Annotated in this window: 52 protein-coding genes and 3 pseudogenes (1 of these 55 only partly in view); 37 read left to right on the plus strand and 18 right to left on the minus strand. The window is 59.8% G+C overall.

The window, feature by feature from the left end; genetic code table 11:
• Window positions 1–21 precede the first annotated feature (21 nt).
• From K9B37_RS24970 to kdoO, 4 genes are all read left to right on the plus strand, one after another.
• A complete protein-coding gene (locus tag K9B37_RS24970; RefSeq protein ID WP_210346516.1) occupies window positions 22–114 on the plus strand; it encodes an integrase core domain-containing protein in 93 nt (30 codons plus the stop codon).
• A gap of 107 nt (window positions 115–221) precedes the next feature.
• Complete coding sequence (locus tag K9B37_RS19215; protein WP_224315148.1) at window positions 222–452, plus strand: hypothetical protein; 231 nt, start codon at window positions 222–224, stop codon at window positions 450–452.
• Window positions 453–658: 206 nt separating this feature from the next.
• Entirely contained in the window at window positions 659–1,873 is a 1,215-nt protein-coding gene (locus K9B37_RS19220) for a glycosyltransferase family 4 protein (protein WP_224315149.1), read from the plus strand.
• A 309-nt stretch (window positions 1,874–2,182) separates the two neighbouring features.
• Window positions 2,183–3,058 carry a Kdo hydroxylase KdoO gene (kdoO, locus tag K9B37_RS19225; protein WP_224315150.1) on the plus strand — a complete coding sequence of 292 codons (876 nt, stop codon included), beginning with the start codon at window positions 2,183–2,185 and terminating at the stop codon, window positions 3,056–3,058.
• A 201-nt stretch (window positions 3,059–3,259) separates the two neighbouring features.
• Here the strand turns inward: kdoO and K9B37_RS19230 are convergent.
• Together K9B37_RS19230 and K9B37_RS19235 are read right to left on the minus strand one after the other, a co-directional pair.
• Window positions 3,260–3,415, minus strand: a pseudogene (locus tag K9B37_RS19230) (Tn3 family transposase); the annotation flags it as partial.
• Between the two features lie 627 nt (window positions 3,416–4,042).
• A complete protein-coding gene (locus K9B37_RS19235) occupies window positions 4,043–5,122 on the minus strand; it encodes an ABC transporter ATP-binding protein (protein ID WP_224315151.1) in 1,080 nt (359 codons plus the stop codon).
• Between the two features lie 92 nt (window positions 5,123–5,214).
• On the opposite strand from K9B37_RS19235, the gene K9B37_RS19240 reads away from it, so the two are divergent.
• The 7 genes from K9B37_RS19240 to K9B37_RS19270 all read left to right on the plus strand — a co-directional run bounded on the left by K9B37_RS19240 (window position 5,215) and on the right by K9B37_RS19270 (window position 11,842).
• A complete protein-coding gene (locus K9B37_RS19240) occupies window positions 5,215–5,904 on the plus strand; it encodes a GntR family transcriptional regulator (RefSeq protein ID WP_224315152.1) in 690 nt (229 codons plus the stop codon).
• Window positions 5,904–6,944, plus strand: coding sequence for an alpha/beta hydrolase (locus K9B37_RS19245; protein WP_224315153.1), 1,041 nt, complete (start codon window positions 5,904–5,906; stop codon window positions 6,942–6,944). Before K9B37_RS19240 ends, K9B37_RS19245 begins: the two co-directional genes overlap by 1 nt.
• Window positions 6,907–8,115, plus strand: a complete 1,209-nt coding sequence (locus K9B37_RS19250) for an ABC transporter substrate-binding protein (protein WP_224315154.1) — start codon at window positions 6,907–6,909, stop codon at window positions 8,113–8,115. Before K9B37_RS19245 ends, K9B37_RS19250 begins: the two co-directional genes overlap by 38 nt.
• Window positions 8,116–8,183: 68 nt before the next feature.
• The gene (locus tag K9B37_RS19255; protein WP_224315155.1) at window positions 8,184–9,104 is read left to right on the plus strand and encodes a carbohydrate ABC transporter permease; all 921 of its coding nucleotides are present in this window, start codon (window positions 8,184–8,186) and stop codon (window positions 9,102–9,104) included.
• On the plus strand, window positions 9,101–9,937 hold the full coding sequence (locus K9B37_RS19260) for a carbohydrate ABC transporter permease (RefSeq protein ID WP_224315156.1): 837 nt from the start codon (window positions 9,101–9,103) through the stop codon (window positions 9,935–9,937). The genes K9B37_RS19255 and K9B37_RS19260 overlap by 4 nt, the downstream gene beginning before the upstream one ends.
• A 31-nt stretch (window positions 9,938–9,968) precedes the next feature.
• The gene (locus tag K9B37_RS19265) at window positions 9,969–10,850 is read left to right on the plus strand and encodes a sugar phosphate isomerase/epimerase family protein (protein ID WP_224315157.1); all 882 of its coding nucleotides are present in this window, start codon (window positions 9,969–9,971) and stop codon (window positions 10,848–10,850) included.
• Complete coding sequence (locus K9B37_RS19270; protein ID WP_224315158.1) at window positions 10,847–11,842, plus strand: Gfo/Idh/MocA family protein; 996 nt, start codon at window positions 10,847–10,849, stop codon at window positions 11,840–11,842. Before K9B37_RS19265 ends, K9B37_RS19270 begins: the two co-directional genes overlap by 4 nt.
• A 991-nt stretch (window positions 11,843–12,833) precedes the next feature.
• Here K9B37_RS19270 and K9B37_RS19275 read toward each other — a convergent pair.
• Window positions 12,834–13,019, minus strand: coding sequence for a hypothetical protein (locus K9B37_RS19275; RefSeq protein WP_224315159.1), 186 nt, complete (start codon window positions 13,017–13,019; stop codon window positions 12,834–12,836).
• A 550-nt stretch (window positions 13,020–13,569) separates the two neighbouring features.
• Here K9B37_RS19275 and K9B37_RS19280 point away from each other — a divergent pair.
• On the plus strand, window positions 13,570–14,991 hold the full coding sequence (locus tag K9B37_RS19280) for an adenylate/guanylate cyclase domain-containing protein (RefSeq protein ID WP_224315160.1): 1,422 nt from the start codon (window positions 13,570–13,572) through the stop codon (window positions 14,989–14,991).
• Window positions 14,992–15,004: 13 nt separating this feature from the next.
• Window positions 15,005–15,445, plus strand: a complete 441-nt coding sequence (locus tag K9B37_RS19285; protein WP_369414362.1) for an HlyD family efflux transporter periplasmic adaptor subunit — start codon at window positions 15,005–15,007, stop codon at window positions 15,443–15,445.
• Between the two features lie 126 nt (window positions 15,446–15,571).
• On the opposite strand, the gene K9B37_RS19290 is transcribed toward K9B37_RS19285, so the two are convergent.
• Together K9B37_RS19290 and K9B37_RS19295 are read right to left on the minus strand one after the other, a co-directional pair.
• On the minus strand, window positions 15,572–16,558 hold the full coding sequence (locus K9B37_RS19290) for a hypothetical protein (protein WP_224315161.1): 987 nt from the start codon (window positions 16,556–16,558) through the stop codon (window positions 15,572–15,574).
• Window positions 16,559–17,084: 526 nt separating this feature from the next.
• Window positions 17,085–17,483: a hypothetical protein gene (locus K9B37_RS19295; RefSeq protein ID WP_224315162.1), complete on the minus strand. Its 399-nt coding sequence runs from the start codon at window positions 17,481–17,483 to the stop codon at window positions 17,085–17,087.
• 281 nt (window positions 17,484–17,764) lie between these two features.
• Between K9B37_RS19295 and K9B37_RS19300 the strand changes: the two are divergent.
• From K9B37_RS19300 to K9B37_RS19345, 10 genes and pseudogenes are all read left to right on the plus strand, one after another.
• A pseudogene (locus tag K9B37_RS19300) lies at window positions 17,765–17,917 on the plus strand (IS6 family transposase); the annotation flags it as partial.
• Between the two features lie 839 nt (window positions 17,918–18,756).
• On the plus strand, window positions 18,757–20,286 hold the full coding sequence (locus tag K9B37_RS19305; protein ID WP_224315163.1) for an ABC transporter substrate-binding protein: 1,530 nt from the start codon (window positions 18,757–18,759) through the stop codon (window positions 20,284–20,286).
• 36 nt (window positions 20,287–20,322) lie between these two features.
• Window positions 20,323–21,330 carry an ABC transporter permease gene (locus K9B37_RS19310; protein ID WP_224315164.1) on the plus strand — a complete coding sequence of 336 codons (1,008 nt, stop codon included), beginning with the start codon at window positions 20,323–20,325 and terminating at the stop codon, window positions 21,328–21,330.
• Window positions 21,327–22,229, plus strand: a complete 903-nt coding sequence (locus K9B37_RS19315; protein ID WP_224315165.1) for an ABC transporter permease — start codon at window positions 21,327–21,329, stop codon at window positions 22,227–22,229. Before K9B37_RS19310 ends, K9B37_RS19315 begins: the two co-directional genes overlap by 4 nt.
• Window position 22,230: 1 nt before the next feature.
• Window positions 22,231–23,220: an ABC transporter ATP-binding protein gene (locus K9B37_RS19320; RefSeq protein WP_224315166.1), complete on the plus strand. Its 990-nt coding sequence runs from the start codon at window positions 22,231–22,233 to the stop codon at window positions 23,218–23,220.
• Window positions 23,217–24,215, plus strand: coding sequence for an ABC transporter ATP-binding protein (locus tag K9B37_RS19325; protein ID WP_224315167.1), 999 nt, complete (start codon window positions 23,217–23,219; stop codon window positions 24,213–24,215). Before K9B37_RS19320 ends, K9B37_RS19325 begins: the two co-directional genes overlap by 4 nt.
• On the plus strand, window positions 24,191–25,279 hold the full coding sequence (locus K9B37_RS19330; RefSeq protein ID WP_224315168.1) for a C45 family autoproteolytic acyltransferase/hydrolase: 1,089 nt from the start codon (window positions 24,191–24,193) through the stop codon (window positions 25,277–25,279). The genes K9B37_RS19325 and K9B37_RS19330 overlap by 25 nt, the downstream gene beginning before the upstream one ends.
• Before the next feature lie 15 nt (window positions 25,280–25,294).
• On the plus strand, window positions 25,295–26,284 hold the full coding sequence (locus K9B37_RS19335) for a sigma-54 interaction domain-containing protein (protein WP_224315169.1): 990 nt from the start codon (window positions 25,295–25,297) through the stop codon (window positions 26,282–26,284).
• Window positions 26,285–26,468: 184 nt separating this feature from the next.
• Window positions 26,469–27,827: an acyclic terpene utilization AtuA family protein gene (locus K9B37_RS19340; protein WP_224315170.1), complete on the plus strand. Its 1,359-nt coding sequence runs from the start codon at window positions 26,469–26,471 to the stop codon at window positions 27,825–27,827.
• Window positions 27,828–27,838: 11 nt separating this feature from the next.
• Window positions 27,839–28,153 carry a DUF4387 domain-containing protein gene (locus K9B37_RS19345; protein ID WP_224315171.1) on the plus strand — a complete coding sequence of 105 codons (315 nt, stop codon included), beginning with the start codon at window positions 27,839–27,841 and terminating at the stop codon, window positions 28,151–28,153.
• A 199-nt stretch (window positions 28,154–28,352) separates the two neighbouring features.
• Here the strand turns inward: K9B37_RS19345 and K9B37_RS19350 are convergent, their stop codons facing one another.
• The 5 genes and pseudogenes from K9B37_RS19350 to K9B37_RS19370 all read right to left on the minus strand — a co-directional run bounded on the left by K9B37_RS19350 (window position 28,353) and on the right by K9B37_RS19370 (window position 36,527).
• Complete coding sequence (locus tag K9B37_RS19350) at window positions 28,353–31,316, minus strand: cytochrome P460 family protein (protein WP_224315172.1); 2,964 nt, start codon at window positions 31,314–31,316, stop codon at window positions 28,353–28,355.
• A gap of 222 nt (window positions 31,317–31,538) precedes the next feature.
• A pseudogene (locus K9B37_RS25070) lies at window positions 31,539–31,686 on the minus strand (IS6 family transposase); the annotation flags it as partial.
• 93 nt (window positions 31,687–31,779) lie between these two features.
• On the minus strand, window positions 31,780–33,396 hold the full coding sequence (locus K9B37_RS19360) for a DUF6212 domain-containing protein (RefSeq protein WP_224315173.1): 1,617 nt from the start codon (window positions 33,394–33,396) through the stop codon (window positions 31,780–31,782).
• A 22-nt stretch (window positions 33,397–33,418) separates the two neighbouring features.
• Window positions 33,419–35,467, minus strand: coding sequence for a glycosyltransferase family 2 protein (locus tag K9B37_RS19365; protein WP_224315174.1), 2,049 nt, complete (start codon window positions 35,465–35,467; stop codon window positions 33,419–33,421).
• A gap of 4 nt (window positions 35,468–35,471) precedes the next feature.
• The gene (locus tag K9B37_RS19370) at window positions 35,472–36,527 is read right to left on the minus strand and encodes an NAD-dependent epimerase/dehydratase family protein (protein WP_224315175.1); all 1,056 of its coding nucleotides are present in this window, start codon (window positions 36,525–36,527) and stop codon (window positions 35,472–35,474) included.
• 1,124 nt (window positions 36,528–37,651) lie between these two features.
• Here K9B37_RS19370 and K9B37_RS19375 point away from each other — a divergent pair.
• The gene (locus tag K9B37_RS19375) at window positions 37,652–37,906 is read left to right on the plus strand and encodes a hypothetical protein (protein ID WP_224315176.1); all 255 of its coding nucleotides are present in this window, start codon (window positions 37,652–37,654) and stop codon (window positions 37,904–37,906) included.
• Window positions 37,907–38,090: 184 nt separating this feature from the next.
• Here K9B37_RS19375 and K9B37_RS19380 read toward each other — a convergent pair whose 3' ends face one another.
• The 7 genes from K9B37_RS19380 to K9B37_RS19410 form a co-directional block, all read right to left on the minus strand.
• On the minus strand, window positions 38,091–38,765 hold the full coding sequence (locus K9B37_RS19380) for an HAD family hydrolase (RefSeq protein ID WP_224315177.1): 675 nt from the start codon (window positions 38,763–38,765) through the stop codon (window positions 38,091–38,093).
• Between the two features lie 77 nt (window positions 38,766–38,842).
• Window positions 38,843–40,129 (minus strand): ABC transporter substrate-binding protein, encoded by a 1,287-nt coding sequence (locus K9B37_RS19385; RefSeq protein WP_224315178.1) that lies wholly within the window; start codon window positions 40,127–40,129, stop codon window positions 38,843–38,845.
• Between the two features lie 61 nt (window positions 40,130–40,190).
• Window positions 40,191–41,072 carry a carbohydrate ABC transporter permease gene (locus K9B37_RS19390; protein WP_224315179.1) on the minus strand — a complete coding sequence of 294 codons (882 nt, stop codon included), beginning with the start codon at window positions 41,070–41,072 and terminating at the stop codon, window positions 40,191–40,193.
• Window positions 41,072–42,004: a carbohydrate ABC transporter permease gene (locus K9B37_RS19395; RefSeq protein WP_439651760.1), complete on the minus strand. Its 933-nt coding sequence runs from the start codon at window positions 42,002–42,004 to the stop codon at window positions 41,072–41,074. Before K9B37_RS19395 ends, K9B37_RS19390 begins: the two co-directional genes overlap by 1 nt.
• Complete coding sequence (locus tag K9B37_RS19400) at window positions 42,004–43,200, minus strand: ABC transporter ATP-binding protein (RefSeq protein WP_224315180.1); 1,197 nt, start codon at window positions 43,198–43,200, stop codon at window positions 42,004–42,006. The genes K9B37_RS19395 and K9B37_RS19400 overlap by 1 nt, the downstream gene beginning before the upstream one ends.
• A 30-nt stretch (window positions 43,201–43,230) precedes the next feature.
• A complete protein-coding gene (locus K9B37_RS19405; RefSeq protein WP_224315181.1) occupies window positions 43,231–44,055 on the minus strand; it encodes a metallophosphoesterase family protein in 825 nt (274 codons plus the stop codon).
• A gap of 393 nt (window positions 44,056–44,448) precedes the next feature.
• Window positions 44,449–44,847, minus strand: a complete 399-nt coding sequence (locus tag K9B37_RS19410; protein WP_224315182.1) for a response regulator — start codon at window positions 44,845–44,847, stop codon at window positions 44,449–44,451.
• Between the two features lie 510 nt (window positions 44,848–45,357).
• Between K9B37_RS19410 and K9B37_RS19415 the strand changes: the two genes are divergently transcribed.
• The 13 genes from K9B37_RS19415 (at window position 45,358) to K9B37_RS19475 (ending at window position 56,801) form a co-directional block, all read left to right on the plus strand.
• On the plus strand, window positions 45,358–46,104 hold the full coding sequence (locus tag K9B37_RS19415; protein ID WP_224315183.1) for a GntR family transcriptional regulator: 747 nt from the start codon (window positions 45,358–45,360) through the stop codon (window positions 46,102–46,104).
• A 1-nt stretch (window position 46,105) separates the two neighbouring features.
• Complete coding sequence (locus K9B37_RS19420; protein ID WP_224315184.1) at window positions 46,106–47,608, plus strand: ABC transporter substrate-binding protein; 1,503 nt, start codon at window positions 46,106–46,108, stop codon at window positions 47,606–47,608.
• 19 nt (window positions 47,609–47,627) lie between these two features.
• On the plus strand, window positions 47,628–48,557 hold the full coding sequence (locus K9B37_RS19425) for an ABC transporter permease (protein WP_224315185.1): 930 nt from the start codon (window positions 47,628–47,630) through the stop codon (window positions 48,555–48,557).
• The gene (locus tag K9B37_RS19430; protein WP_224315186.1) at window positions 48,554–49,420 is read left to right on the plus strand and encodes an ABC transporter permease; all 867 of its coding nucleotides are present in this window, start codon (window positions 48,554–48,556) and stop codon (window positions 49,418–49,420) included. Before K9B37_RS19425 ends, K9B37_RS19430 begins: the two co-directional genes overlap by 4 nt.
• Window positions 49,421–49,427: 7 nt before the next feature.
• Window positions 49,428–50,219, plus strand: a complete 792-nt coding sequence (locus tag K9B37_RS19435; protein ID WP_224315187.1) for an SDR family NAD(P)-dependent oxidoreductase — start codon at window positions 49,428–49,430, stop codon at window positions 50,217–50,219.
• A gap of 5 nt (window positions 50,220–50,224) precedes the next feature.
• Window positions 50,225–51,124 (plus strand): polysaccharide deacetylase family protein, encoded by a 900-nt coding sequence (locus K9B37_RS19440; RefSeq protein WP_224315188.1) that lies wholly within the window; start codon window positions 50,225–50,227, stop codon window positions 51,122–51,124.
• Window positions 51,124–52,680, plus strand: a complete 1,557-nt coding sequence (locus tag K9B37_RS19445) for a gamma-glutamyltransferase family protein (RefSeq protein ID WP_224315189.1) — start codon at window positions 51,124–51,126, stop codon at window positions 52,678–52,680. The genes K9B37_RS19440 and K9B37_RS19445 overlap by 1 nt, the downstream gene beginning before the upstream one ends.
• Window positions 52,670–53,668, plus strand: a complete 999-nt coding sequence (locus tag K9B37_RS19450) for an ABC transporter ATP-binding protein (RefSeq protein WP_224315190.1) — start codon at window positions 52,670–52,672, stop codon at window positions 53,666–53,668. The genes K9B37_RS19445 and K9B37_RS19450 overlap by 11 nt, the downstream gene beginning before the upstream one ends.
• Window positions 53,665–54,651, plus strand: a complete 987-nt coding sequence (locus tag K9B37_RS19455; protein WP_224315191.1) for an ABC transporter ATP-binding protein — start codon at window positions 53,665–53,667, stop codon at window positions 54,649–54,651. Before K9B37_RS19450 ends, K9B37_RS19455 begins: the two co-directional genes overlap by 4 nt.
• A 28-nt stretch (window positions 54,652–54,679) precedes the next feature.
• The gene (locus tag K9B37_RS19460) at window positions 54,680–55,081 is read left to right on the plus strand and encodes a RidA family protein (protein ID WP_224315192.1); all 402 of its coding nucleotides are present in this window, start codon (window positions 54,680–54,682) and stop codon (window positions 55,079–55,081) included.
• A gap of 250 nt (window positions 55,082–55,331) precedes the next feature.
• Window positions 55,332–55,805, plus strand: a complete 474-nt coding sequence (locus K9B37_RS19465; RefSeq protein WP_224315245.1) for a VOC family protein — start codon at window positions 55,332–55,334, stop codon at window positions 55,803–55,805.
• Between the two features lie 209 nt (window positions 55,806–56,014).
• Window positions 56,015–56,251, plus strand: coding sequence for a BrnA antitoxin family protein (locus K9B37_RS19470; protein ID WP_224315193.1), 237 nt, complete (start codon window positions 56,015–56,017; stop codon window positions 56,249–56,251).
• A 307-nt stretch (window positions 56,252–56,558) separates the two neighbouring features.
• Window positions 56,559–56,801, plus strand: coding sequence for a helix-turn-helix transcriptional regulator (locus K9B37_RS19475; RefSeq protein WP_224315194.1), 243 nt, complete (start codon window positions 56,559–56,561; stop codon window positions 56,799–56,801).
• Between the two features lie 110 nt (window positions 56,802–56,911).
• Here the strand turns inward: K9B37_RS19475 and mnhG are convergent, their stop codons facing one another.
• A protein-coding gene (gene mnhG / locus K9B37_RS19480) for a monovalent cation/H(+) antiporter subunit G (protein WP_224315195.1) crosses the window boundary here: on the minus strand, window positions 56,912–56,961 show its 3' end. The gene runs 322 nt beyond the window's last position; only the last 50 of its 372 coding nucleotides appear in the window; the start codon falls outside the window, past its right edge — the gene reads right to left on this strand; the stop codon is at window positions 56,912–56,914.

Below are 56,961 nucleotides of genomic sequence, written 5' to 3' on the forward strand. Positions count from 1 at the left end.
GCGGATGCTCGGGTCACTGACCTGCCGAGATGGCTGACCTGGTACAATCAACAGCGCCCGCATGGTAGCCTCGGTCGACGAACACCGGCTCAGGCTCTCGCCGGAACAACCTGATCAGAACTCACACCTAGCAGGCGGCATTCGCTAAATCGACGCAATAGAACAGAGCATATCTAGAGTTCAGGTTCATCCTGACGTGCAATCTCCTCCAGGATAAGCAGGTGGCGCTCGCGCCAAGTCCGGAGGGATTGTTGATAGGTGCGAAGCAGCTCTTTGGCTTTCGTCGCGTCCTGTCCGTTCCGGGCTATCCTATCAATCCGGAGCATCTGACCCGATATGCACTTCTCGATCTCGGCGATCTTTCGATCAACCTTATCGAGGTCTTCGCGCTCTTTCCAAACTTGGGCCATAGCGCTACGGATTGTGTCCCTGATTGTGGTCGGAGACCATAGGCTCATTGAGATTAATGCGGTGGCTCGCAAGAAGCATTAGGACTGCATGCCCGCATCCGGTCAACTTGGTTCCTCGGGACAAAAAGCGACAAGGTGGGCGCCTGCCCGAGTATCGGTAGTGCATCGGAAGGTCTGTTTCTGGCAAGTCGTCCGGTACTGCAGAACATCGATCGGTATCTCTGATGAGGCGGCTTGGAGGCACGGACTTGGCGGACTCTGTAGCAAAAGTATTGGCTCAAGCTGGCGATGTTCAGCCCCTTGCGGGGCGCACCATCCTTCAGATCATTCCTGAGCTCGAGGCTGGCGGGGCCGAGCGCACTACCGTCGACATCGCAGCGGGGCTGGCAGCTATCGGCGCGCGCGCCCTCGTTCTCACGGCGGGCGGGCGAATGGTTGCCGAACTCCAAGCGAAGGGCGGTGTATGGATCCCATTCCCGGCGACGACTAAGAACCCGTTCAAGATGGCGCTCAATGTCAGGTCTTTAGCAAGGTTCTGCGTCGCCGAGCAGGTCGCCATCGTTCATGCCCGCTCCCGTGCCCCGGCCTGGGTGGCGCTAGGCGCATCGCGATCCCTGGGGATTCCATTCGTGACGACCTATCATGGTAGCTATTCCGGCCGCTCTGCACCCAAGGTGTTCTACAATTCGGTCATGGCGCGTGGCGATGCTGTGATCGCTAACTCGTACTATACCGCTAACCTGATACGCTCGGTGCACCCTCGCTTCAGCTCGCGGATCACAGTCATCCCGCGGGGCACGGATTTGGCTGCATTCTCTCCAGCCGCTGTCAGTCCTGAACGGGTCGAGGCTTTACGCCAGGCGTGGAACGTGGCTTCCCACGCGCGGATTGTACTGCTTGCAGCCCGCCTGACTGGCTGGAAGGGCCAGAAGATTCTGATCGAAGCGGCCGCCAAACTGAAGCGGACCGGACTTGTCGATACTACATTCATACTTGCCGGGGATCCACAAGGTCGAACCTCGTATGTGCACGACCTTGATGCCTTGATTGCCTCCCGCGGGCTGACGGACATTGTCCGACATGTTGGTCACTGCACCGACATGCCGGCGGCCTTTCTCGCAGCTGCGGTTGTCACGGTTCCCTCAACCGAGCCCGAGGCTTTCGGGCGCTCGGCCGTTGAGGCGCAGGCAATGGGAACGCCGGTGGTCGTCTCCAACCATGGAGCGGTTCCGGAAACCGTGCTCGCTCCGCCGGTCTCCTCAGATCACGAACGCACGGGCTGGAGCGTTCCGCCGGGCGACGTCGATGCACTCGCCCATGGAATTGCTGCGGCACTAGCGCTCAGCCCCACGGAGAGGGAAGCGATGAGGCAGCGGGCGCGGATCCATGTCGAACGCCACTTCTCGCTCGAACGGATGATCTCCAGCACGCTCGACGTCTACGCAGGGCTCATCGGGATCTGAGGATATTCATAGGAGAACCCTTACTCTCTCACCAGCCAGGCCCTGCAGGAAAAGCCATCTTTACGTCCGAGATTGCAAGATGACAGAACAATTCTCGCCTGATCGAATGCACTATTGATCGCAGTCCTGGTGCTACTGAGAGTTGGGTCGGCACGTTAGGTTATCCTAACCTATACTTCGGAGGTATACTCCTGCGAGCCGTGAGCGGTTACACAAATATTTGTTTTGCCGGATCTGCGAGTCTCTCCCTGCAGATACTGGTGCCATTTGCCGCTGAGGACGCTACCCGACTACGCGAGGACCACCGCGATGAGCATGATCGAAAGTCTTGATATCGACTGCTGGTCAGGTCCATTCCCCGCGGAGGTGCAGGACGGAGCATTGAGTGCGCTCGAAGGTGGCCGGGTCGTCTTCTGCCCTAATCTGGCTTTCGCCCTGAGACAAGAGGAAGCGACGCTGCTGTCGTCCGACTTCGCGAGTGGAAATGCTAAGAACATCAGCCTGGACCCAGCTAGAGGTGAAGTCAGCGGCACGACCGAGAGCGGCGAGACGGAGCAGCTGCATGCAATGATGCAGCGCTTTGCTCAGGCAACCGCCCAGATTGTTGCGGGCCTCTTCCCGACCTATGCAAAAGGGATCGGGCAGGCGCGGACCAGCTATCGCCCGATCGAAATCGTGGACCGCCAGTCGTCGCCACGCAAGAACGACAAGCTGTTGCACGTGGACGCCTTCCCATCCCGCCCGACGCGGGGGCGCCGCATCCTGCGGGTCTTCTCAAACATCAATCCGGCAGGGAAGCCGCGTATCTGGCATGTGGGCGAACCGTTCGAGGAGTTCGCTCGCAAATATGTCGGCGTGGTGCGTCGCCCTTATCCGTTGGAGCCCTCGCTACTAGCAGTCCTCGGAATCACCAAGGGCAAGCGTAGTGCCTACGATCAGATCATGTTGGGCTTGCATGATAAGGGTAAACTCGACGCTCGTTACCAGAAAGAGGCGCCGCAGACGGAGTTCGCATTTCCAGCCGGTACCACATGGCTCTGCTATACCGATCAGGTGCTCCATGCCGCGCTCGCCGGCCAGTTTGCTTTGGAGCAAACGTTTCATGTGGATGTCGCCGCCTTGGCGCATCCGGAGCGCTCGCCGCTCAGAGTGCTAGAGAGGATGACTGGGCAGTCTTTAGTTTAGACAAGTCAGGAACAGTCAGGCACATGTGCCATTCCAGCCTGCTTCAAGAGGTGGGAACAAGAATTGCTCCCAAACACATGCTAAGTTAGAACCAACCAGGAGCCTGCTTTTCGCTCGGTCGGAACATGTGGCTCGTGCTAAGGATTATGGCAGATGCAAGGGCCAGAAGTCGTCCACGAGCGGGGGCCTCTCGCTTCATGCATAGGTGCCGGTGAGATTGATATGTTCCCAGCTCAATGGGGAGCGGTGGTTGAGCATCTCGATGGGAATGATGCGCCCCAGCTGACGAAGATGATCCACGGCGCGTCCAAGGCGGACCGTATTCTGGTGAATGATTGCACTGACCACCAGATTCAGAACTTGAGGCACAGAGGGACTAACTGTTCAAATGAGCGGTCTAGATCTCATGGCGTTCACGGAAGAGCGCAGTCCATTTGGGATCTATTGCAGCTTTGACGATTGTTCCGCCTGGGCTACGACACAGTGCGGCAAGTAGGGCTAGCGGTGAGGCAAAATGACAAGAACCTGTTCAAAGGTCGGCACTTCACGACAGAGATTATCCCCTGAGCCGGCCGCTGGTATCTACAGTTCCGATCAGCTATCGTGATCTTGAGTGCATGTTGGTCGACTGCGGCATTCAGGTTGACCATACGACCCTCTCTCGCTGGATACAGGCTCATGCTCCCGAGTTGGGCACGCGCATTCGGCCGCATCTGTGCACAACGAATAGCCCCTGGCGCAGGGCAAACTCTGGCGCTTTACCAAACTGGCGCTTTACCAAACTCCGGCAGGTAAAGTTCTTGAACGACATTGTCGAGCAGAATCGTCGACCCATCAAGCGGCTGGTCAGATCTAGGATGGATTTCAAGACCTTCAGGTTTGCCTCACAGACGCGAGCACTTTCAGCCACTCACCGCCTGAACGCATCGCGAAATTCCCATCGTTCTCTCGTCCTTACGCCGGATTTACGACGGAGCCTTTGCATCAGTTCAAGCGATTGCCACTCTCGGCAAAGACGTGAAGACTATCGTCTCTGCCGTTGACGGACAGGACTGTTCCAGGAGCCACCTCACTGGTTCGCGGAAGCTCGATCGTAACAAGTCGGTCGGCACCGATATCGAGATAGGCATATGTCTGACCGCCAAGCCGCTCAACGACAACGATTTCACCTGTAAGCCAAGCCTCGCTCGTGTTGCAGAGATTTAAGTCTTCCGGCCGAATTCCGAGGGTGATGGGTGCGCCAGCCTGAACTGGTTGGACCGTCGGAATCGGAATTTCGATGGTCTTGTCCTGCAGTTGCGCGCCAAGGACGCCTCGCTCTTGATCCACCCGTATGCTGAAGGTGTTCATTGTCGGACTGCCGATGAAACGGGCGACGAACAGTGTCTGCGGCCGGTGATAAAGGTCGAGCGGTCGACCGACTTGCTCTACCCGTCCTCCGTGCATCACGACGATCCGATCCGCGAGGGTCATCGCTTCAACTTGGTCATGGGTCACGTAAACGGTGGTCGCGCGCATCCGACGATGGAGTTTTGCCATTTCAAGGCGCATTTCCACGCGAAGTGCCGCATCCAGATTGGATAGGGGCTCGTCGAAGAGAAAAGCCTCGGGCTCCCGAACGATGGCTCGCCCCATCGCGACACGCTGTCGTTGCCCGCCCGAGAGCTGACCGGGCAGCCGGTCAAGGAACGGCGTAATCTTGAGAACCTCCGCAGCCTTGGCAACCCGCTGGCTGATTTCCGCGACCGGTGCGTGTCTCATCTTGAGGCCAAATGCCATGTTGTCGCCGACGTTCATGTGCGGATAGAGGGCATAGTCCTGAAACACCATTGCAATATTGCGGTTCGCAGGTGGGAGTTCGTTGACGGCATTATCGCCTATGCGCAGCGTGCCCGACGTAATCTCTTCCAGACCGGCGATCATCCTGAGCAAGGTCGACTTTCCGCAGCCTGACGGTCCCACGAGGACGAGAAATTCGCCATCGCCGATAGTGAGGTCGATCCCATGGACCACTTCGAGCTCACCGTAGCTCTTCCTGAGCCCCTCAAGCCTGATCTGTGCCATTGCGCTTCCCTCCCAGGAGCGGAAATCTATAGGTTGCTTACCATTATCAATAATGATAATCATATCGATAAGCAACAGCACGAAAGACACCAATGCCCGGTCTTTATGCCCAGCGGACAGCCCGGCCTTCCGCTCTCCGGCCTGCGAAATCAGGTGAGGTTTATGAGGCCGTGAAGCGGGACATCATGCTGGGCGAACTCCCGCCTGGAGAGCCGCTGACCGAAATGGAGCTTGCGGGTCTCTTCGGCTGCAGCCAAGGCCCGGTGCGTGAGGCTCTCCTTCAGTTGCAGGAGGAGGGGCTTGTCATTCGGCAAGGGCATCGGGGCACTCGCGTCGCGAGCTGCACCGCTGACGAAGCGGTCGAGATGTTCCGGCTGCGGCAATCCATAGAGTGTCGTGGAGTGATCCGGGCCATCCAGCATCCAAGCCGGACGCTCGTTGCGGACCTCAAGAGCCTCGTTGCAGAGATGGAGAATGCCGCGGGCGCCGGCGATGAATACAGACTCGCCGAGTTCGACCGGGATTTTCATCGCCGGCTACTGAGAGATGCCGACCTGCCCGCCCTCGATCCCATCCTGCATCGCTGCCTCGTCCACAACCACCGTTTCAAGATCTCCGAGTCGAAGCAGGAGCGGGATCTTTTTGCCACCGCCCGGCGTCACGTCTCGATCGTGGATGCCGTCGAGCGGTCCGACGCGGCCAAGGCGGCTGAGGCTCTGGCGCATCACATTGCCACCATCGTGGATCTCGGGCCCGAAGTCTTTGCGAATGGTGAACACTGATGCGTGACGAGCCAAACGATCTTCCCAATGCACTGACGCCCGAGATGATTGCGCTCATGGAGCGTATGGCGCAGGAGGACGGGCCGCAGCCCGATCCGACTCTTTTGCCGGCCTCCGAGGGTCGTATTGCAGCGGCACGGGGAAACCTGCGCTGGAACATCGATCTTCCGGCCATGGCCGCGGTCCGTGAACTCCATGTCTCCGCCGATCCTGGACTTCACTCGGCTGAGTGCCGTGTGCGAGTTCTCGTTCCGGAGGGCTATTCAGCAGGTGCGCTCCTCTTCGTGCATGGCGGTGGCTTTGCGTTCTGCAGCCCGGAAACACATGAAAGATGTGCCCGTGTCCTTGCGATCGAATCCGGCATGGCAGTTGTGGTGCCAGATTATCGGTTAGCGCCGGAGCATGCCTATCCGGCTGGCCTCAACGACGTGATCGCATGCTTGCGAGCGCTGCAATCCCACCCATCCACCTTCGGGCTTGAGCCTGGGCCTCTCCTGATTTCAGGTGATTCAGCGGGGGCCAATCTGGCGCTGGCAGCAATGATCCACGAGCATCGACTAGGGCGCCGGCTACCCGTCGGGGGCATCCTCTTCTACGGCGTCTATTCAGCCGATCACACCTCGCCGTCTCATGCGCGCTTCGCAGACGGGCCGGGTCTCACGACTGGAAAGATGAGCCGCTACTGGGATTGGTATGTGCCACATCCGACCCGCCGGCTCGACCCGCTGGCAGCTCCTTTGCAGGCCGGAGATCAGGAACTTCAGGCTCTGCCGCCCTTGTGGCTCATGGCCGCCGGAATCGACCCGCTTTTGTCCGACACCATTGTTCTTGGACAGCGTCTGCACGCGCTGGGACGCCAAGACCCGGTCACCATCGTTCCTGGGGTCGTGCATGGCTTCCTGCAGATGACCGTGTCGCTCCACGCGGCGCGAAAAGCCTTGGCCGAGGCAGGAGCAGCGGCCCGGAGGTTGGCACAGACCAACTCTTCAAACGGAGGAAACGATGAAGAGGCTCATGAAGAAATTGCTGGCAGCCTGTAGCCTTGCGGCAGGACTGTCCCTTGCAGGTGGCGCCCATGCGGAAACGGTCCGCTTCTGGTACCACTTCGACAACCCGGACAACCCGATGTCGGCGCTCGTCCAGAAGTTCGAAGCCCAGAACCCGGGCATCAAGATCGAGGCGGAGAACGTTCCCTGGAACAGCTACTACGATAACCTCTACACATCCATCGTCGGGGGCAATGCTCCAGACGCAGCGATGGTCAAGCTCTTCGCTCAGCCGCGCCTCGTCGAGATGGGCGCCCTCGAGCCGATCGGCAAGAGGATCGACGCCTGGCCGGGCAAGGCCGATCTTCTCGACAATCTTCTGAGCCTCAACAAGGGTCCGGACGGACAGCAATACTATCTGCCCATCCAGTATGTGGTGCTCTATCTCTATTATCGGACAGATCTCTTCAAAGCCGCTGGTCTGGAGCCTCCGAAGACTTGCGACGAGTTCCTCACTGCGGCCAAGGCGCTCACCAAAGCGCCTGACGTTTACGGATTCGGCTTCCGCGGAGGGAAGGGCGGCTGGGATCAGTGGGGCACCTTCGTGTTTTCGGGAGGTGCGAAGTTCGAGAAGGGCGGCCTGACGACGCCACAGGCCATCAAGGCCAATCAGTGGCTCATCGACCTCTATCGGGTGCACAAGGTCTTCCCGCCATCCGCACCGAATGACGGTTTCCAGGAGATCCTCGCCGCTTTCAAGAGCGGCAAGACGGCGATGACCATCCATCACATCGGTTCGTCTGCCGACATCGTGAAGGCGCTCGGAGACAAAGTGTCCGCCGCGCCGGTTCCCAGTTGCGGCGAGCGGCCTTGGACCTCCTATGGCGACGAGTCTCTTGCGATCTTCTCGTCCTCGAAAGACAAGGATGCCGCCTGGAAATGGATCTCGTTCCTCGCCGAAGGCGAGAACAACGTCCTGTTCAACAAGGCGACAGGCCAGCTGACCGTCACGAAGAGCGGATCGAAGGACTGGAAGCTTCATGAAAAGCGCTTCGTCGATGCGACGGTCGCGTCGCTTCCTTTCGCGGCAGTGTTGCCCCAGACGTCAGCCACGGCCGACTTTGTGAACACGGTATGGCCGACCACCATGCAGCGGGCCCTGACGGGAGAGATCACCGCGGATCAGATGATGAAGGAGATCGAGGCGCTCCTCGCATCACAGTGATCGTTCAGGCTGCGCTCTCACGAGGGCGCAGCCTTCTTCTCCGACGTAACGACGAAAGATCGCATCTGATGTCTCTGTCCGCAGCCTGGTCCGATCGGGCAACTCCGGCACGCTCGTGGCACAATCGCCTGCTGCCCTACAGCCTGCTCACGCCAGCGGTTCTGGTGACGGTCGTGATCGTCTTCCTGCCTATGATCGAGGCCGTCGTCACCAGTCTCTACGAATTCGTTCTGTTCAAACCGAATGCAGCGCGTTTCGTAGGCCTGAACAATTACATCAAGCTGGTTCAGGATCCGGTCTTCTGGATCACGCTCGGGCACACGGCCATCTGGATCGGGCTCACGGTTCCGCTGCAGATGGGGCTCGGCCTCGTCGCGGCGCTGATCCTGAACAAGGAGTTTCCCTGGCGCGGGTTAGCGCGGGCCCTGGTCATCATTCCATGGGCTCTGCCGAGTGTCGTAATCGCGCTGATGTGGCGCTGGATCTACGATGCCAATACGGGCGTGCTCAATGAGATTCTGCTCCGGCTCGCGATTATCCAGTCTGCCGTGCCGTGGCTCGCTTCGCCTGACAAGGCTCTGTACGCGGTCATTGCCACACTGACTTGGCAGGGTTTTCCGTTCTTTGCCGTCATGATCCTGGCGGGGCTTCAGGGCATTCCGAGAAGCCGCTATGAGGCCGCCTCGATCGATGGTGCAAGCGCCTGGAGGCAATTCCGTCATGTGACTCTGCCAGGGATCGCCGGCGTTCTGGCCACGGCGGGGCTTCTGCGTATCATTTGGGTCGCCAACTCGATCGATGTGATCTTCGTGATGACCGGCGGCGGTCCCGGCTACGCCACTCAGACGCTGCCCCTCTACGCATTTGTCAAAGCGCGGCAAAATCTCGATTTCGGCTACGGCACGACGATTGCCGTCATGTTCACGTTGCTGCTCGGAATTGTGGTCGCGCTTTATATGGCGCGGACCTCGCGGGAGGTTGAGCGATGATCGGAAAACCGACACTACCCCGACGCATCCTGACGACGGATCTTCCCGCACTCGGGATCGTCCTCATCGCAATCGGGCCCTTTGCGTGGATGCTGATGACGTCCGTGACTCCCCAGGAGAGGCTCGCAGCGATCGGCGTTACCGTCGCGCCGTTCGACTGGTCGCTCGAGAACTATGTCCGTCTCATCTCCCGCACATCGTTCCTGGGGAATATGGGCCATAGTCTCATCGTGGCAGGCGGGACGACGATCCTCGGCCTGTTCGTTTCGGTGACTGCGGCATATGCGTTCTCTCGCTTTCGCTTCCCCGGGCGCAAGCTTTTGATGCTTCAGTTTCTCCTCGTGAACATGTTTCCGGTTGTGCTGTTGATCCTGCCGCTGTTCGTGATGATGCGGCGCCTTGGTCTGCTGGATACCCATGCTGCCTTGATCATCGCCAACGCAACGGTCGCGATACCATTCTCAGTCTGGATGCTGACGAGCTACATCAACGCAATCCCGAAGAGTCTCGACGAAGCGGCCATGACGGATGGATGCAGTCGTCTCCAAGCTCTCTGGCGGGTGATCCTCCCGTTGGCCACGCCGGGAATCATCTCGACTGGCATCTACATCTTCATCACTGCCTGGAACGAATACCTCTATGCCTTGACCCTGGGCGGCCGGAACGTGCGTACGGTCACTGTGGCGGTTCAGACACTGATCGGAGAATATCAGATCGAGTGGGGCTTGCTTTCTGCGGGCGGCGTGGTCGGTGCTCTGCCCGCAACCCTCCTTTTCCTCATCGCTCAACGCCGCTTAATCGGCGGGCTGACGCAAGGCGCGGTCAAGGGCTGATCCATTGTGCGCATTTAACTCAAGGACACTCATGAATCCCATCGGTCTGATATCGATGCAATATGCCCGGCCATTCACCGCCGAGCATTTCCCGCTCTTCGGACGCATGAAATCGCTTGGATTCGACTTCGTTGAGCTCCTCGTACCCGAGCCGGGCGAGATCGACCTGGCCGCCGCCCGGCGCGCGTTGGACGATGCAGGCCTGGCAGTTGTTCTCGCTGCGCGGGTCAACCTCCAGCGCAATCTGGCGAGCGATGATCCCGCTGCCCATCGCGCCGGCATCGACTACCTGCGTTATGCCGCCGACTGTGCGGCAGCATTGGGCGCCGAGATCGTCGGTGGTCCCTTGACGGGTAACCCTCTTGTATTCGCAGGACGTCCGCCGGCTCCCGTCGATGAGGCTGAGAGGCTTGCACGCAAGGAGCGCTGCGTGTCCGGATTGAAGGAGGCCGGGGACCATTCCGCCGGAGCCAAGATCAGGCTTGCCGTCGAGCCGCTCAATCGTTTCGAGAGCGATGTCCTTTGCACGACGCAGCAAGCCATCGAACTCCTCGATGCGGTCGATCATCCTGCGGTGGGGCTGATGCTCGATACCTTTCATATGCACATGGAGGAAGCGTCCATTCCGGAAGCCATTCGCCTCGCGGGCTCACGGACGGTCCACTTCCAGGCAAACGAGAACCACCGTGGCTTTCTCGGAACCGGATCGACCGATTGGGTCGAGGTGTGTCGAGCGCTTCATGACGTGGGCTATCGCGGGCCGATTTCGCTTGAACCGTTCCGCAGAAACGATGACCGTTTCGGCGTGCCTTTCGCACAATGGCGCCCGCCGCATGAGGACGAAAGCGAGCGGCTTGAGGCCAGCGTATCCTTCCTGAAATCCCACCTGAAGCTGACGAGATATCGGCGATGACCCAGAAAATTGGCTGGATTGGTTGCGGCACGCATGCGACCCAGATGCTGCTCCCGCAACTCGTGCGGCACGACGTCGAGATCGTTGCCCTTTGCGATGTGGATGGCAGCCGCCTGGCCCAGGCAGGCCGTCAGTTTGGCGTGAAGAACCTGACGTCCGATGCATTCGAGCTGATCGGCACACGTGGCATCGACATGGTCGGCATGGCAGTCGGTCCCGAGCAGCACCTTGCCTTCGGAAAGGCTGCTTTGGAGCGAGGCATTCCGGTCTTCATGGAAAAGCCTCCTGCCTCGACTGCCGAGGGCGCGCGGGAACTTCTCAAAGCAGCTGAGCGAAGCGCCAAGCCGCTGGTATTGGGCTTCATGAAGCGCTACTCGATCGGAAACAGAATCGCTCACAACATCATCGCTTCCGGTCGCTTCGGGCGAGTTCTCGGAATGACCGGATATTACATGACGGCCCCGACGTATTTCGCCGGGAACGTAGATTATAGTGGCTTCTTCCTGCACCACTGCGTGCATTACATGGATCTGGTCTCGTTCCTTGTCTCGCCCGTTCGCGAAATGAACGCCCGCAAAGTCGAGGCCGCTCCGGGGCGCGTCCTTTTCCATGCCGATTTCAATTTCGAATGTGGTGCAATTGGCACCATCGCCATGGGAACGATTCAGTCTCGCGGCACCCCTGTCGAGCGGATCGAGCTGATGGGGGACCATCAGCGCCTTGAGGTCGATGACGTGATTGAAGTTCGTTGGAACCGCAATCCACCATTCAAGACGGACGATCTCTGCGCAACGTTGAATGAGAATGTGGACACGTTGACGTGGAAGCCGAACTTTACGGCAGCCGCAAATGAGGATCACAAAGGCTATCACGCCTTGCTGACCGATGCGATGAAGCTGTTCCGGGGGGAAGCGTCTGCAGCACCGACGATTACCGACGGCGTCGTGGCGATGGAGCGCTTGGAAAAGCTCCGGCGCCTTCTCGATCTCTGAACGGGCTCCGTTGCAGTGACTTGGGGTTGCCGAGGATCAGCAGAGGCACGAGCGCGAGAGGCGGTATCTGCCGAGCAAAGTCCAATAGTGGTTCAACGAAGGCCTTTAAACGCGGCAATATGCTGAACCCCAAGGCGAGCGGAAGTGCAATCGCCACTGCCAGCCCGTAGCCCAGAAGAACACGCTGAACACTAACGCCAATATGTCTGGCAAGAGATCGATCTCGGGTGAGCTCAAGAAGCGCATCGAGAACCGCTTTCGGCGAAGGCAATAGAAACGCTGAAACAAGGTCGAATGCGCTTGCTATGGCCCATGCGAGGAGAACAAGCGAAAATACGGCAGCGGCGCGCAATATATTTAACATCAATCAACGCCATGAAAGGATATGTCACTCCGATCCCCATAGAGCCGGATTACCAAACACTCAAACAAAGCCCTGATTTAATCGGCACTTTATACTTATAATAATTTCAATCTGCGTGGGCTTCTTACTCAAAATAGACGGACCTGAGATGCCGGAAGATACTCAGGGGACTTTCGGGAATTGCAACGTAACCAGCGTTCGACCGCCGATTTGGTGTCACCCGTCTGTCATGGGCAACGGCGCTCTGTCCGCCTCGCACAGCCGTTACATCTCAGACGAGCGTCGGGCTGCACACCGGACCATAATCGCGCGTTGACTGCCGCACCTTTCATTGCCAACCGAATAGGCTACATGGCGCGCCGTTGCTTCGTCGAACATCATCCGGATCGTGAGGTTGCGCTGATGGAACTTGAATTCGCAAGGTCCTCTGAGCCCATTCCAATCTCGCAGCCCCTGCCTTCAGGTGCTCGTCCAGCCATCGACACGCGGGCCGTCCCGGAACGGCTTAATGAGAGAAGACTCATAGGTCGATGTTCTCCTCGTCATCATCGAGATCCATGCGGCGGTTCTCCATGGCGGCCCGAAATCTCTCGATCGTGTGCACCGTCACGAAGCGCAACGCGTCTTCTAGTCGGGGGTAAGGCTCTGGTAGAGTGGCTGCCACGCATCAGCGAGCTTCTTCAGACCTACCGCACGGTCCGTTAGGGCATCGGCATGCTGACGGTGGAGTTGCACCGGATCGATATCGCACGAGTGATCCATAGGTTCTCCGAGTGCATTCAACTGGCGATAGCGCGGTCTCAGCCTCGGCACGGATAGCCTCCTCGACGGCCTGCCAAAGCTTCTCCTGCTTCGGCGCGAGTTGCGGCGCGGCCTTGACTACCCCGACACGAATGTCGTTCAGCATCTTGAAATCTGCTTAGCTCAGCCGTCCGCTCCGGGCGTACTGCCGGGGCCGGAGGTGGCTTGCTGTGCATACGCCATGGGCACGTCGAGGATAAACAAGGCCGTCAGAGTGGCGATCATTTCCTTACGCATCTCAGTCTCCTGCAGCTTCCGGTGGCCGTCAATCCAAGGATTCGGCTGCAGCCTGCTTGATGGCCTGAGATGCTTGATTGTCAGTTCGGGACGCGCTCGCATCTCATGGATCTGAGATCGCCGATGCACTCGGATGGCGAGCGATAGCCATATTTGATGTATACCACGTCGGATTGGGCCATGGCAGGCACGACGATCCTGTTATTATCGGAACCTCACGCGAGAGTTGAGCCGCAAAAGAATGGCTGTACTGGGTAGATGATGCTGCTGAACAGTTTGTGATCATTACCTACAGCCTCTCGAAGAGGAAATCGCGTTAACTAGTATGGTTGTGATCTGGCCTCGAAAATTCCCCGCAACTGCCGATCCCGGGCCCTTCTCGCATGTCCCCACAAGCCAAGCTGTCGGATTGGATGCCGGTGACACCGTTGCCGATCAACTGCTCTACCAGGCGGAAATCCAGGCGGAACGGATGGTCGCTTGGCTTCGGCTTGCCGTTGCGCTTCTGCTCGCCTCGTTCCTGGTCGCCAGCTATGCGGTCTTAGCAATCAGTGCGAGCATTCGCACATTCAGGCCCCCGGTGCCTTCTCTCTTCATCATAGGGGGCTTCACTTTGGTTTCTCTAGTGGCCCTCCTGCTGATTCAAGCACAACGTTACCGGCCGGCAGTGGGCTGGGCTTTTGCCTTCCTTGATGTCGGTTTCACGATAGCCGCGATTATCGAAGGAGTTCTTCGTAATCGGCTATCCGGCAATGATATCTTTCTCTTGGCTTCCGTGTGGGCGGTCCCCCTGGTGCTCGCTTTCAATGCCTTGCGTTATCGGCCAGCCATTGTGGCGAGCACGGCCGTCGCCCTGGCTCTAGGGAGCTTGGCCGTAGCATCCTGGGCCGGAGTTTCGCTCTTGGCGCTTCCCTCACTGTCTGACTATGCCCATTTTGCGGATCTTCCTGCCAATGCGGTTCGCGGGAGCCTCCTCATCCTTATTGGGTTCTGCCTAACCTTGGTGGTTCAGAGAGAGCGCCAACTGCTGGTGCGCGCGCTGGCGGAGCAACGCGAACTATCGATCCTGACACGCTTCCTTCCTCCCGAGGTCGTTCCCGAACCCATTCGTCCTGGATCGCGTCTTCGCCGCGGCGTCAGTCAGCGGTGCACTGTCTTATTCATTGATCTCCGGAACTCCACTCGCTTAACCGAGCACATGCTGCCTGAGCAGATGGCGGATTTTCTGACGCGCTTCCGCTGTCGCATCACACGGGCTGTCGTCGAGCATGGCGGTCTGATCGAAAAATTCGCGGGCGATGGAGCCTTAATCGTTTTTGGCGTACCTGATCCACAGTCGGATGACTCCGGCCGAGCGCTTGCTTGCGCCAAGAGCTTGGCGAACGCCATCGACGAGTGGAACCGGAGTCGCCCTCCTGCGGCGCCGCTGACAGTCGCCATTGGGATCCATACGGGAGAATGCTTCTGTGGTGTCGTCGGTGAGAAGGCCCGGCTTGAATTCACCGTGTTGGGAGATGCGGTCAACGTTGCGGCGCGCCTCGAAAGCCTCGCCAAGTACTACGATGAGGTGCTGATCGCCTCCAGGGAGGCGTTAGCAGATGCACATGAGCTCTCAGACCGGCACGCATGGCAACGTCTTGGTGTCGAATGGCTCCGTGGACGTGAGACCCCGATCGAAACGGAACGCACTGGCCGTCGAGCTGAGCCGACTCGACATCAAAGCTCCTGTCAGTGGTACCATCGTTGAACTCGCTGATCCCGTGGCGGAGGGTGAATGGATCAAGCTTGGAGAGAAGCTCGCCTCGATTGCCGACCTTTCGAAGGATCGTATCGAGGCCTACGTGGATGAAACTGACTTGGCCAAGATGAGACGCGACAAGCCAGCGACATTCATTCCGAATGATGCCACCTTCGCGAAAATTTCGGCAGCAGTCATCTCCGTCGATGAAACCTCCGTGCGATCAATGTCTCATCCCGAACTGGCCTCGGTGAATGGAGGTTCGATCGCGTCACGGCAAGGGCCGAATGAAACGATTGTTCCGGAGATGCCGGTTTATCGTGTCGCTTTGGAGCCAGTTCCCCTGACAACATCGTCCACGGTACGGATCGGAACGGTTCTTCTGAGCAGTGAGCCGGAGAGCCTTCTCAGACAGGTCTGGAGGCGTTTCGTAACGGTGCTCGTGCGCGAGAGTGGCTTCTAGACACTTGATGATGTGCCGCTCTTTACGTTGGCACTGCGCTGTTAGCTTGTAGGAGAGTGGGAAGAACCGGGGGCAATGATTTCATCCGCGATCTTGGCTTTCGTGTCATTCATGGCTCATTCTGGGTTAAATGAGGCGCTTGATCCAGCTTGCTACACGGCCAAGGCCGAATGCCGCCGCCAAGGCGTAGAAAGGACTCCGATCACTAGGAGGTGTTTCGATCGGGCCATGGCTCTTCAGCCAGAAGCGTCGTCCACGGCGGATCCGTTTCAAGTCAATGTCTGTGAAGCCGAACGGTGGCAAGCAAGGTGCGGCATGTCCTGGATAACCTGAATATCCAACGTGACCGGGCGGCGCCACTAGCCCTATTTCGCGGCTTTTCGGTTCGGGGAACGTCCGTCGGTAGATACGATTGTCATCCACTACCGTGCCCAAATATTGGCCGTTGAGGTCGACCGCGTCGTTGTCAGTCCATGGGAACCAACCGATCCAGTTCCCCTTTTGATCAAATAGGTAACGGTCCTTTCGGTAACGACGAAAGGCAATCCAATCTCCAGATGAGCTAAAATAATATTGCACATCGGGAGGCGCCGCTCCGATCTTCAGCTGGGGACTGAACTTCACGCCTTCGGCAGCGATAGGGAATGGCTCGACGGTTCCGCCTTCGCTCATCCTGCTGGTCTGAAGCGGGCGTGGCTGAGTTTCGTAAGCTCGTTGCCGTTTGAGAGGCAAAAGCGTGTGAGTCGAAACCCAACCGATCTCTCGGTGCTCAGGCACAAGATAGACTTGGTCCCCTTCCATTTTTTCAATTCGGCAGGTCACCGTTCTTTTATCCGCACCGACGCGATATAGAACGACTGCTCCGACCTGAAGTCGAGCGTGCCCGCTAAAGGTGAACTGTGATCCGTCGACCGGGCTTCCAGATTGGAGACTGTTGTCTGGTGCGGCTTGGTTCGTTGACTTGGAGCGCTCGACTGCTTCAACGATGAGCCGTGCAACTTCGCGGTGACGGTTTCCGACTGCTCTAGACCCCGATCGCCTGCGCTCCGGATGCCAAGTGCCGCCGATCTTGGCCAACAGCTCTGCGACGAGTTCGATTTCCTCTTTGGTCACTCTGTTTCACCACCGCATCAAGGCTCCTGTTACAGTCTAGTGGAGTTACTTGTATGATGAATAGTAGAACTTTATGCGCAAGTTTCAGATGGAGATCTATTAGCTAACCATTTGATTCACAGCGACCCTTTTGAGGTCGGCTATGCGGCCCTACTTGCTAGGGATCCTGATCGGATTTCAGGCTAGTCTCCTCACAGCCGAGCATCCTGTTGGAAGGTCGAAGGCGATAGGTGTGCGGGGCAGGCGTGAGTCAGGGGTGTGCCGCATCGATTGGTCGACGAGGTGTGGCATCAGACCGAGGACCATACCCATAGGAACGTCCGATCGGGACGGGCACTCGACAAGTGCAGCCGAATCTGAGTGTTCAGCTCAAGCGACGAGGGCCTAGTCCTCAGATCGCAGGTTATTGTTGCATGAGACGAGCCGCGTTGCCTAGGCTCCGAACTGAAACTGATCGCGAGAGGCATCATTTCAGCGAGCGAACGGAAGTGCTGCGGCACGTCGACTCCTTCAGAGCTCGTGATGCCTATTTATGTCCTGCTTGGACAAGCGTATGGATCGACACCCAACCTACATTCTGTTGCACAGGGACGAGGTAGACTCGGCCATGATCCATGCTCTCGATGCGGCAGATGATTGCTCGTTTTTCACCCGGTGGGCGATAGGCAACCGTCGCCCCTACATAGAGTTGCTCGCCTTCAGCAAAATTGAACGGCCTGCTGCCACGGGCCTCGTCAGCCACCGAGTCGTCGGCCGAATCGCCCTGCTTCTCTGACTCACGTTCAAGAACCCCAAGGATAAGACGAGCCACGTCGCGATGTCTGTTATTGACGGATCGCAATGCAGGACGAGTCCGCTCTGGATACCAAGAGCCGCCGACCGTGGCGAGCAACTCGGCAACACGTTCAATTCGTTCTTCAGTCAAATCCGCGTTCCTTTACTTTTCATGAACCGGCATAGCATGTCCCTGGCCGTTCCTATGCACGCAGCGGCCGGAGAAAGCCGGTGGCTGTATCCGAAGCGTCTGAAACAGCGCAGGATTTGTCTGCTGAGACTAACCTATGCCACCAATTGCACTGTGCAAACCCGCCATCATAGACGATACAACCACGACCTTCCCGTTTCCAGCCGTGTTCTGCAAGACGATCATCGCCGATGTTGTCCCATTGGGTCGAGTATGAGGGTGAGGCTCGTCGATGGACCGGCATGCTCGTGTACATCCGCTACACGCACCGTCATTTTCCATCCGAGGTCATCGCCCACGCCGTGTGGCTCTATTTCAAGTTCCCATTGAACCTGCGGCTGGTTGAGGAGATGCTTCTGGAGCGCAGTATTCTCGTCTCTCGCGAGACTGTCCGTTGATGGGCTTTGAAGTTCAGGCTGTCTTACGTCCGTTGTCTCAAGCGCAAGACCCCGAGCCAGCGTCCGACGGCCTCTTGGGTCTGCTCGGCGATCTCGATCGGTACAGGCTGGCCTGCCTTGTGCTGCATCACGGTGGCGCAGGGCCGCACCTGCCCATTGAACACCATACATCGGCCCGCAGCGCAACCAAGTCACAGGCGCGCAGCTTGGTGTCGAGCGCGAGATTGAACAGGGTCAGGTCTCGAATGCGTCGTGACGCTTGGAGCCTGGACCGAATGGATCAGATCTTATTTGCCTTGAGCGGAGGTTGGGGGCCAATTAGCTTGCCGCGGTTCCAAGGTATCGTCGTTCGGCAGAGATGGTCAGCGATGGTGTCCTGCATTGCGTTGCTCCTAAAATGAAGCCCTGCAATGAAGCTTGGCCGTATCCGCCGACAGGACCCTGGACCGGATCGTTCTCCTAGGATTTTGGTCAGCGCACCAGAGGCAGTCTGACGTCCCATTTTTTGAGCCGATCTCCTGCTCAGGCTCCAAGACTGACCTTGGTTGCTCTGCAGGTCGGCGCAAAGGGCAAGATTTTGATAGCCTTTTCACCAAGCATTCTCTTAGCGTCGGCCCGGGTTCTGTGACAGGCGCAGCCACAGGCGTGCGCAATTGGCGCAGAGCGCGGGATTCTCACGCTGACGGCCAATCACGGGTATTGAAGATACCATTGCAACTTGCTGCTATTGCTATCAAATTCGCTCGAAGTCGTGGCTGGCATGCTATTTGCTTCCCATCCTTCGTCCGCAAAAAATGAAATCTGAGGGAATATCAGCGGCGGAACGGAGAGGTAGAATGTTTCACAGGTCTTCCACGATCACGGCTCTCGCATTTTCGGCGGCAATGCTCGCTCCGGTTTCCGCGAGTGAGCTGCGAGTCGGCTTTACGCTCGACGCAATGACGCTTGACCCGGCCAACCATCGCAAGCGCGAGACCGAAACCATCATTCGCAATATCTATGATGGCCTCCTCACCCGCGACGCCAAGATGAAGGTTGTTCCGGAACTGGCGGAATCCTGGACGCAGGTCGACCCACAGACCTATGACTTCAAAGTCCGGCAGGGCGTGACTTTTCACGATGGCACGCCCATGACGGCGGATGACATCGTCTTCACCTTCGAGCGCTTGACCAAAGACGACGCCATGGGCGGGCAGACCAGCCCGCGCAAGGACCTCGTCGGTCCGATCAAGGAAATCAAGAAGATCGACGACAGGACGGTTCGGTTCAGCCTGTCGGAGCCTTGGCCGATCCTGCCCGCGATGCTGCCCGTGCAGGAGGTGGTCAGCAAGGCCTTTACGGAAAAGGTCGGCTCTCAGGGGCTGGCGACGCAGACGAACGGTACTGGCCCTTTCAAGCTCGTGGAGTGGCGCAAAGGCGATTCCATCATCCTGCAGCGCTATGACGCTTATTACGGCGGCGCGACCGAGATTCCGCCGGTCGGCAAGGCCTGTGTGGACCGCGTGATTTTCCGTGTCATCCCGGAGAACGCTTCGCGTGTCGCAGCACTCCTGGCTGGAGAGGTCGACATCATCAACGAGTTGCCGCCTTACGATATGAAAAAGGTTGAGACGAACTCCAACACGAAGGTAATGAAGGTCAACGGCACCCGCACCTTCTTCGTCGCCCTGAATAATACGAAGAAGCCCTTCGATGATCCGCGTGTTCGCCAGGCCGCCAACATGGCGATCAACAAGGCACTCATCATCGACAAGGTGCTGCTGGGGACCGCCGTACCGCTCAACGGCGTCATGAGTCCAGATGCATTTGGCTACAACCCTGATCTGCCAGCCTATCCGTTCGACGCTGACAAAGCTAAGAAGCTTCTCGCTGAGGCGGGTTATCCGAACGGCGTCGATGCGACAATCGACACCGAAGGTGCCTTCAAGGAGATCACCGAAGCGGTCGCCTCAATGCTAACCAAGGCAGGAATCCGTACGAAGGTGAATGTCGGCGAAGGCTCAACACTAAGGGCAAAATGGGCGCCCAAGAGCGACAAGTCCGGCGATATGTACTTCACGTCATGGGGCAATGGCTCGCTCGATCCGGCGGACATCTTCGTCCCAACACTCCGCACTGGAGACCGCGGCAACAGCGCCTACTATTCCAACAAGGAAGTTGACGTTCTCCTCGATGCTGCAAATGTCGAGGTGGATCAGGCCAAGCGCGCCGACCTCTACAAGAGGGCTCAGGCCATCGTGAACAAGGATGCTCCGTGGATCTTCCTGTGGCTGCCGCAGGATCTATACGGCGTGTCCAAACGGGTCAGTGGTTGGGAGCCGAGTGCCGATAGCCGGATCAACCTCCACGACGCCTGTGTGAAGTAATCGACATTACCGCCTCAGCCCTCAGGGGAGAGCCTGATGAAACCACTGGCGCTCATAAGCCGGATCACTCAGCTTGTGCCGGTCCTCCTCGGTGTCAGCGTCATCGTCTTCGTGATGATGGCCCTGACACCGGGTGATCCGGTCGAGATCATGCTGGCCGATCAACAGGCGACCCCTGAGCAAGTTCAAGCGATGCGCCACGACATGGGGCTGGACCGCCCGGCTTTGGAGCGGTTCGGCATCTTCCTCAGCAATGCACTGACCGGCGATTTCGGCCTCAGCTTCTTCCATCGCCGCCCGGTTTTCGACGTTATCGCTGAGCGGCTACCCGCCACGATCGAGCTGACGCTGGCGGCCTTGCTGCTTGCGCTTGCCATCTCAATCCCGCTGGGAGTCGTGGCGGCGGTCAAGAAGAACGGCGTCGTCGACAGGCTGGCGGCAATAGGGTCGCTCTTCGGCACGTCGCTGCCGGGCTTCTGGTTCGGCATTATCCTCATCATCCTCTTTGCCGTGCAGTTCAAGCTTCTGCCGGTCTCAGGACGGCTGGACTTCGGTTGCGAGGTTCCCCCTGTGACCCATCTCATGACCGTCGACAGTCTGCTGCGTGGGCGTCCAAGCTGCTTCGCCGACGCACTGTCACACCTGATCCTGCCGGCCCTAACCCTGTCGCTCCCCATGGCGGCGGTGCTCACCCGCGTTCAACGGTCCGCCATGCTGGAGGTGCTGCGCTCGGACTACATCGTCTTCGCCGAAGCCAAAGGCATTTCTCGCCGCCGCATTCTCTGGCGTCATGCCCTCAAGAATGCGCTCGTGCCCACCGTTACGGTCGCAGCTATAGAAACCGGCTCGCTACTTGGCGGCAATATGGTGGTCGAGACCGTCTTCGGATGGCCCGGCCTCGGCCGTCTTGTGGTCGAGAGTATCTTCGTCCGCAACTATCCCCTCGTGCAGGCCGCCGTGCTGCTCTATGCAGTGACGTATGTACTGCTGAACTTTTTCGCTGACGTGCTCTACACGACGCTCAACCCGAGGGTCCGGTTATGACCGCCGCCGTTGAAGCTTCCGTCGTCACGCCCGAGCGGATCGAAACGCCCGCGTGGCAGAGTCTGCGCCGCTTTGCCGCCGACCGGTTCTCCATGGCAGCCGGCATCGTAGTCCTGATCTTCGTGCTGATGGCGATCCTGGCGCCTTGGTTCGCACCGCAGGATCCCTACGAAACCGACCTGCTGCGCCGGCTCCAGCCCCCGGCCTGGATGGAGGGCGGCGAGTGGAGCTACGTTCTCGGCTGCGATGCGCTGGGCCGCGACATTCTCTCGCGGATCATCTACGGTACGAGGATCTCGATCACCATTGGGCTGGCCGTCGTGCTGATCGCAACCGTCATTGGCACGGTGCTGGGCCTCGCCGCAGGGTATTTGCGTGGCTGGGTCGACATCGCGATCTCGCGGGTCATCGATATCTTGCTCGGCTTCCCCTACCTCATCTTCGCTATCGCCCTAATGGCCATGATGGGGCCTGGCCTTCAGAACATCATTCTGGCTCTGGTCTATAAGGAATGGGTCGTGCCGGCTCGCGTCGTACGCGGTGAAGTGCTCGCCGCCCGTGAGATGGAATACGTGGAGGCTGCCCGTGCCGTCGGCGCACCACGGCTACACATCATGTTCCGCGAGATTCTGCCCAACATCCTGTCGTCGGTGATTGTGGTCTCGACCATCCGCATGGCGCACGTGATCATCCTGGAGGCGAGCCTGTCATTCCTCGGCATCGGTGTTCAGCCGCCCACCGCCTCCTGGGGCTCGATGGTGGCGGATGGGCGCGCCTTCATTCTCGATGCGTGGTGGGTCAGTACCTTCCCGGGCATCGCCATTCTTGCTCTTGTTCTTTCGATCAATGTCGCCAGCCAGGGCCTTCGCGATGCATTCGACCCGAAGTTCAGCGACTGACATGTCCGCTCCGCTGCTCTCCGTCCGCAGTCTCAAGACGTGCTTTCCCACGCGGGCTGGTCTCGTGACCGCCGTCGACGGCGTTGATCTCGATGTCTATCCAGGCGAATGCCTTGGCATCGTCGGGGAGAGCGGTTCAGGCAAGAGCGTCACCTTCGCGAGCGTCATTGGCCTCGTGCGCTCGCCGGGCTATGTGGCCGAAGGGTCCATCCGGTTCGGCGGTGTCGATCTGCGTCGCCTCGACAGCAACGGCTGGCGTAGGCTCCGTGGTCGCGACATTGCCATGACGATGCAAGATGCGCTGACCGCCCTCAATCCGGCGCTCACGGTGGCGGAGCAGATCGAGGAGGTCCTCCTTGCGCACGCGGAGGATCTGCCAAAGCGGGGCCGCCAGGCAGCCGTGCGGGAACGAGCCATCGAGATGCTGCGTCTTGTCGGCATTCCGGCTCCAGCGAAGCGAATCGACGACTATCCGCACCAGTTCTCGGGCGGCATGCGCCAGCGCATCATGATCGCGATCGCCCTGTCGTGCCGTCCAAAGCTGCTCATCGCCGACGAGCCTACGACCGCGCTCGATGTGACCATTCAAGCGCAGGTCCTCGATCTCATCAGCGACCTCCGGCGCGAGCTCGGCATGAGCGTGGTGCTTATCACGCATGATCTCGGTGTGGTGGCCGAACACACGGATCGAGTGGCGGTGATGTATGCGGGGCAGGTCGTCGAGGCAGGGCCAACGCGGGAGCTCATCGACCGGCCGAAGCACCCATACACACGTGGTCTCATTGGGCTGATCCCACGCCTGTCCGATCTCGATGCGCCGATCAGGCCTATTGAGGGGCAGGTGCCAGAACTCATCGGCCTCGGCGGCATCTGTCGCTTCTATGACCGCTGCGAGTTCAGAGCATCGAAGTGCCGCACCGACATCTCGATGATTGATGTCGGGCCCGACCATAGGGCACGCTGCATTCGTGTCGAGGAGATCCTGCAATGAGCGTGGCGCAGCCCCATCCGCTGCTGGAGATCCGGAATCTTGAGAAGGTCTACCAGCTCAACAGCGGCCTTCTGCAGCGGATCGCTCGCCAGCCGCCGCTGAGCCTTCGGGCCGTCGACAAGGTGACCTTCTCGGTCAAGGCCGGCGAGACGCTCGGCCTCATCGGTGAGTCCGGCTGCGGCAAGTCCACCCTTGCCCGGACGGTGCTACGCCTGCACGAGCCGACTGGTGGCAGCATCACCTTCGACGGGACGGACATCACGAAGCTGCCCCAGAAGGACATGACTGCCCTGCGACGCCGGATGCAGATCATTTTCCAGGATCCTTACGCTTCCCTCAATCCGCGCAAGTCGGTGGAGGACATCGTCGGCCTGCCGCTGGCGCTCCACGGTCTTGCACATCGTCGCGAGATCCGCGACCGGGTCGTGGCGATGCTGGAAAGCGTGGGACTGAAAACCGCGCATCTCGGCCGCTTTCCGCATCAGTTCTCCGGCGGCCAGCGCCAGCGAATTGGCATTGCCCGCGCGCTGATCCTCAATCCGAGCTTCGTCGTCTGCGACGAGCCGGTCTCCGCTCTCGACGTCTCGGTCCAGGCGCAGATCATCGCGCTGCTTGAATCGCTTAAGCGCGAACTCGGCCTGACCTACCTGTTCATCTCGCACGATATAGGGGTGATCGGGCATGTCAGCGACCGCATCGCTGTGATGTATCTGGGCGACATCGTCGAGATCGGGCCGGCACGTGAGCTGCTGCGGGAGCCTAAGCATCCCTACACCAAGGCCCTGCTCTCGGCGGTACCGCAGATCGATGCCGGTGCGAAGCGTGAGCGGGTGAAGCTTACAGGCGACCTGCCATCCCCACTCGCGCCGCCGCCAGGCTGCAAGTTTCACACCCGCTGCCCCTTTGCCGTCGACCGCTGCCGCCGCCAAGTGCCGGCGCTCCGCAATGTGGGTAGCGACAGAACGGCGGCGTGCCATCTAGTGGACGCGGCGTGATGCGGGTCGAGGCCGGCACTCCGCTACTGCTGACCGGGGACGCCTATACCCGGGGTTGGGCCCAATCGCTTTGTGATGATGCCACGATCGGTGCGGTGCAGGATGCCGTCAGTACCCGTCTCGCTCAGGCCGGAGGCCTGCTGAAAAGGCGGCCAGTTCAGGCCTTTCTCGCTAAACAGGAGAGGCTCCTCGGCACTCTCGACGTTGACGCCGCAGCCGAGGTCCAGGGCATCGCGGATGGCTTTCATCTCGAGCCGAGCTCTGTCCTTGCGTACTTGCATCTCGGAGTCCTGTCGGATCTTGCCGTCGATGGGTGTTCCGCCTGGAGTTGGGGGCCTTCGCGACCTGTCCTGGTCAAGAACCGAGATTACCGCGGCGAACATGCCGTGCTGCAGCGCGTTTTCCTCCATCGCGACCCAAACCAACCTGAAAAGGCTGTCCTCTGCGTCGGTAGCCTCGGCAGTCCGGGCGCGTTTTCGAGCGGAATGAACGCGCAAGGGCTCGCCCTCGTCGACACCCATGTGTCAACAAGGGATCATGGCCCGGGCTTGCTGCGCTACTTCCTCATGACGCGACTTCTCTGGAATTGCGAGACGGTAGCGGAGGCCTTGGAGATGATCAGGGAGGTTCCACACGCGGGAGGTGGCACAATCGTCATGGCTGACGTGACGGGGACCTGCGCGGCTGTGGAGCTGGGGTACAGGGTTCACGCAGTGGAAACGCGGTCTCCTTACGTGGTGCGAACGAACCATTTCCTGTCCAACGAATGCGCGCCATCATGGCTTCCGGGTGCCAGTGACCCGATGTCTACCAGCACCAAGGGCCGCCTTGCGAGGCTAAGGACCTGGCTTGCGGACCAGGACGACAGTCCCTCCCTGAACGAGATCGTCGTCCTCATGGGTTCCCACGGGGATCGGACCCAGGAGGCTCTATGCCGCCACGGTGAGGACGGCGATTCCAGGACGATCTCATGCGCGATATTTGCACCAGCCGAGCGTCGCCTCTACTTTGCCTCTCGTGAACCTTGTGCCGGTGAGTGGAGCTCCTTCGACTGCCGGCTTTAGCCGGGATTGAGCAGAGTGGCCTATGAAGCAGGTGTGATCGGCGAGCATCCCTCCATTGTCGAGGTGAGACGGCTGATCGAGCGTATCGCGAAGAGCGCGGCCCGAGCCGTGCTCATCTATGGCGAAACCGGAACCGGAAAGGGCCTAATCGCCCGTCTGGTCCACCAGCAATCCCCTCGGGTAGCGCAGCAATTCATCGACGTGAACTGCGCCGCGATTCCAGACCAGCTGCTCGAATCCGAACTGTTCGGACATGAGAAGGGCGCCTTCACTGGAGCGGTTGCCCGCAAGCCTGGGCTGATCGAAGCCGCCAACGGTGGATCGATTTTCCTCGACGAGATCCGGGACATGAATCTCGTCATGCAGGCGAAGCTCCTGACCGTGCTTGACACACAGCGCCTGCGCCGCGTCGGGGCAATCAGCCCGGTCGAGGTCGACGTACGCTTTATTGCTGCCACCAATCGTATCCTCCTGTCGGAGGTCAATGCGGACCGGTTCAGGGAGGATCTCTATTATCGCCTGCAGGTCGTCGCCATCAACGCGCCGCCCCTGCGGGAGCGCGGAGACGATATCTTCGTGCTCGTTGAACACTTCCTGCGCCGCCTGGGCAGCCGTTACGGGCGGGTGGTCCGAGGGCTTGATCCGGAGGTCGCGGATGTGTTCCGGCGCTACCGCTGGCCAGGCAACGTGCGCGAACTTGAAAACCTGCTCGAGCGCATCTTCATTCTCGAGGATGAGAACACGATCCTGCTCAGGCACTTGCCGGCCCGCATCCTGCGTGACGTGCGCGAAAGCGAGAAAATCGGGTCGGCGCCCGAGGCTGCCGCTGGGACGGTGATCGAGAAGGGGCCGATCGATTACTACGGGGCAACCGCCTCTTTCCAGATCAAACTCATCCGCGACGCGCTCGCCGTCACGAACGGCAGCCTGACGGAGGCTGCCCTGCGGCTGGGATTGTCTCGACACGCCCTTCGGCACCAGATGCTGAAGCTCGACATCACCTGATGTGCGCATTCCGCGCGTCTATGCGTGGAAGTCACATCCTAGCGTGGATAGGCCTGCTTTCGGTCGCATCGGCGCCTGCTTTTTCCTTTGTGAAACAGTAGTTTAGAGTGACGATGGAGACTTGGTATGATCTTTGCATACACCCTGGGCATTGCATCACGGCGCCCACGGGAGAATGCCTGCCATGTCGTCCATCAAGATCATCTGCCCCAACGGGCATCTCGGCTTTGCGCCGCTCAAGGCTGAGAGCTTCCTGCTCGGCGTTGCGGCGGGGCCGGATTTCATTGCGGCAGATTCGGGTAGCGACGACATCGGCCCGGTTCCTCTCGGAACGGACACCTCGACCTCGCCTGAGGCTTGGCAGCGGCAGGACCTGGAGGCCATGCTTCTGGCCTCCCGCCGGATCAACGTGCCAATGATCATCGGATCTGCAGGCGATACGGGATCGAACAGCCGTGTCGACCGCTATGTAGAGATCATCCGCGAACTGGCGAAGAAGCATCGTCTTTCGCCCTTCAAGCTCGGCTACTTCTATTCCGAGGTGGACAAGGAGCGAGTGCGCCGCGCCATCGGCAGCGATGAGCCGGTGCTTGGCCTCGATGGGCGCGATGCGCTCACCGAATCCGAGCTCGATGCGACCGACCGGATCGTCGCCATGGCCGGCGTTCACCCGTACCTCAAGCTGCTGGAGGAGGGCTGCGATGTCATTATCGGCGGCCGCTCGAGCGACTGCGCGATCTTCGCGGCCGCGGCCCTCCAACGCGGCACGAGCGAAGCCGATGCTTATTACCTTGGGAAGGTGCTGGAGTGTGCCTCGTTCTGCGCGGAGCCCTACGGCGCGAAGGAGACCGTCCTCGGAGCGGTGAATGGCAGCGGAGTGACGGTCACGGCTATGCATCCGGACCAGCGCTGCACCATCGCATCGGTTGCCGGGCACGCGATGTATGAACGCTCGAACCCTTACGACGAATTCGTCGCCGGCGGACGTCTCGACATGCGCGAGTGTCATTACGAGCAGATCGATCCGCGAACGACCCGCGTCACAGGGCAGCGCTTCATCCCGGCCGAACGGGTGCGTGTCAAGCTGGAAGGTGCCGGAAAGGTCGGCGAGCGCTATATCGGCATCGCGTCGGTGAGAGACCCCTACACGATCGCGAACATCAACGACGTCATCGCCTGGGCCAAGGCTCAAGTGTTCGAGCGCTTCGGCCAGAGCGGATACGAGCTGCACTACAACGTATTCGGCAAGAACGGCGTGATGGGCGATCTCGAGCCGGTGAAGAGCCCGGCGCACGAACTCTGCATCGTCGTGCAGGGCGTGGCGCCGACCGCAGAGATGGCTGAGGAGGTCTGCATGACTGGCACGCGCCAGCTCTTCTACGCTCGTCTGCCGGACGTGAAGGGAACCGCGGGTGGCGTCGCCTTCGTGCTTGATGAGGTTCTCAAGGCCTCACCGGCCCACCGCTGGACCGTCAACCACACACTCGCTGTGGACGATCCCCTCGAACTCTTCCCCACCCACACGGTCACCATTGGCGCCTGAGGACCCAGACCATGAAGAAGCTCTCCGATCTTGCGAAGACGATTCGCAGCAAGAACGCTGGTGTGGACAAGATCACCTTTGACATCATTTTCACCGACCGAAGCGTCTACGATAAGGTCCGGCAATGTAAGGTGTTGACACCCGCAACGGTCGCCAAGCTCTACAACATTGAGGAGCAACGCATCGCCGATTTCGTCGAATATGACCCAGCCTGCGCGATTAAGTTCACGATCTATCGGGTACGGCCAAGCGGGAGTGCGGGCGATTCCGATATTTTCGGCGCCCAGCAATACGCGCCGCTGCTCGACGTGGCGGTCGATATCTGAACAGGAGAGCCATCGGATCCGGCGTTGAGGGATCCGATGGTTCGAACTTCATTCTGCTACAAGGGAGGATGCCCGCTCACCATCTCTAGGGCCTTGCGCAGGAAGCGATAGGCTGCCCCGGTATTGTGCCGCTTTCAGAGCATGAAGTCGATCAACTGATCCTGCCTGGCGACAGCTCGAAACAGATACGTCCATCGCATCACGGCTGGGGAAGCGCGACCTGCCCTGTGCTGACCATCCGAAGCTTCCAGTTTTCCGCCTTTGACCCTTCGAGATTGAGGCGGCTGGTCATGAAGTAAAGCCGCTCTGTATCGGTGCCCTTCGATGTGCAGAAGCGATCTTGCAGATAAAACGGCGGCGTCGCCTGATAGTAGAGGGTTGCCTGCACGGTCGCGGGAACGCCTTTGACCTGCGCAAGATCGATCTGGTAGCGGATCGTGTCGCTTCCACCGGTTTCATAATCAGGATCGTCTCCGACCTGAGCAGGACCGGCCTCGTCAGCAAGATCAGATCCTGCTCCAAGAGCCTGCGCAACGGCGATACGGTCATTGCGTTTCAGGAAGCCCTTGGGCAGCAGGCGGTTGTCCTTCACGTTCGAGCAAATCGACAGGAAACTCGTGGTCAATTCCCCGGCCGGCCGGGACCCTATCCCACACTGCGCCGGGCCATCTGCGGGGGGCGAAGATACGAGTTCCTGATAGATCTGGGCTTGGTTCTGCTGAGTAATGACTTGGTAATGAGGCTGGTGCGCGAGTGGGTTCTTCCGCACTGAGCAGTCGCTGCTCCACCAAACTTCCCCGTCGATCGGCTCGCCCTTTTCGTCGATGAGGGCCCCGATGGTATTTGTCCGACCGGACGACCAGAGCGTCGCCCCATCCCGATCGAGAACCTGGAACTCGACGAAGGCGCGACGAAAGCCGACGCCGGACGGGAACTTGTGTCCGGCTTTGTTCGTGACAAGGATATTGGCCTCGATGGCGCCCTCGTTCATCGTGAGATTGCTGACGCGAATATCCGCTGTCTTCGCCTCTGCCTGATGTGCGATTGCCTGCTCGGTATAGAGGAGCGGATCGAGTCCCTTTCGGGTCAACATCGGATCCTGCGTTCGAATTCCCATGATATCTGGGAATTGTTGGGCCATCTTGATGAGGAACGTGTTCAGGCCCACCAGAACGTGACTGGCAAATCCTTCCCGGATCTCAAGGTCGATATCTTCAGGCTCGAGGGTGTTATCGGCCTCAGGAAAATTGCTGTGCTCTTGAATGCTGGCGATCTTGCTCCGGATAGGCTGGCCCTGGGCGTCCTTGCTCGGCATGTGACAGCCCTGGCAGGTTTCCGCCTTGGCACCAGGCCCCATCGGCAGCAGGCCATCAGGCGTCCTGCCTGTTCTGTAATCGCTGAAGGCCCACTCCGCATAGGTGGTCTGCTCATAAGTGTGGCCGATGACTTTGCCCTTGTTCAACACAGGCAGATGAACCGTGTGACAGCTCCCGCAGACTTCCGCGGATTGAATATGCGCATTGTGGGCTGGGGTCAGGCCAAGGGCATTTTCCATCGGTTTGACCTTCGGATCCGGAAAAGGCCCGATGATCTTGTCGGGAGCGCCGGTGAGGAAACTTCCCGTGAACGTTCTCGCGAATCCATTGTTGTCAGGATTGAGAAATGCCTGACGCTCGGCAACACAGCTATTCTGAGGCTCCCCGGCTACTTTAGCCCGGTCGCTCTCGCTGAGCGCCATCGTATGGCATGTGGTGCAGGAGACCCCATCTCGCCCGAGAGCCCCATAGGCGGCGTTCTTGGCGTGGGGACCTGCCGGGAATGGCGTGGCATTGAGTGCATCTCGCGAGAAGGGCGTGCAGCCCCGTCCCGCCACTTTCTCGTCGATCTTGAACTGCCTTTGGCCCATGACGCCATGGCATCCAAGGCAGGTATCTTCCACGAGCTTGGACGACTCCGGATGAAAGGTCTTAGTCTCGCTCGACAACTGGGCAAAGAAGACCGGATCGCGGCCGGCCAGGCCCATAGGCGACGTACTCCACGTCCCGAAAGGTGACAGGTTGAGAAACTTCCCGCCGTGCCCGGGCTGCGTCATGTCAAATTGGAGGCCCGTCGATCCTGCATCGTGACATCCGATGCACTGATCCGACGTTAGGAAGGGCTGAAGCGCCTTGGGCATCCCTGCTCGAGCCCAAACATTGTCATATGTCTGGGATGGCATGGCCAGAGTCGGCAATCGTTCGGGCTTTGTGAACGGCAGCCCGAAGAACTGCGTAAATGCAGGATCATAGCCAGAGTGGGCCGCTGCCCCTTGAGAGGTGACATCGTCCGATTCCTGGACGATGCGCAGGTGATTGAGCAGAGCGGCGAAATTCTCGTCTGGCTGCGTCCCCTGCTTTTGGAACCAATGCTGGCTTAGGAACGCGAGAGGTTTGCCCGCCTCGCCTTTAATGTTCCGCAGAGCTGCGAAGGTGAAATTGTCTTTGGCAGAAGCGTGACAGTTCACGCAGTATTGCCCGAACCCCATATTCGGATATCCATTGCCGGCCTGCGCCGGCCAGTCGGGCTCCCAACCCTTCCAGCCAAACCAGCCCCAGAACCAACCATCGTGAGCACCTTGGTTGTCGCGGACCATGACGGCGGCACCGCTCGTCGGCTGGAGCCGGCTCACATCGATGCCTCGGCAGGCAGCGGCCGGTGCCGGGTACATCTCTTTGATCATCATGGCCCCGTTGGGAACGGGCGCCGGGTTCGTCGGGGCAATATGCTCGTCCGCCGGTCGGTTGACTTTGAGCCAGGCATACATCTCCGGCGAATACCAGATCACCACAGGAGCATGGGTTCCATGATAGGTCCCGACCCACTTTTCGTCCTTGAGAGCCGCCGTAAACGGGCCGGTATCGCGGATGGTCTTGTCAGTCTTCCATCCGGAGCCAGGGTTTCGATGACAATAAGCTCTCAGATAAATGCCGAGTTTCTGTTGATAGACGTCTAAGGTGAACTGGCTGGGCTTACGGACATCGTCTTCCAGGCTTGCGCAAAGCGCGAGGTCCGTCGGGACTTGGAGAGTTTCCTGCTGCGCGGGACATTGCTCCGACGCATTCGCCATAGATGGGAGGAGCAGAGCGGCGCAGAGCGCGACGGCAACAGTCAATCTGAGGCGCATGACGAACCCGAAACAAGCAGAGCATTCTCTCTTTCGGTAAACATGCGGATTTGGCAAGCCCCACTTTGGGCTTCCGATAACTCGTTCCATCCTACAGGGGAAATGTTACGTTAATCCGAGGATACTGTAACCTACCCTGCTTCGTTGGCTTTGGGCGAGCACGCCCGCCGCGGCTTTCCATGACGCCACGTCTTGTTTCCTCACGGGTCCGATCAGCAAGTAGCTTGGCTGCTTGCGACAGAGGCGTTGGGCATACCCCGGACCGAACTTCTTTCCGCACCGCCGGATCGTTTCGTGGGAGACGACAATGCCTGCGCCAGTGGCATCTGCTCGACGAGCCGGGGCTGAGAGGACACTGAAAGTAGAGCAGACTGTATGGGTGATGATCTGGTAACTGATGGCGCTTGCAATTGACGGGACTGGTCGAGCCGCCGCTTTTAAGCCATAAGCCGCTGACCAACGGTTACTGTGACATTGCTTCCAGATCCCATCGCGCTGATCTGATGTTGCTGTTGTCAGCACAAGGCGGTCGTTCTTCTTCACTGCAGGGAAGCAGCGTCGACATACTCCCGATCGCGTGTTCTTGAATCTCGGCCTCGAAGCCTTGAAACACCATGCGTACATGTTGTATCGCGCCGCCCTTGGGTAAGCGCGTAAAGAGATGCAGATCAAGGGGCCCCTGATGCGGTTCCGAAAGGCGCGCCTTGAGCGTTCGTGCTTCGAGTGGGTGGTCCAGTTCAACCCATTCGCTTACCGCAAGAGCCCCTGCACCACGCTCCGCTTCGTCGGGGCTGTGGCCTGGAGCCATAACAACGAGGCGCGCGCCGAGCTTCCGCGTCTCGCACCGCTTCTCATCGACCGCCACCGAACAGGAAACCGCGACAAGGTGAGCGATGGCCGGCAACGCAACAACTGCAGCCGAGACTTTGTTCGGAAATGGCCGCAGCAGCACCCTGTCACCACCTAGGTGGCCGAAGCAGGGATAAGACGCATTGATTTCACGCGTGAGGCGCACGCCAGCGATGCTCGTCTCGTCGATAGGGATCACCGGGTTAGGTGGGGGTAGTCCCAGAGCCGAGGCGTTGCCGCGGACGCTGGTGACGACCCCTGGAAGTCCCCCCCACAGTCGCATGACAAGCATCGAGGGCTCTGGCTGTGCATCAGCGCCCATTGCCGGAATCAAGGAATACTCCGGAAGAAGCCCAGTCGGTGCAATGGCAAGACGTGGAGGATCGCCGGCCCCCTCGGCCGCAATGTGCAACTCAAGCGAACGCCAATGCTGCGTCATGACCTTCCCCAGGCGCACGGGCAGAAGACCTCGATGCAATTTGTGGAAGGGCGCCCGCCATGTCGCGAGCGTCAAACCCTCGTCTCGCACGATCAGATCGAGATGCAACTGGCCTTCGCCGGTTCCTGGATGCGTGATGGAGAGGTCAAGGCCTGCAAAGCCGTGTGCAGAGATCGGCAATCTCTGCCGAATTGATGCACCTTCCCCCGAAGGGCGATCCATCGGTCCATACATTGGGACCGAGATGTCACTGGTGGGCACTGGGTTTGTGAGAACAAGGCGTAACGGCGCGAGGCGCAGATTCTCAAGCAGTTCCTCCACTTCGCGGGGAATCCGGATATGGGTCTCGAAGCTCTCGCGCAAAGCAGCGAGATCGCATAGCAGGCGCTCGTTGGCGCTCACCAGTCGACTTCTTTCATGGAGCGACCGAGCCAACAACGTCCTGTCCAAGGTGGCTCGGTCACCATGGACCAACACTGGCACCGTTGCATCGCCGCCCTCAGCCGCCCACCACTGCATCAACGATTTCGCGATACCCTCGTCGCCGACCGCAGGAACCCACATCGCCCAGACATTCGCGGGTGGCACCTCGAGAGGCAGAAGTTCGGGCTGGGGCATCGGCTGTCTGTTCGCCGATGTCAGGACAATCCGATCCTGACAGTCGCGGTAGATTGCAAGCCACAGGAATTGCTCGTTCAACTCTGTGACCGATTCCGGCGATCCAAGCAGCAGGAGTTTGGGGAGCGCCTCGTAAAGGGAAGGGAAGCATGCTTTTTCGGCGTAGATTATCATGCGCTGAGCATCTCTAGGGTTATCATGATTCGAGCGACGGCTGCGGTGCTTCTCGCCATGGCCGCCAGTCGTGCCAAAGGTGCAGTTTCCTTTGTGGAATTCCGAGAGCGCTGCAGAGATGAAGCGCGGTGCGGTCCTCAGCGACGATGGAGTCATAGGCCTGTTCAAACGCGGCACAGGCATTGACGAGTTCGCCTGGGGAACGATGGGAGCTGGCGGCCTGTAGCAAGCAGCAGGTCTCGACTTTCAGTTGTCGTAGGGAGCCCATGAGCGGGTGAGCAAGGTGACTTGTTACCGAAACGACCAGTTGATAGGCCGCAAGGGTGGCGATGGCGTCTTCACTTCCAAAGCCATCAAGACATGGGATCGCGGTGCCGTTATAAATGCGGTGATCGGCCGTCCCGGACAAAACCCGCAAAGCCTCACGAGGTAGCAGAACGATCTCGGTATAGTCATGCGAAGCCAAGAGGCTCGTCTCGATCTCGTCTCCGATGATCACGAGATCGACATTCCACTGTCGGCCAAGCCGATCACGCATTCGGTCCGCTGCAGCCAGCGCATCTGACGTCCCCGGTTCGACTATCAGCGCTGCCCGCTGTCGGCTGCTGGCCGGGACATCGCAGGGGAAGATCGAGGGTAGACCAAGATGGGCGTAGATATCGCGAGGCATGGCCGGGTGCGATCGATAGCGGATGAGGGGAGCGGCACGCCATAGATGGGCGTGCTCGCGAAGGGCGATATCGGCCAACGCTTTGCCAAGATTCGTCAAGGCCGCGGCCGCGTTCCGCTCCGAAGAGAGTAGGTCGGGAATATTCGCGGTAAGTACAAGCCCTTCACTTCTCTTCGCGGCTTGTAGGGCGAGACTCTCGAAATTTCCTCCCGGTCGGGCATGGGCCAGCAAGACGCTCGCTTCGAGTGCGATGATCTGCACTTCTTCCGGCAGAGGTACCGTTCCCGCGCTGCGATCGCATAGGATGTTCTCGCGAAGCCAGCGTGGCGTTGTCTTCGAATCGGCCATGGAGCGAAAGTTTACGGCTGCGAACGTTGCGCGCCTGACCGTGCATTCAAGAGTCCAAAGGATCCCGGCGAGCATGCGGCGTTCGGCCAGCACATCATACAGGTTCTCGTCCATCACCACGAGATGCCCCGGACACCGGCCATAATCCGGCCTTTCGCACGACTGCAGAAGTCGCCTCAGATAGTCGTCACGGTCGAGGAACTCGCGCTCTGAAGGAGCAGTCAGACGACTGACACGTCCAGTATCGGGATGATAAACGGCGTAGCGCGACTTTTCGGCAATCTCGCGCGCGAGGAGCGCCCCAGGCAGGAAGAGCGCGGGATGGCGCGAGCGAATGTAGTCGAGGATCGGTCCAAAGTCCCGTTCTGCAGCAACCAACATGCTCTCGCCGCGGCGGCGATAGCGAAAGCCGGCATCGGGGACATGCACTCCGTGGAAACCCATTTCAAGGCCATGGAGCCAGAACTCCCAATCTTCGACGCCCCGTCGCATCTGCGTGTCGAAGCGGATGCCGGCATCGAGCATTCGCCTGGCGGCCATGCTGCCCGCTTCGCTGACATTGCGGAAAAGATGCTCTAATGGCGAGTAGGGGCCGGAGGTGTCACCGAATTCGACAAAACCGAACTTGTCGACATCGGTATAAGCCCAGCCGATATGTTCTTCGCTGGCGCGTAATGCCGTTAGAAGGCGCTGCAGTAGGTATGGTCCGATCCGGTTGTCGCAGTCGAGGAAATAGACGCCTTCGAGTTCGGGAAAGGCAGCAAGTGAAAAATCGATTCCCGTGTTCCGTGCGGCACTGAGACCGCCATTGCTTTTCTGAAGGTAGAATATGCGACCCGGATTGGCGGTCGCGAAAGTCAGGCAAACATCTCGTGTCGAGGGGTCAGGACAACCGTCGTTGACAACCACGATCGCGTAGGAAAAATCCGTTCGCTGATTGAGGGCGCTGCGCAACGCCTCAGCCGTGAGCGATGGTTGCCCATAGGCCGGTATGATGATCGCAACTCGCACGGCCGAGCGATCGGCATCTTCAGGGACCCGCTTTTCCTGCAAGATCCTAACCTCGTTGAGTTGCGAAGGCCGCCGGCCTCTCTTCATTCGATCGTATTATTCTTTCGCCTCCAGAGGTTGCGCGAATTCTAGGCTGGGTTGCCTCGGCCATCCAATGCACGGTGTGCCGTAGACCTGCCAGCCAAGACACGCGGGGCTGCCAACTCAACTCGCGCTTGATCAACGACGTGTCGAGAATGTTCGCTGGTACGCCGTTTGTCTGAGTTGCCTTATAGGTTCTAAGCAGGGGACCTCGCGCGAGAATTGTTTCGATGTCGTAGCAGAGCTGGTTGATGCTGAGGCCAGATCCCGACCCTACATTCATGATTTTGCATGGCCCCGTGTAGAAGCACGCTTTGATCATGGCTGCCACGACATCATCGACATGCACGAAGTCACGGACAGCATGACCGGTACCCCAGACCTCAAGCGGTTTACCACTCAAGGCGCGACTGATCATCGTCGTTACGACGCCCTGACCTCGGTGCGGCACCTGATACCGCCCATAGGCATTGGCCACGCGCAAGATCTGGTAGTCGAGGCCATGCAGATGCCTATAGAGCGCTAGATATTTCTCACTTGTTAGCTTGCTGATACCATAGGCCGACATTGGTTCCGTAGGCGAATTCTCGGGGATGGGCAACGTCTCGGATCGTCCGTAGACGGCACCCCCTGAGGACGCAAAGATCAATTTTCTCACACCGTTGCCGCGGCAAACATCCAACAGCTGAACCGTAGTCCGCACATTCGCCTCGAGATCCGCGAGGGGATTCTGATTGGAAGCAGTAGGAATTGAAGAGCTCGCCAAATGAAAGACAACATCCCGGCCGCGGATCGCCTCTTTGAGGGGCGCGATGTCATCCAGATGACCCAGCGTCCAGCCGACACGCGGATCAAGGGCATTCGGCCAAGCGAGCGAACGTCCCAGTGCTGTGACCGATGCGCCGCATGTTACGAGGCGGTTACAGAGATTTATGCCAAGGAAGCCGCCGCCTCCCAAGACAAGGCATTCCATCCCGGATAAGTCGCTCGGCCTGTAATCTATATCGATTGCGGAGGTCATCGGCGCTGCAACTGCGGTCGCAAGTTAAACGGTCCTTGCAACAAGGCGGCTATTTGCGTGCGCACATCCAGCCTTCGTGACGTCGGAGGCTGATCTAACCATGCAGCGACATTGGATGAGGGGGCGTTCATGGCTGGGTGCAAATCCTTATTCAAGTAGACATTCATGCTGTTGGCGCCCAGCTAAAATTAGCTATTAGCCGGTCAATTTGATGGCTACAACCAAATATTGTTGTAAACAATAAATATTGTTGTCATAAAATTGGCTATAAATTCGAAGTAAATTCAATCTAAATTTGACGCTTTGAAATAAGTCCTGAATTGAGGATTAAAATACTTAAAATGTAGCCAATTGTTCCGCAGTTCGACTTGATCTACGCTCCCCGGCAGCTCTGGAGATAGGAAGTGGAGGAAGCCTCGGGAGCGATTGCATCCGAGCGCGGGCGCTTTGATGATGACGGAGTGAAGAGCATCAGGATCTATCGGGCGTTCCATGATGGATCTGGTCCACAAGTCTGCGATCCTAATACGTTTACTTGGCCGTTAACGGGACTACCTTCAGGCGTCTCAGATCTACTCTACAGAATCCCACGCTTTCCAATCGGCTCCCTGGCTGGAGGGAGCTGTGCTCAGCGATGGTGAGCCTTCATCATCGGCGCAGTTCGCGCGGCTGTATGCACGTCGGTGACTTACATTCCGGACTCGTATTACATCTCAATGCGTGTGCGTCATGTCGAGCATGGTCTACTCATGTTGACACCTTTCCCCTGTCGCTTTCCTCACGATCCTGAGAAGAGCCTGCTAGGCGGCTGAGCGATGGGTGAGCATGGTCGAGTACGAAGCTGTTTCGCAAATTCGAGTTTCGGTTGAGTAAGTAGTCAAAGTCTCACGTTAAGCACATACGGCCAGACAATGGAATTGAATGGCGAGCTGCCGGTAATTGTGACCGGTGTCGCCATTGCGGCTGTACTCACCTCTGGCAGAGAGCCGTTCAGTACCGTCCTTCCTATGGTTGTCCCAGAAATGCGATAGTAGATAACGCATCTCCAGTTTGAGATCATCTCCGGGAACCATGCTGGAACGAAACCGTTCCTATGACACTTCAATCTTCATAGGAGTGTTCGCGTGAAGAAGCTGATTATTCTCGCGGCGGTGGCACCTCTTGCCCTCGCGGCTACGGCTCCCGCCTTCGCCGAAACCACGATTATCAAGCATCGTGGAAATTCCGATTTCGGACATGAGCAGTGGCGGCATGGGCGCGCTGTGGGCCACCGAGTAGATGTTGTCCGTACCGGCTCCGTGCGAAAGAAGGTCGTCATCAAGCACAACAACGGTTTTGGTACGACGCAGAAGAAAGTCATCATCCATAAGGACGATTGATTTAATAAAAGAGCCGCCTCCTAGGCGGCTCTTTTACCACCGATGATGAGGTTATGAACGAACCGGACGGTCGCAGCAGGCGTTCTCATTTGAGATCAATAAATCGGGACCCAATGCCGCCTCCTTAGTTTAAAAGGGACATGTCCCTTGCGTGACTGCGGGTGCGGCGACGATGCCCTGACCGTCAGTCCTCTACGAGTCCCAGGAGAGCTGGGAGCTGCCTCATATCCGTGAAGGAATACGCGCCCTCCATCGCGAGCTGTTCGCAACTGAGTTCCTTGGCGAAACCGAGCACCCTGCAGCCTGCAGCTACTCCAGCGCGCACGCCGGGCAGACTGTCTTCGACGACGACGCAATCCTCAGGTTCGGCGGAGCAGGCCAGAGCTGCCGCCAGGTAGATGTCCGGCCAGGGCTTGGGCCGCGGTACGTCCTCGAAGGATAGGATGCGTCCTGAAAATAAACGTTTGAAGCCGAGCCTATGCAACTTCGCATCAAGCTCAAGGCGGGTCGAATTGGAGGCGACCGCAAATGGGATTCCAAATGATGCGATGGCCTGAAGCGCCTCCGGCGCCCCTGAAACGGGCTCGACTTCCTCTTTCATGACCGCTGCGACGCGGTGCGAGATCAGGGTCATCCAGTCCGTCGGCAATGGCCCGACCATCGCCTCGATCCGCGGCACCATGTCGGGCAGCGCGGTTCCGAGAAAGATGCTGCCCGCCTCATGGGACGTCATGGGCCATCCCCGGAGCGTGAGGTCCGCTGCGATTACCCGGTTCACGAGAGGTTCGCTGTCGGCCAGCACACCGTCGCAATCGAAGAGGACAGCCGCTGGGCGCCGCGCTGGTCGAGAGAAATTCATCGTGCTTCTCTGCTTTCGTGTCTCACAAAACGAAGGGCACGGCAGTCCGGCCGTGCCCTTCTGGGTTGTCGTCCTTTTTACTGCATCAGCGCCGTCGTTTCCTTGACCAACCGGTCGAGGCCCGCTTGGGGCGGGGTTTCGCCACGCATGACGCCGTTGATGATGTCGCGCTGCAGACGCCAAATCCGCACCGAGCTGCCGCCCGGATAGCCCTGCCATGGGACCGAGCGGTCTGTCTGATAGGTAATGGTCTTGAAGTTCGGATTGGCATCATAATACGGCCCGAGGAATTCGGGGCCAGAGGCCAGCTTGTTCGTCGGGAGATAACCTGTGATCTCCACCACGATCTTCTGCGCCTCCGGACCAGTCATGAACTTGACGTATTCCCACGCGGCCTTCTGCTTGGCCGGATCCCGTGCCGTGATGACCGCCGAGCTGCCACCGGTGGGTAAGCCGCCCTTGGCCTTGTCGTCTACGGGGAAGACCGCTGTCCCGAGGGTGAACTTGTTGCCGACGAGGTCTGTGATCTGGCGCAGCCGGGCAGGGGTCTCGAAAAGAATGCCAGTCTGACCAGCGGTGAATTGCTGACGTGACGAGTCGAAGTCGATCAGCGGCATACCCGTCTCAGTCACGAAGCGGCGCAGGTAAGTGAGCGCCTTGAGGCCAGGCTCGCCTCCGAACGCGACCTTCGTGCCGGAAGCATCAAGCATGTTTGCACCGCTCTGATGGATAAGCGCGCGGAACAGCCAGTCATCCGGCCAGTCGTGGACGTTGTACGACAGGCCCGCCACTCCTGGCGAGACATCGCGGATCTTCGCAGCAAGGGCGATCACGCCTTCCCACGTATCCGGCATCTTGCGAGGGTCGCCGCCTGCTTTCTTCACAAGCTCCTCGTTGAAATACATCAGCGGTGTAGAAGCATTGACCGGCATGCCATAGAGCTTCCCGTTGACCCTGCCGAGATCGATGATCTTTTCGGAGTAATTGGCGCTGCGCCATTCCGCAGGCTCGGCGTCAAGAAAGGGTCCAATCTCAGTAATCTGCTGCCGCTTCAGGAGGGCGTTAACGAGCTCCGTCTGCAGGTGAAAGCCGGAGAAGTACAGGTCTGGCAGCTGGTTTGTGACCGTCTGCCTCAACATCACCTGATGCCCTTCGTCGTAGTTCGCGACGGGGGCGCGGAACGTGATCTTGATGTCGGGGTGACGCTTCATGAACTCTTGCGCAATCGGCTCATGGAACTTGGCGAACGAAGGCTGAGGATAGAGGACGTCCAATGTGGTTTCCGCAAGAAGCGGAGTGGCAGTCACACTGCCGGCGATCGCCATGCCCGCAAGCGCCGTCGTGAATTTCGAATAATAGCCCATAGCTGGTCTCCTCCCATGGTCCTTGGTACAAGTGTCGGAAGCTGCCGTTTCTCCGGCAGTCTTATTTGACGCCCGTCATCGTGATTCCTTGAATGAACTGACGGCGGGCGAAGAGAAATGTGATGACGAGGGGCGCCGTCAGGATCGTAGCGGCTGCTGTCAGCGCCCCGTAATTTGAGCCAGTCTCCGCATTTGCGAAGAACATCATGCCGAGCGGCGGCGGTGCCAGGCTGGCATCCGTGATCACGATGAGCGGCCAGTAGAGGTCATTCCAGTGCGCAACGATCGAGAATACGGAGAACGCGGCGATGGCTGGCCATGCGCTTGGTGTCACGACGCGCCAGACAATTTCGAATTCGCTCATCCCGTCAAGGCGGGCCGCATGAATGATATCGTCCGGAAAGCTCTTGAAAAACTGGCGAAGAAGAAAGATCGCGAAGACGGATAGGAAGAACGGCACCATCATCGAGAAGTAGGTATTCAGGAGCCCGAGATTTGCCAAACCGATATAGAGCGGGAGAGCAGGCACCTGCACCGGAACCGCAAGCCCGAGCAGCACCAGCACGAAGAGCACGTCACGTCCGGGAAACCGCAGCTTTGCAAGTGCGTAGGCGCAAGGTATCGCCACGAGCAACTGTATGATGAGGATACCGCCACAGAGGATCGCGCCGTTTAGGGCAAACCGGAGAAGCGGCGCCGCCGTCAGGGCATAGGAATAGTTCTCGACGCCGTAGAAGCGCTTCGGCCACAAGCTGAAGGTGGCGGTGAACACCTCGTCCGGGGGCTTGATCGATGTGGCGAGCATCCACACGAACGGCAGCAGGATGAACGCGGCACCTGTCAGCAGGAGCCCGTGAGTGACTACGAGTCCGAGAATGTGCCGGGTGCGAGCTAGTCCTGGCGAGGTTTGGACGGCGGATGGGGGCAGGGGCTGCGTGCTCATCAGTAATGCACCCGGCGATCGATAACGAAGGTCTGGATGACGGAGAAGATGAGGATGAAGACGAGGAAGATGATCGTCAGCGCCGCCGCATAGGCCGTGTGGAAGTACTGGAAGCCTTCCAGATAGACCGCATAGAGCAGCACCTCGGATGCTCCGGCCGGACCGCCGCGGGTCATCACCGCAACCGTGTCGAAGACCTTGAAGGCGGTGATTGAGGTGGTAATGATCACGAACATGGTCGTTGGCCCAAGGAGCGGCCATGTGATCGTGAGGAACCGATCGATCCCGTTGGCGCAGCCGTCGATCTCGGCGGCCTCATAGAGATCCTTCGGAATGGCCGAAAGGCCCGCCAGGAACAGAACCATGTTGAACCCGACGAGCTGCCATATGCCGATGACGGCGATCGTCGGCAGCGCAAGAGACGGATCGCTCAGAAAAGCGACCTCGCCGATACCGATCTGGCGGAGGAAGGCATTGATGGGGCCCAGACGCGGATGGAGCAGGACCTGCCAGACCGTCGCCATGGCGATCAGGGTCGAAGTGACCGGCAGGAAGTAGATCATCTCATAGAACGAGCGGGTTCTTTTTCGGCTATGAACGAGCACGGCCACCAAGAGCCCGAGCCCGACCGCGCCGGGGAGGACGATCGATACGTAAAGGACGGTGTTCCAGAGAGAGCGTCTGAATACCGGATCCGACATCGCTTTTTGGAAATTGCCGAGGCCGACACTCCTGAAATCCAGTGCACCGAGTTCGTAATCGGTGAGGCTCAGGTAGAAGAGGACGATCAGCGGCGTGATGATGATGACGAGGAGGAGGAGGAAGGCCGGGAACGCAAATCCCATCCCTACCAGCTTCTCGACCAGAGCCTGCCGGTTAGCGCGGCCCTGTGGCAAACCAGCCTCGGCACTGGATATGGCTGTCGCAGCCATCACACTCCTCCTCCGCTCGCAACGAGTGTACGCGGACGTGAGAGCTCGCAGCTGTCGAGCGGGTTAGGCTCGATGCGCTCGCCCTGCTCGTTGAAGATGTGGCACGCAGCTACATCGAAGCTCAGCTCGACGCTGCCATTGACAGCCTGAACTACGGGGCCTGCGGGAACGCGCGCGACCACTGATGCCGGTCCGGCGACGTCGAAATGGAGGATGAATTCTGAACCGAGATTTTCCTTGCGGCGCAGGCTCGCCGGCAGAGATGCGCGGCCGGTTCGGATCTCCTCGCTTGAGGCCGGAAACATCGCCTCCGGCCTGATTCCGAGCGTCACGTCCGCACCCGGTTCCAGCGGCGTTTGGAGCGTAAGCCGTCTGTCCATCAGCTCGATGTAGCCGTCGTGGCCCACCTTGGCCTTCAGGAGATTGATAGCGGGGCTTCCGATGAAAGACGCGACCTTGATGTTGATCGGCCGCTCGTAGAGTTCGGTCGGGGTGCCGAGTTGAAGGATTCGTCCTGCGTCCATCATAGCGACACGGTCGGACATGGTCATCGCCTCGACCTGATCGTGGGTGACGTAGATGAAAGTCGTCTTCAGCCGTTGATGAAGCTCCGCCAGTTCGGTGCGCATGTGGACACGCAGCTTAGCATCGAGATTCGACAGCGGCTCGTCCATGAGAAAGACGTCGGGGTGGCGCACCATTGCACGTCCGAGCGCGACGCGCTGGCGTTGCCCCCCCGAGAGCCGCGCCGGTCGGCGGTCGAGCAGGTGCTCGATCTGAAGTTGCTCGGCGATGGCGCGCACCTCGCGCGCGATCTCGGGCATGACCCTCCGGCGGCGGCTCGAAAGAAGCTTGATCAGTGGTAGTCGCTCCCACAGTGACAAGCGCTGCATCGTCAACGGAAGCGCGATGTTGGAGAACACCGACATATGAGGATAGAGGGCATAGGACTGGAACACCATCGCGACCCGCCTCTCGTGCGGACGAAGATGGTCGATGGACACGCCGCCGATGGAAATGGAGCCCGAAGTCTGCGGCTCGAGCCCGGCAATCATCCGGATGAGAGTCGACTTTCCGCAGCCCGATGGGCCGATGAGCGTCAGGAACTCTCCGTCGGCGATGTCCAGATCGATCCCGCTTAGGACCGGCACAGCCCCGAAGGACTTGGCAAGAGCACGCAGTTCAACTCGGGCCATCTTGGACTCCTTTGTGCTGATCGCCCATCCTCAGGCCGCTTCCCGCGGCGGGTAGACCTCATGCACTACGTCATCGATCCAGTATGTGGTCAGGCCAGGCACGTTCTCGCGGGTGATGGTCACGTCGGAATCCGCAAAATCGTACATCACCGCGCCGAGCCGACACTCTCCGGGCATCGGCGGTTGCATCTCGGGTCCCACGACGAAGCCGGATGACGGGCCCCAGATATAGCGGCGGCCCTCTGCGCGCAGGTCATGTGATTTGTGAAGATGTCCCGTCGCGACGAGGGCGACGTCGAACTCCCGCAGAAGGTCCAGAAGCGCCTTTCGGGGCTTGGGCTTGACCGACCAATAGCCCGTATCGGCCTCGTCCGGCCCTTCGATGAAGAGTGGCTTGTGCGTGAACCAAGCGATCCTGCGTCCCGATGCATCGGCCATGGCCTCCCGGAGCCAGGCGAGCTGCTGCTCCTCGTCAGGAAGATCCGAGCCGAACAGCATCGAGTTGAGTCCCAGCAAGCGCCAGTTTTCCACATCTCGTAGCCACCAATCGCCATCGAAATGGCGGCGCCAGCGTTCGAGCCGCGTCGGATCGACGGGCTGATGGGGATGAATGGCCTCGCCGACATCGTGGTTTCCCGGTACCGACAACACGGGCGCCGGGAGATCCCTGAAGATCGACGCGCAGTAGCGCAGGTCGTCCTCCTGATCCGCCCCGTCGACCGACACGTCGCCGGTATGGATGATTAGATCTGGCCGCTGTTCCGCCGCCCATGTCAGAAGCGCTGGCCAGTTGGCCGTGAAATGTCTTTTCGTGGGACTCAGATGAGTGTCGGATATCTGAAGCACGCGTGTCATGACGTTCACCCCCTATGTGAACCGATCCACCGCGCCCGGTTTGCGTCCGATTCTGGTTCGAACGGCATCGACGTGCCTCCCGATATTGGTGGGGTCGCTGACCGGCTCGGTTGGCTGCAGCGATCTCGCGGACCTTCAATCGTTCTCACATTCAGAATACATATGCATTCTGAATGTTACAAATGGTTAGTTTGCTGAATTTCCAATATTCGTTGCCTATGGGGGCAACTCGAACAGCTCTTGGATCCGGTTGCTGCCTTGGCACGGGACATGCCAAACCATGGCGGCTGGAGGATCGGGGCATGCCGCCTTACCTCCAGACGCCTTGAGGATCTCAGACTCCTCGGTTTTCCGACTTCTGTTTGCTGCCCGACCGCCCGACTCCAAGCCGATTCAGTGCTCGAATGTGGTTCTGGGGGAATTCTCGGCACCTTTGTGCTCGAACAAGGCCCCTAACGTCTCCGCGATCTGTTCACGGCGCGCTGGCTTGTTCAACCAAGGCACGCCTTGCAGCTCTGCCGGCAGCCGTCCGCGGGGAGGCATGCCGGAATAGATAGCAAACGGAATCCCGCGGGCTTTCAGCGCACGTGCGACCGGTACACAGGGGCCATCGCGAAGCATGAAATCCAGCAGTGCCACGTCGGGCCGGTTTTGAGTCAACCAATGAAGGATCGAGCGATTGTCCGGAAGGGCGCTGACGACCCCAAAACCAGCGTCGTCCAACTGGGCTGCAAGGGTGAGGCCGACTGGACCTTGATCTTCGGCGATCAGGCACAACGGGCGGGCAGTCATGACCATCCCCTTCAGTGACACTGCGGGCGCCATCAGCCCTGTCTAGCAAATGGCGATCCAAATCGCCGACCCCGGCTAGGTGAGAGGGGCATCGCCTCAGACCGTACCGACGCCGGAGGCCACGCTCACCGGAAGTTAACCTATGCGGAGCTGGCCGGTTCCTGATGACATGTTGGAGTTACCTCGCCGATTGTGTCGTGCCGGGCTGGATTCGACTCTTGCCTATCAACATGGGTGGCAAGGCTCAGTTCGTTGCTCAAGATCCAGGTTCTGCAGCAAAAATGGGCGCTTGGAGGCTGCACCAGCACGAATGACAATTCGGACGCCGTGACGCGTCGGCGTGTTCGGCATGAAGAGCATCGCACCGGAGCAGGGCGCAAACATTTTGTGTCGTAAGATGTCACAAACCGGCTTGTGCAATCTCACGAACCGTGCTGACCTAGCGTAATGTATGACCAGTCATCGCCTTTCGCCCTGCCTCGGCCCCCAGGCCCGACCGCCAAGAGCGCTATGGCGATCCAGGTTCTGCGGCACGCCATCCTGAGCTGCGAATTGGCGCCGGGGGGCGCGTTCTCTGAGATCGAGATCGAGGCACGATACCGGCTAGCGCGCGCCGGAATCAGGTCCGCCTTGCAGACCCTCTCGGCCGAAGGTTTGGTCGCGCCGGTTCCCCGGCAAGGCTGGCGAACCAAGTCTATCACTGGGGCCTTCATCGGCGAGCTCATTGCTGCGCGTCGGCAAATTGAGCCTGTTCTTGCGCAGGTGAAGATAAACGCCACCGAACGTGAACGTCTCCAGACGCTTGCAGCGCTCGCCGCGACGCTTGCGGAACGGCGGGACCCGCAGGCCATTGTGACGGCACGCGTGACCGACCGCCAATTCCTCGACCTTCTCGCCGATCGCGCCGACTGGTTTCATAAGAGGTGGCTGTATGAACTCTGGGATCACTCCCAGCGTGTGGTGAGCTTTCTCGAGCGAGGGGAGATCCAGTACCAATCGCTTAGCCGGGAAGCTCTCCTGTCCGCGCTGGCTACGTCGGATGCTGACGGCGCTACCGAAGAAATCGTTCGCGAGATCATCCATTTCGAGGCGTTCGTCACAGGCGCATTGTTGCGTCACCCGGATGTTCTGACAGCCTCGATGCAGCAGCGAAAAGTCCGCCGGTCTCGATTACAGCGGCAAGCCGCGAAGGGAGAAGGCGAGCAGCGCTTCCCTTCAATCCATGATGGTCAAGCAGGGCAACGGAAGGAGAACTAACATGTTGAGGCGAGGGAGAGGATTGGCTGCAGCTCTGCTGGGGCTGTGCCTGACGGTGGCGCCGGGCGCCCTGATGGCCAAGGACAAGCTGACGGTCGATCTGGTCAACGAGCCGTCGTCGCTGGATCCGCAGGTGCAGTGGAACCCGGACAGCTATTATGTCTACCGCAACATCTTCGACAATCTCGTCACCCGCGACGACAAGGGCGAGATCGTGCCGCAGATCGCGACCGCCTGGAAGCACACCTCCGACACCGAGATCGAGTTTACGATCCGCGACGACGTGACCTTCCATGACGGCCAGAAGCTGACGGCGGAGGACGTGGCGTTCAGTGTGCAGCGCATCACCGATCCGAAGTTTGCCAGTCCGCAGCTGGGTCAGTTCAACAAGATCGTCAAGGCGGAGGCAATTAGCCCGACGACCGTGAAGCTGACCACGGATGGACCCTATCCGGCGCTGCTGAGCCAGCTGGTGAAGTTGTCGATCGTGCCCAAGCATGTGGTCGAGGCGGTGGGCAAGGACGCGTTCAACCTGAAGCCGGTGGGCAGCGGTCCGTACAAGTTCGACAGCTGGCAGCGGGGCGTGCAGGTGACGCTGTCGGCGAACGACCGGTACTGGGGTCCGAAGGGGCCGTTTGCGACGGCGGTGTTCCGGGCGGTGCCGGATGCGGCGACGCGGGTGGCGAACCTGCAGGCAGGAACGAGCGATCTTGCGGTGACGCTGGATTCCGATCTGGCGGCGCAGCTGAAGTCCTCACCCAAGGCCAAGATCCTCTCCGTCCCAACCGAACGCGTTGCTTATCTTCGCCTCAACCCGGCAAAGCCGCCCTTCGACAACGTCAAGATCCGCCAAGCCGTCGCCTATGCAATCGACAAAGGAGCCATGGTCGATGGCATCCTCGGCGGCTACGACCAGCCGGTACCGGAGATGCTGACACCGGCCCATGTCGGCTGGGTCGCCGACATTGCAGCGCCGAGCTACGACCTCAAGAAGGCCCAGGCTCTCGTGAAGGAAGCAGGTGAGGGCAGCAAAGCCGAGATCGAACTCGCTACGTCGCCGGTCTTCGATCAGCGGATCGTGCAGGCGATCCAGCAGATGCTGACGGAAGCCGGTCTGAACGTGAAGATCAACATGTCCGACATGGCGAGCTATCTCAAGCGCGCGCAGGGCGGCATCGAAGCAACGCCTGCTTTGAGCTTCGGGCGCTGGTCGTGCTCCTGCCAGGATGCGGACGGCGTCCTCTTTCCGCTGCTGCACAAGAGCAGCTCCTGGTCGGTCTATCGCAACCCGAAAGCCGATGAATTGCTGGAGAAGGCACGGGAGTCCCTCGACGAGAAGGCTCGGCTCGCTGCCTATCGCAGCGTCCATGAGATCGTCGCGCAGGATGTTCCGCTCGTTCCGCTCTACCAGAGCGCGGCCATTTACGGGGCCGCAAAGGGACTGCAGTGGCAGCCCTCGCCGAGCGAGAGCCTCTTCCTCAACCGGATGAGTTGGAAAGACTAAACGGACCCACGGATCATCCATGCGACGCTTCCTCCTCCGACGGATCGGACAAGTCATCGGCACTGTCTTCGGTGTCGTGACGCTGATCTTCTTCCTTCAGCGCCTCACGGGTGATCCGACCTATCTGCTCGTTCCCGAAACTGCGACCCAGGCCGACATCGATGCGATGCGGGCGGCGCTCGGATTCGACCGCCCGCTCTTCATCCAATACCTTGCCTTCCTGAAGCAGATCGCAAGCTTCGACCTGGGGCGTTCCGTCATTCAGAATGTTCCGGTCTGGGACATCATCGCCTCACGCCTGCCCTACACGCTGCAGCTAGCGGGCGGCGCCCTGCTGGTCGCCTGCGGCCTGGGAATCCCGATCGGGGTTCTTCTGGCACTTTATCGCGACCATCCGGCGTCGCGACTTCTCGCTAGCGTCGTGCTGGCAGCCCAGAGCATGCCGACCTTCTGGAGCGGCATCATCCTGATCATGATCTTTGCGGTGACGCTCGGTTGGCTTCCTCCGTCGTCGACCGGTGGCATCGAGCATCTGATCATGCCTTCGCTCGCTCTCGGGCTTCTGAGCATGGCGACCTTCGCCCGCATCACCCGCACCGCGCTGCTGGACGAACTGTCCAAGGACTACGTCCGAACGGCCCGCTCCCGGGGCGTGCCGATGGGGTTGCTTCTCCGCCGCCATCTGGCACGCAATGCCTCCATTCCGGTCATCACCGTCGCAGCTCTGGAAATCTCCAATCTTCTGGCGGGCGCCGTCATCGTCGAGACTGTCTTCGCTTGGCCCGGTCTCGGCCAAGTCACAGTGCAGTCGATTCTCGCTCGTGATTTTCTGGTGGTACAAGGGATCGTCATTCTGGGCGCCTTCGTGACGGTTGCCCTCAATCTCGCGGCTGATCTGCTCTACAGCGCAGTCGACCCCCGCATCCGCCTCGACGGGAGCCGCCGATGACCTCCGTGACAGTATCGGCTCCGCTGCGGCGACGGAGCCATATGCGCGTCTCGCTCACGCGCTGGGCGCCGATCGTATTGATTGCCGCCTTCGTTCTGGCCGCCGTCTTCGCGCCGCTGATCGCACCCTACGATCCCAACGCCCAGAATCTCCTCGCCCGGATGAAGTCACCCGGAACGGTGTCCCGCAGCTTCCACTATCTGCTTGGCAGCGACGAACTTGGCCGCGACCTGCTCTCACGGCTGATCTACGGGGCGCGGGTATCGCTCTTCGTCGCTTTCGCGTCGGTCATCCTGTCTGGAGTGGTTGGCGTGCTGCTTGGGATGCTGGCGGGATATCTCCGCGGCTGGGTCGAGGTGCTCACCATGCGTCTCGTGGACGTCTTTCTATCCGTTCCGGCGATTCTGCTCGCCATCATCACGGTCGCGGTCCTCGGCCCAGGCCTGGTGAATGTGATTGTCGTCCTCGCTCTGACGCGTTGGCCACGCTACGCGCGAATCGCCTACGGCCAGACACTGAGCGTCGCCAACATGCCGTTCGTACGGCTCGCGGCTTTCATGGGCGCCTCGGCACCGCGAATTCTCATTCGGCACATCCTGCCCAACATCATCGGCGCAGTGACCGTGGTGGCGACGTTGGAATTCGGACTCATGGTTCTGTTCGAGGCCGGCCTGTCGTTCCTCGGCCTGGGCGTCCAGCCGCCGACCGCGAGTTGGGGCGCGATGCTCAGCTCGGGCCGGAACTACCTCGCGACCGCATGGTGGATCGCCACGTTCCCTGGTCTCTGCCTCTTCCTGCTGGTGCTCGCCGTCAATCTCATCGGCGACGACCTGCGCGATCGCTTCGATCCCCGTTCACAATGAGGACATAATGGACTTCTTCTCCGATATTTCCGGCAAGCACGTCGTCGTCACGGGGGCCTGCGGGGTCGTCGGGCGCTGGATTGTCGACGCTTTCGCGGCGGCCGGTGCCAACCTGTGCCTCACGGATGCGCAGGCACCCGCCCTCGACGCTTATGCTGGAGGCGTAGCGCTCGGTCCCGACGGCTTCGCTCACGCGGCGGACTTGACCGACGAGAATTCAATCGACGGGCTGATCAGCGAGATCGGTCGCCGCTGGGGCGCGGCCGACATCCTCGTCAATAACGCCGGCATCTATCCGAGTGGCTTCCTGCTCGACATCTCGACCGAAGAATTCGACAAGATCTTCTCGGTGAACCTGCGGGCTCCCTTCATCCTGACGCGGGGCATCGCGCGCCAGATGATCGAGAAGGGTGTCAAAGGATCAGTCATCAACATTTCTTCCGGTGCTTCGCGCAAGATGCGGCGCACGGTGGTGCCTTATTGCACTTCCAAGACCGCCCTCGACCGGCTGACCAAGGGCTTTGCCATCGAACTTGCCGAATTCGGCATTCGGGTGAATGCGCTTGAGCCCGGTTTCGCAGCCGGCAGCTCGGTGAGTTCCCTGACGGACGAGCATGTCAACAATACCATTGCGGCCATTCCCCTGGGCCGGCCGTCATCACCGGGAGATGTGGCGAACGGGCTGCTTTATCTTGCGAGCGACGCCTCCGCCTATGTGACCGGAGCGACCCTCACTATTGACGGTGGCAATTCGATCGGTTCGCTCGCCGTCCATCAAGCGAAGAAGCGTCCTCTATGAGCGGCATGACTCGAATTTCGTATCCCCAGGCGCCCTACGCGTGGCCGAAGGATAAAACCAGCGCGTTCTGCTTCACGGTCGACGTAGACGCTGAGTCTCCTCTTCTCTGGAACCTGAAAGGCGAGACCACATCACGTCTCATCGGACAGATGGAGCAGCGGCTATTCGGCCCGCGGGTCGGCATCTGGCGCATCCTCGATCTCCTGGACCGTTTCGGCATCAAGGGAAGCTTCTATGTCCCCGGCGTCGTGGCGAAGAACCATCCGGAACTTCTGCCGGCCTTCGTCGAGCGCGGACACGAGATCGGTCTCCATGGGTATTTCCACGAGATCGTCTCCCAGGTTTCCGATGAGGAGTTCACCGGTGCTCTGGAGGCCTCGCTCGAAGTCTTCCGTGCGCAAGTCGGAATCGTGCCGAAGGGCTTCCGGTCCCCGGCATGGGAGATGACCCCGCATATGCTGAGCGAGCTGAAGAAGCGTGGCCTTTACGACAGTTCCCTCTCGGGCTTCGATCATCCCTACACGATCGACGGGGTGACCGAAGTGCCGGTCCAATGGGCGATCGATGACGCAGTCTACTTCAAGTTCGTCGGCGGCGGAGCGGATTCCTGGCCGCCTTCGGCCACGGGGCCGATCCTGGACATCTGGCTGGACGAATGGACAATGCTCCATAAGGAAGGTGGTCTCTTGATGCTCACCATTCACGATTGGATCTCGGGCCGGGCTCACCGAATCCTGATGCTCGAGCGACTGCTTAAGCGCGTGACAGCCGAGCCGGGAGTGTGGATCGCGACGGTGGGCGAGGTCGCGGCTCATCATGCAGGCTCAGTCAATGCCGATCGATACAGGGTCCCAGTGAGCGCTCCGCAGCTCATTGCCGGGGCTCGTTTCGGGAGGGAAGGCTGATGCAGACCTTTACGCTTCGCAAGCCAGAGGTACGGTCGCGGCACGGCCTTGTTGCCGCGCAGAACCGCCATGCCGCGGAGGCGGGTGCAGCTATCTTGGCCAACGGGGGCAATGCGATGGATGCCGCCGTCGTGACGGCGCTGGTCCTCAGCGTGGTCGAGCCGTGGCTCTCCGGCGTTGGCGGAGGCGGATTTCTGCTCCATGCGGACGGCATGACCGGTGCCGTGAACACTCTCGACTTCAACGTGACGTCCCCGCAGGGACTGAACCCGACCGACTATCCGCTCGCAGGCTCAAAAACCGGAAACTGGTTCGACTGGCCGTCCGTCGAGGGCGACCGGAACATTTCGGGCTATGGCTCCATTTGTGTTCCGGGCGCAGTCGCCGGTTTTGCCGAGGCGCTGTCGCGGTTCGGCACGATCTCGTGGGCGGACGCGCTCCAGCCAGCCATCGAACATGCCGAGCGCGGATTGGAGGTGGACTGGTTCACCTCGCTCTCCCTCGCGGTCGAGGGCGCCGCGCTGGCGAAATATCCGGCGACGGCGGAGATCTTTCTCGACAACGGTAGGGCTCCTCGGGCCGGCGATCGGGATGGAGTGCAGTATCGTCCTATGCCCAACAAGGCGAAGCTCCTCAAACGGCTTGCGGCGGTAGGGGCGCGTGACTTCTATGAAGGAGAAACGGCACGGATTCTGGTCGAGGATCTCAATGCGGGTGGATCCCGGATCGATGCGAGTGATTTCGCGGCCTATCGGCCCCAGTGGTGCGAGCCTCTCGTTACTACTTACCGCGACCTCGAGATCAATGCGATACCCGGCTTGAGCGGAGGCCCGACCTTCGTCGATGCCTGTGCTCGTCTTGAGTCCTTCGATCTTTCGGCTCGCGTTGCCATGGCGGATGCCGCACTCGCCTATGCCACGGCGATCCGCGATGCCTATGAGAAACGCCTGACAACGATGGGGCATGCCGCGACACCCGAGGCCGGCTGCACGACTCACCTCAGCGTCGTGGATTCCACGGGCACCATGGTGTCTCTCACCAATACGCTGCTGTCGCGTTTCGGCTCCAAGGTGGTCCTGCCAAAGGCCGGCATCCTGATGAACAACGGGGTCATGTGGTTCGACCCGCGCCCGCACCAGCCGAACTCGATCAAGGGCGGCGTGAAGCCGCTCGCCAACATGTGTCCCTTGATCGTGAAGAAAGGCGGCGGACCGATATTGGCCATCGGTGCCGCTGGTGGACGGACAATTTTTCCGACGGTGCTGCAGATCATCTCCTATATGGCGGATCGCGGTCTTTCCTTGGAGGATGCGTTCCATGTGCCGCGCATCGACGCGAGCACCCCGACGATCCGCGTCAACGCCAAGGCGGATCCGGCAGTCTCGGCAACGGTCGGCACGCGCTACCCGGTCGAGATTGTTGAAGACACGCTTTATCCGGTGAACTTCGCGATTCCGTCCGCCGTGATGCGGGACGGAGTAGAAAATGTTGGCATGGCGCATCCAACTAGCCCCTGGGCCGCGGTCGCGGTCGAAAGCCTCGCTGATGATCACTGATGGCGCGCGGCAGGACGAGGGGCCGGTCCTCGCCATCAAGGATCTTCGGATCCAGATTGGCGGCATCGACGTGGTCGATGGTGTCTCGCTCTCGGCGAGCCGGGGGCGCATTCTCGCCATCGTCGGCGAGAGCGGCTGCGGGAAGAGCCTGACCGCCCTGTCGATCCTTCGACTTCTCCCGAAGGCAGCTAAGATTGTCGATGGCCGGGTCGAGCTGGACGGAGGGGACCTCGCGCATCTGCCCGAAAAGGACCTGGAAGACATCCGGGGCAACAAGGCATCGATCATATTTCAGGAGCCGATCGCATCGCTGAATCCGCTCATGCGCGTCGGAGCGCAGGTGGAAGAGGCGCTGCGCCTTCATCGCGGTCTCTCGCGCGCCGAGGCATGGCGCGAGGCGGTCGCAATGCTCGCGAGCGTCGGCATCCCGGATCCTGAACGGCGGGCCAAGCAATATCCGTTCGAACTATCGGGCGGCATGTGCCAGCGCGTGATGATCGCGGCGGCGCTGATCTGCCGTCCGCGCCTCTTGATCGCCGACGAACCGACGACAGCCCTTGACGTGACCATCCAGGCGCAAATCCTCGACCTGATGAAGCGCTTACGCGATGAAGTCGGCACGTCCATCATCATCATTACGCACGACATGGGCGTCGTGGCCGAAATGGCCGACGATGTCGCAGTCATGTATGGGGGCAGGGTGGTCGAGCAGGGGCCCGTCGATACAATCTTCGCGGCCCCGGCCCATCCCTATACCCACCTCCTGTTGACAACGGTTCCGCGCCTCGACGGACATCGCAAGAGTTCGCTTCGGACGATCGAGGGCATCGTTCCCAGCGTCGACCAGTGGCCGCAGGGTTGCCGATTTCGCAGCCGTTGTCCTCTGGCGACGGATGTCTGTGCACAGCGGCCGCCCCTCGATCCGGTCGACGCGGCCGGACATGACGCGGCCTGCTGGCATACGGACCGCCTGATGGAGCTTGCATGACCGAGCCAGCTTCACCTCTCCTCAGCGTACGTGATCTCAAAGTCCACTTCCCGGTCCGCGGGTCCGAGGGTGGCGTGGTCAAGGCCGTCGACGGCATTTCTTTCAACATTCCGTTCGGCCGCACGGTCGCGCTGGTGGGCGAAAGCGGCTGCGGGAAGTCGACGACCGCGTACGGTATCATCGGTCTCGAACAGATCACGTCCGGATCGATCAGGTTCGATGGAAACGAGATTTCGCATCTGGACAAGCGCGCCCGCCATGATCTCGCAACCGCAATTCAGATTGTCTTCCAGGATCCGAGCGCCGCGCTCAATCCGAAGATGACGATTGGCGACAGCATCGGCGAACCGCTGGCCATTCAAGGCTGGCGTAAGGAAGAGAGGCGGCGGCGCGTGAGCGAGCTTCTCGATCGCGTCGGTCTGCCCGCGACCTATACGGAGCGGACGCCCAACGCACTGTCCGGCGGCCAGCGGCAGCGCGTAGTGATCGCCAGGGCTCTCGCCTTGTCGCCGAAGCTTCTCGTCCTCGACGAGCCGGTCTCGGCACTGGACGTGTCAATTCGTTCCCAGATCCTTAATCTTCTCATGGAGCTTCAGAAGGAGCTTGGCCTATCCTATCTGTTCATCTCCCATGACCTGTCAGTTGTGCGGCATCTGGCCGATGAGGTCGTCGTCATGTATCTCGGGACCGTCGTCGAACAAGGCGAAACCGGTGCATTGTTCGAAGCGCCCCAACATCCCTACACGCAGGCGTTGATCTCAGCGATTCCGCTGCCCGACCCACGGGCTCAGCGCGCGCGGGAGCGCATTATCCTCAAGGGCGACCTGCCGAGCCCGCTCAATCCACCTGTGGGATGTCCGTTTGTCGGCCGTTGCCCGATCCGTATCGATCCGTGCAGCACTATTCGTCCATCGCTGCAGCCTGCGGCGAGCGACACTCTCGCCGCGTGCCTGGTGCGTGCACCCGCCCCATTGGCAGCCTGATCCGGCATCTGCTTAAGGCGTCCAGACAATGATCGAAAGAAAGAATCCACCAAACCTCGCTCCGCCCGTTGGCCGCTACCATCACCTGACGGTCATTCCAGCCGGCAGCGACATTCTGGCCATCGCAGGTCAGGTCGGTCTTGCTGAGGACGGGTCCCTGCCGGACACCGTCGAAGAGCAGCTTTCCAACGCATTCGCGAATGTCACGCGCATCCTGCAAAGTGAGGGGCTCGATCATCGGGCCGTGTTCAAAATCAACATGTGGCTCACGCAGCCGATCGAGCGCGAGCGCTATGTGCAGATTTGGCGCAGTTTTCATAACGACGAGCCACCTGCCTCCATGTTCGCCTACGTTTCCGCTATGATCCGTCCGGAATATTTTGTTGAGGTCGAGGCGTGGGCGGCACGCCCTGCACGCGGGGCTCCGTAATTTTTAGCGGATCTGCGCACGGACTGGTCTCGCTCTTGCCGAAATAGTCGACCGGATGCGCTCTTGTCGCACTGACCCGTGAGAGCACGGCATGATGCCGGCAACGTTCGGGGTCCTGTTCGGGATCATTTCGAAGGATCTCTGCTGGCCTGATTTACCCATTCGGGGGGAGAATGGCGGCGTGTTGCCTATTTCGAAGAGCAGTGGGAAAAGGGGCAGTGCATTGGCTTCAGAGCAAAAGGGACACGCAATGGCGAAGAATACGATTTGCCTCTGGTACGATAAGGATGCCGAGGCTGCCGCCCGCTTCTATTCCGAGACCTTTCCTGACAGTGCGGTGGGGGCGATACACCGCGCGCCGGGTGACTACCCGGACGGCAAAAGGGGTGAGGTGCTGGTCGTCGAATTCACGGTTGCGGGCGTTGCCTGTATCGGACTCAATGGAGGTTCGGCGTTCAAACATAACGAGGCCTTCTCGTTCCAGATCGCCACGGACGATCAGGCAGAGACCGATCGCTACTGGAACGCCATCGTCGGCAACGGCGGCCAGGAGAGCGAGTGTGGCTGGTGCAAAGACAGATGGGGCGTGTCTTGGCAAATTACGCCGCGCATTCTGATGGAAGCGATGGCGGCAGGCGGTGCTGAGGCCAAACGCGCGTTTGATGCGATGATGACCATGAAGAAGATCGACATCGCCGCGATCGAGGCGGCGCGACGCGGTTGATGTTCCATCGCAGAGGCTGACCAAGTTGCCACCAGCAGCTGTCCATTCCTGGCAATTCTCAGGCTCGGCACAGGGACTCGGCAGCTCGACCAGAGCGAGAATTTGGAGGGTGCGGGGGTATCCTGGTCTGACCTGAAACAGGCTTTGTGATACGACTAGGCTTGTAAGATGCCGCTTCGACGGTGGCGGCCAACAGGAAGGAAGATGTTATGTCGAGGTCGCCAGGGGGACGCCGCCCACCTGATCCTTTGAAGGCCGCGGAAGCTGCCTTCAAAAAGGTCACAACAAAGCCGATCGAAGGCCCTCCGAAGGCTCCATCCATCCCAGGCGTCAAGGAGACCGTTACCTTGCGCATTGACCAGGATGTGCTCGAATATTTCCAGCAGGACGGCCCGGGATGGCAAGACCGCATCAATGTCGCGTTACGGAAGGCGGCAGGTAAGTAGGGTAGGAGTTGTCTCGTGAACAGAGGAACTCCAATACTGAGTAGGACGACACAGGCTGCAATCTTCTCGGTAAACGTCCCGGGCGTGGCTGCCCAAGGTCCTGGCCCCGTTCACTGAACTTGTGCGGACTGCAAGCTCCAGGCTGCGTTCTCTCCCGTGCACCTCGTTGGGATCGGCCAAGCCGGTCTATCCTTACCGCTTGGGATGATGCCACGTTCAGCCGGACCACCGCTCCCTTGCACCCGGCATGAAACGGCCTAGATTCAACCATAATGGGCAACTTCAGGTCGGAGCCAGAGCATTCCGAATGCCGCTATTCACCCCCGAGCAGTGCCGCGCCGCCCGTGGCCTCCTGGACTGGACCCAGGAGGAACTCGCCGAACGCGCGGAGGTCTCGCGCAGCACCATCCGAGACTTCGAAAATAGTCGTCATCATCTCCATCCCACGACGGCGAACCAAGTCGTGGCGGCCTTGGAGAGAGGCGGGGCATTGCTGATCCCTTCCGACGAGGCCGGTCCCGGAGTGCGACTTCGGAAGCCCATTGGCTAGAAGCTGAGCACGGCCTCGATCACCGAAAGCCTGTGCTAGAACCTATAGGCCGGTATCCCAGTCGCGGTGGGGCTGATTGCCTGATGGATCATCACGCGTGCGGTCTGTCCCTATCCAGGTGGGGTCTGATCCACCTCCACATCCGCTGCCGGAACGGCCT

Source organism: Microvirga puerhi (genome assembly GCF_020089865.1).
Classification (GTDB): Bacteria; Pseudomonadota; Alphaproteobacteria; order Rhizobiales; family Beijerinckiaceae; genus Microvirga; species Microvirga puerhi.

What these genes read in the sequence shown, in the direction of transcription:
- K9B37_RS19450 (WP_224315190.1), top strand. Translation starts at nt 52,670, where the DNA reads ATGATCACTGATGGCGCGCGGCAGGACGAGGGGCCGGTCCTCGCCATC.
- K9B37_RS19340 (WP_224315170.1), top strand. Translation starts at nt 26,469, where the DNA reads ATGTCGTCCATCAAGATCATCTGCCCCAACGGGCATCTCGGCTTTGCG.
- K9B37_RS19405 (WP_224315181.1), bottom strand. Translation starts at nt 44,055, where the DNA reads ATGACACGCGTGCTTCAGATATCCGACACTCATCTGAGTCCCACGAAA.
- K9B37_RS19465 (WP_224315245.1), top strand. Translation starts at nt 55,332, where the DNA reads ATGGCGAAGAATACGATTTGCCTCTGGTACGATAAGGATGCCGAGGCT.
- K9B37_RS19320 (WP_224315166.1), top strand. Translation starts at nt 22,231, where the DNA reads ATGTCCGCTCCGCTGCTCTCCGTCCGCAGTCTCAAGACGTGCTTTCCC.
- K9B37_RS19350 (WP_224315172.1), bottom strand. Translation starts at nt 31,316, where the DNA reads ATGCGCCTCAGATTGACTGTTGCCGTCGCGCTCTGCGCCGCTCTGCTC.
- K9B37_RS19455 (WP_224315191.1), top strand. Translation starts at nt 53,665, where the DNA reads ATGACCGAGCCAGCTTCACCTCTCCTCAGCGTACGTGATCTCAAAGTC.
- K9B37_RS19360 (WP_224315173.1), bottom strand. Translation starts at nt 33,396, where the DNA reads ATGATAATCTACGCCGAAAAAGCATGCTTCCCTTCCCTTTACGAGGCG.
- K9B37_RS19315 (WP_224315165.1), top strand. Translation starts at nt 21,327, where the DNA reads ATGACCGCCGCCGTTGAAGCTTCCGTCGTCACGCCCGAGCGGATCGAA.
- K9B37_RS19470 (WP_224315193.1), top strand. Translation starts at nt 56,015, where the DNA reads ATGTCGAGGTCGCCAGGGGGACGCCGCCCACCTGATCCTTTGAAGGCC.
- K9B37_RS19280 (WP_224315160.1), top strand. Translation starts at nt 13,570, where the DNA reads ATGGTTGTGATCTGGCCTCGAAAATTCCCCGCAACTGCCGATCCCGGG.
- K9B37_RS19345 (WP_224315171.1), top strand. Translation starts at nt 27,839, where the DNA reads ATGAAGAAGCTCTCCGATCTTGCGAAGACGATTCGCAGCAAGAACGCT.
- K9B37_RS19380 (WP_224315177.1), bottom strand. Translation starts at nt 38,765, where the DNA reads ATGAATTTCTCTCGACCAGCGCGGCGCCCAGCGGCTGTCCTCTTCGAT.
- K9B37_RS19245 (WP_224315153.1), top strand. Translation starts at nt 5,904, where the DNA reads ATGCGTGACGAGCCAAACGATCTTCCCAATGCACTGACGCCCGAGATG.
- K9B37_RS19260 (WP_224315156.1), top strand. Translation starts at nt 9,101, where the DNA reads ATGATCGGAAAACCGACACTACCCCGACGCATCCTGACGACGGATCTT.
- kdoO (WP_224315150.1), top strand. Translation starts at nt 2,183, where the DNA reads ATGAGCATGATCGAAAGTCTTGATATCGACTGCTGGTCAGGTCCATTC.
- K9B37_RS19270 (WP_224315158.1), top strand. Translation starts at nt 10,847, where the DNA reads ATGACCCAGAAAATTGGCTGGATTGGTTGCGGCACGCATGCGACCCAG.
- K9B37_RS19325 (WP_224315167.1), top strand. Translation starts at nt 23,217, where the DNA reads ATGAGCGTGGCGCAGCCCCATCCGCTGCTGGAGATCCGGAATCTTGAG.
- K9B37_RS19255 (WP_224315155.1), top strand. Translation starts at nt 8,184, where the DNA reads ATGTCTCTGTCCGCAGCCTGGTCCGATCGGGCAACTCCGGCACGCTCG.
- K9B37_RS19390 (WP_224315179.1), bottom strand. Translation starts at nt 41,072, where the DNA reads ATGAGCACGCAGCCCCTGCCCCCATCCGCCGTCCAAACCTCGCCAGGA.
- K9B37_RS19395 (WP_439651760.1), bottom strand. Translation starts at nt 42,004, where the DNA reads ATGGCTGCGACAGCCATATCCAGTGCCGAGGCTGGTTTGCCACAGGGC.
- K9B37_RS19415 (WP_224315183.1), top strand. Translation starts at nt 45,358, where the DNA reads ATGGCGATCCAGGTTCTGCGGCACGCCATCCTGAGCTGCGAATTGGCG.
- K9B37_RS19385 (WP_224315178.1), bottom strand. Translation starts at nt 40,129, where the DNA reads ATGGGCTATTATTCGAAATTCACGACGGCGCTTGCGGGCATGGCGATC.
- K9B37_RS19430 (WP_224315186.1), top strand. Translation starts at nt 48,554, where the DNA reads ATGACCTCCGTGACAGTATCGGCTCCGCTGCGGCGACGGAGCCATATG.
- K9B37_RS19410 (WP_224315182.1), bottom strand. Translation starts at nt 44,847, where the DNA reads ATGACTGCCCGCCCGTTGTGCCTGATCGCCGAAGATCAAGGTCCAGTC.
- K9B37_RS19265 (WP_224315157.1), top strand. Translation starts at nt 9,969, where the DNA reads ATGAATCCCATCGGTCTGATATCGATGCAATATGCCCGGCCATTCACC.
- K9B37_RS19445 (WP_224315189.1), top strand. Translation starts at nt 51,124, where the DNA reads ATGCAGACCTTTACGCTTCGCAAGCCAGAGGTACGGTCGCGGCACGGC.
- K9B37_RS19310 (WP_224315164.1), top strand. Translation starts at nt 20,323, where the DNA reads ATGAAACCACTGGCGCTCATAAGCCGGATCACTCAGCTTGTGCCGGTC.
- K9B37_RS19435 (WP_224315187.1), top strand. Translation starts at nt 49,428, where the DNA reads ATGGACTTCTTCTCCGATATTTCCGGCAAGCACGTCGTCGTCACGGGG.
- K9B37_RS19460 (WP_224315192.1), top strand. Translation starts at nt 54,680, where the DNA reads ATGATCGAAAGAAAGAATCCACCAAACCTCGCTCCGCCCGTTGGCCGC.
- K9B37_RS19440 (WP_224315188.1), top strand. Translation starts at nt 50,225, where the DNA reads ATGACTCGAATTTCGTATCCCCAGGCGCCCTACGCGTGGCCGAAGGAT.
- K9B37_RS19305 (WP_224315163.1), top strand. Translation starts at nt 18,757, where the DNA reads ATGTTTCACAGGTCTTCCACGATCACGGCTCTCGCATTTTCGGCGGCA.
- K9B37_RS19425 (WP_224315185.1), top strand. Translation starts at nt 47,628, where the DNA reads ATGCGACGCTTCCTCCTCCGACGGATCGGACAAGTCATCGGCACTGTC.
- K9B37_RS19420 (WP_224315184.1), top strand. Translation starts at nt 46,106, where the DNA reads ATGTTGAGGCGAGGGAGAGGATTGGCTGCAGCTCTGCTGGGGCTGTGC.
- K9B37_RS19240 (WP_224315152.1), top strand. Translation starts at nt 5,215, where the DNA reads ATGCCCGGTCTTTATGCCCAGCGGACAGCCCGGCCTTCCGCTCTCCGG.
- K9B37_RS19370 (WP_224315175.1), bottom strand. Translation starts at nt 36,527, where the DNA reads ATGACCTCCGCAATCGATATAGATTACAGGCCGAGCGACTTATCCGGG.
- K9B37_RS19250 (WP_224315154.1), top strand. Translation starts at nt 6,907, where the DNA reads ATGAAGAGGCTCATGAAGAAATTGCTGGCAGCCTGTAGCCTTGCGGCA.
- K9B37_RS19400 (WP_224315180.1), bottom strand. Translation starts at nt 43,200, where the DNA reads ATGGCCCGAGTTGAACTGCGTGCTCTTGCCAAGTCCTTCGGGGCTGTG.
- K9B37_RS19235 (WP_224315151.1), bottom strand. Translation starts at nt 5,122, where the DNA reads ATGGCACAGATCAGGCTTGAGGGGCTCAGGAAGAGCTACGGTGAGCTC.
- K9B37_RS19475 (WP_224315194.1), top strand. Translation starts at nt 56,559, where the DNA reads ATGCCGCTATTCACCCCCGAGCAGTGCCGCGCCGCCCGTGGCCTCCTG.